Below are 56,292 nucleotides of genomic sequence, written 5' to 3'. Positions count from 1 at the left end.
GGCGCGATCGACACGATGACGCTCGGCCTCGCCAAGGAACTCGGCCCGCGAGGCGTGCGCGTGAACGCGGTGCGCCCCGGCCTGATCGACACCGAAATCCACGCGAGCGGCGGCAAGCCCGAGCGCGCCGCGCAACTCGGCGCGACCACGCCGCTCGGCCGCCCGGGCAGCGCGGATGAAGTGGCTGAAATGATCGTCTGGCTGCTGAGCGACGCTGCCTCGTACGTGAGCGGTGCGTTGATCGACGTCTCCGGCGGACGCTGACGACTGACGACGGGTCTCGAGAGCGGCCTTAGAAAGACGAACCGCGTTCGCGCAGAAATGCGCGCTCCTCGTCCGTCGACGAGCGCCCAAGCACCCCATTGCGATGCGGAAAGCGCCCGAAACGCTCGATGATTTCCGCATGCCGCACGGCAAACCGGTAGTACGACTTGCCGCCCGGCTCCGCTTCGAGCCGCTTGAACAGACGCAGCGATTCGCGCTGGCTCGCGAGCGTCTCGTCGTGTTCGAACGGCAGATAGGCGAACGCGCGATGATGCACGGTCGGCAACAGGCGATCGGCGCCGCCGGCGATCATCTGTTGCGCGATGCGCAGTGCCTTCTGATCGGCGGCGAACGCTCGCGGCGTGTTGCGGTGGCAATTGCGCGAGAACTGGTCCAGCACGATGATGAGCGCCAACGCGCCGAGTGACGTGGCCTGCCAGTGGTCGAGCGAGGTGGCGCTCGCGTTGTGGCTCGACGCATCAACCGCCGCGTCGATCAACGCACCAAAGCGTTCCCGCAGCATCGCATCGAACACTTCGTCGCGGGAAAACCAGCGCTTGTGCTCCTCGCCGAAGTGCGGCGCATCCGGCGCATCGAACCAGCAGTCGAGAACCGCGCGCGCTTGCGGCGCGAGGCCCATGTAGTCGACCGACGTCGAGTATGACGTCGCGCCGGATTCGTCAGCCATTGCGGTTGCGCATCCAGTCGGCGGTTTCGAAAAACGAGCCGAGCAGGCGCTCGCGCAGCGGCTCGGCGAGGCCGATGTCCTCCATCGCCCATGCCATGCACCTGAGCCACTGATCCCGCTCGCTCGACGCGATCGCAAACGGCAAATGCCTTGCGCGCAGACGCGGATGGCCAAAGCGGCTGATGTAGTGATCGGGACCGCCGAGCCAGCCGCACAGGAACCAGAAAAACTTGTCGCGCGAACCGTCGAGCGATTCCGGATGCAAAGCCCGAATCCCGGCGAAATCCTGTTCCAGATCCATCAGGTCGTAAAACCGGTCGACCAGTTCGCGCACGCGCGCTTCGCCGCCCACCAGATCGAAGGCCGTCGGCTGCGCCGCGGACACTTCGTCGTTCAAATCACTCATAACCTGCTCATCAACGGATAAGAAAAATCACGCATCCCGCAGCGACTGCAACGCGGGGCGCGCCAACACATGCCGCAAGCTCAGCCAGCCGCCGACGCCGGCACAGGCGACGCCCGCGGCGATCCCCGCCGGCAACAGCCACGGATTGAAGCTCAGATAGAACTCGAACACCCGCGTCGCCAACACCCAGCCGATGATCTGCGCGCCCACCGCGGCCATTGCCCCGGCCAGCGCGCCAACCGCGACGAACTCGGCAATCTGCACCGCGCGCACCTGTCGATGCGATGCGCCGAGCGCGCGCAGCAGCGCGGATTCTCGCATACGCTCGTCGCGCGTGCCGGCGAGCGCCGCGTACAACACCAGCACGCCTGCCGCCAGCGTGAACGCGAACAGGAACTGCACTGCGCCGATCACCTGCTGCAACACGCGCTGAATCTGCGCGAGGATCGGACCAGTGTCGATGGCCGTGAGGTTCGGATAAGCGCCGATCAGGCCGTCGATGGTCGTCTGCTTTTCCTGCGGCAGATGAAAGCTCGTGATGAAGGTCGCCGGGAAATCCTGCAACGCGGCGGGCGGCATCAGCACGAAGAAGTTGACCTTGAACGACCCCCAGTCGAGCTTGCGCACGCTCGTCACCGGCGCGTCGATCTGCAAGCCGGTCACGTCGAAGCGCAGCACGTCGCCGGGCTTCACGTCGATCAGTTTGGCGAGCCCCTGCTCGATCGAGATCTGCGGCGTCTTCGTGTCGCCGTACCAGGTGCCTGCGGCCACGCGGTTGTCGTCGGGCAGCTCGGTCGTGTACGACAGATTGAATTCGCGGTCCACGAGGCGCTTCGCGTCGTTGCCCTTGAACGAATCCGGATTGACCGGCTTGCCGTTGATCGCCGTGAGCCGCCCTCGCACCATCGGCGAGAGCACCGTGCCCGGCACGCCGTGTGTGTCCAGATAGTGCGTGACCGCGTCGCGCTGATCAGGCTGGATGTCGATGATGAATTCGTTCGGCGCATCCGGCGGCGTCGATTTGCGCCAGCCTTGCACGAGGTCGTTGCGCGTCATCGCGATCAGCAGCAGGCACATCAGGCCGATGCCGAGCGCGGTGATCTGCAACGCGCTCGCGCTGCTGCGCCGCTCCAGCGACGCCAGCGCATACCGCCAGCCGATCCCCGCGTTCACGCGCTCGCTGCGCACGAGGCGCGCCGCACCCCACAGCGCGAGCCGCGCGATGCACGCGAACACCAGCAGCCCGCCGGCAAAGCCGCCCGCGACGATCCCGCCGAGCTTCAACTCGCCCGCCGCGACGATCAGCAACGCGGCGAACAGCGCGATGCCAAGCGCGTAGGCGGCCCACGCAGTGCGCCCCGCTTCGCCCCACTCGCGGCGCAGCACGCGCACCGGCGGCACGCGCGTGAGCGGCAACAGCGGCGGCAGCGCAAAACCGAGCAGCAGCACGAGGCCAGCCGCGATGCCCTGAAGCGCGGGCCACACAGTCGGGTACGGCAGCGCGACGTCGATCAGACTGCCGAGCCACATCAGCAACGCGAGATGCCCGAGATAACCGAGCGCGACACCCAGCGCGCCGCCGATCACGCCAAGCCCGACGAACTCCAGCGTGAACAGCGCGCGCAGCGCGGCCTGGCTCACGCCGAGACAGCGCATCGCCGCGCAGCCGTCCAGATGCCGGCGCATGTAGCGGTGCGCGGCCATCGCGATCGCCACGGCCGCGAGCAGCGCGGTGAGCAGCGACACGAGCGTGAGGAAATGACTCGCGCGATCGAGCGTCTGGCGCACTTGCGGCTGACCGTCCTGCAACGATTCGAGCGCGACGCCGCGCATCTTGCCGTCGTCCACCTTGCCGTGCGCGAACTGCGCGAACTTCGCCACCGACGCGTCCGCACCCGCCACCAGCAACCGGTAAGTCACGCGGCTGCCGAAGGTGATGAGGCCGGTCGACTGCACTTCGTCGGCGCGCAGCATCAAACGCGGCGAGAAGTTGACGAACGAAAAGCCGCGGTCCAGTTCACGGGTGATCAGCGCGCCGATCGTGAAGCTGCGGTTGCCGACTTTCACGGTGTCGCCCACATGCAGCTTCAACGCGTCGAGCAATGCCTGATCGACCCACACGGTGCCGGGCGCCGGAATCGATTGCGCGGGATGGTCCGGCGCGCCGGGCGCCGATGCGATCCGCACTGCGCCGCGCAGCGGATAACCCGGCGACACCGCCTTGATCGCGGCGAGGCGCGAGACCGGCTGCGCGCCAGACGCGCCGGTCGAATTGATCATGCTGGGGAAGATCGCCGTGCTGGCGGTGTTCAAGCCGAGCGCTTTGGCTTGCGCGGCGAATTGCGGATCGACCGGATGATCGGCGCGCACGATGAAATCCGCGGCGATCATGCGCCGCGCATCGCGCTCGAGCCCCTGATGCAGGCGGTCGGCCAGAAAGCCGACGCTCGACAACGCCGCGACGGCCAGAACCAGCGCCAGCAGCAGCATCGTCAATTCGCCGGCGCGCCAGTCGCGCGCCGTCATACGGATGGCCTGACGCAGCAGATCCGTGCCGCCGAACCGGCGTGCGGGCGTCGAGTCAGCGCGCGCCAAAGAACCTCGTACCGTATCGCTCAATCGTGCCTGCTCCTGGCAAGACGCGACACCATGTGCGTAGCCATGCCGCGAAAGCCGCCCTGCACGCCGCGCCAGAGCCGCGGCAACGCCCAGCCGGCCAGCACCAGGAAGCCCACCATCAGCACGAGGAACACGAGCGGCACGAACAGCGCGAGCAGCATGCCGCCGAACACGAGGCCGTCCTCGGCGGTCGAGGTGACCACGTTCGACACCGGCTCCGGCGACAGATTGATCAGCGCGCGCGTGCCCGCCTTCGCCAGATGCGCGGTGCCCGCCAGCGTGCCGCCCGCGAGCGCGGCGACCGTCAGCAGCGCCGGATCGGCATGGCCGAGCGCGCCGGCCGCGAGCACGGCGCCGGCCGGAATGCGGATGAACGTATGGACCGCGTCCCATAGCGAATCGAACGCGGGAATCTTGTCGGCGAGGAATTCGGTGAGCGTCAGGACGGCCGCCGCGCCGATTACCCACGGCGAAGACAGGGCGGACAGCGTATCGGGAAGATGGATGAAACCGAGGCGTTCGAACACGCCGGCGAGCAGAACTGTCAGATAGAGGCGCAGACCGCTGCCCCACGAAAGGCCTGCAGCAAGCGAAAGTGATTCAAGCATGGCCGCCTCCAGGCGCGCTGTGCGTGCCGGGCGCTTCGGCGGGCCGGGACAGGAGAAGCCCCACACCGAAGTCGTCAGACCCGCGCCAAGCCGGCCGCGCCATGGAGGCCGCGGGCAATGTCAGGTTGGATTCGGTTTCATTATAGCCACGTTAATTCGTAGGACGTAGAGCGGCGAACAATCGGCGGCGCCGGTGTGGCGCGGGGCAGACGCCGGTGCGCTCACCCAGGCTCGGTCAGATTCCCCCGCTTCAGCCGGATTTGCCGCGCGGAACCGACCAGCGGGGCTCCGACGCGCGGCATGGCAGCCCGGCGTTCAATGCCCCGACGACAGCTTCAGCCCGATCAAGCCAATCACGATCAGCGCCGCGCTGGCGACGCGCGCGACGCTCAGCGCCTCGCCCATCATCACGACGCCGAAGATGAATGCGCCGACCGCGCCGATCCCCGTCCACACCGCATAGGCCGTGCCGAGCGGCAACTGGCGCATCGCGACGGCGAGCAGCGCGAAGCTGCCGAGCGCGGTCACGATCGTGAACACGGACGGCCACAGCCGGGTGAAACCTTCGGAGGTCTTGAGACCGGCCGCCCACGCGACTTCGAGCAAACCGGCAATCAGCAGAAGAAACCAGGACACGAGACAGCTCCATGAAAAAAATGGGGCCGTCCCCGTTCGTAGCAAAAGCGTAAGGTCGTCCTTACAGAGCGTAATTATATCGAAGCGACGCGCGCGCCGCTTCGAAGCAGGCTCACACCGCGCCCACCAGCCGATAACCGACGCCGGTTTCCGTGATGATATGTTCCGGCTGCGCCGGATCGCGCTCCAGCTTGCCGCGCAGATGCGCCATGTAGATGCGCAGATAGTGGTGGCTCTCGACATGCGAGGGCCCCCACACGTCGCGCAGCAGCTGCCGGTGAGTCAGCACGCGCCCGGCATGGCGCACGAGCGTCGCGAGCAGCCGGTATTCGATGGGCGTCAGATGGATCGCGGCGCCGTCACGCGTGACCTGGCGCAAGGCGAGATCGACCGTGACCGCGCCGAAGCGCACCTGCGGCGACTCGTTCGCGCCGCCGTGATTGCGCCGCCGCATCTGCGCGCGGATGCGCGCGAGCAACTCGGACACGCCGAACGGCTTGGTCAGATAATCGTCCGCGCCGGCGTCGAGCGCGGCGACCTTCTCGCTCTCCTGGGTGCGCGCCGACAGCACGATCACCGGCAGCTCGCTCCAGCCGCGCAGTTCGCGGATCACGTCGAGACCGTCGGTGTCGGGCAAGCCGAGATCCACGATCACCAGATCCGGCTTACGGGTCGCGGCTTCGACGAGACCCTGCTTGCCGGTTTCGGCGTCGTGCACGACGATGCCCTCGCCTTCCAGCGCGGTGCGTACGAAACGGCGAATCTGTTTTTCGTCTTCAATCAGAACAACGGTGATGCTCGGCTCACTCATGGGTCGGCTTGGCCAGCGGATTGAGGGTGGCGGCGCGCTCGGCGCCGGTGTGAGGGTCGGCGAGGAGATCGGCATGCGCCAACGGCTCGGCGCCTTCGTCTTCCAGCGCATCCGGCGCGTCGGGCGGCGTGTCCGCCGGCAGCGTGAACCAGAAGCGCGCCCCGGCGATGCGGCCGTCCGCCGACAGCCGGTTGAGCGCGCCGATTGTACCGCCGTGCGCCTCGACGATCGCGCGGCAGATCGCGAGCCCCAAGCCGATGCCCGGCTTGGCCGATTCCTTCTCGCCGCGCGTGAATTTCTCGAACACGCGCGCTTCCATGCCGGCGGGCAGGCCGGGGCCGTCGTCGTCGACGGTGACGCGCACGAACGGCGTGTCGTCCGCGTCGATGCGTTGCGCGCCGATCGTCAGCGGCGTCCCCGGCGCGGTGTACTTGGCCGCGTTCTCGAACAGGTTCGAGAAGAGCCGCTCCATCAGCACCGCGTCGAGATTGAGCAGCGGCAGATCGGCGGGCAGTCTGACCTGCACCGGATGACCCGCCAGCACGCGTTTGCACGCACGCAGCGCCGCGCCCACCGTTTCTTCGAGCAGCGTCCACTGCCGGTTCAGTTGCAGACTGCCCGCCTGCAGGCGGGCCATGTCGAGCAGATTGGTGACGATGCCGGTCATGCGCAGCGCTTCCTCGTGAATCGCGTCGACGAGGTCGTCGGCCGGTTGCATCGGCGTACCGGCTTCGGTGGGCGTCTTGCGCGTTTGCGCCAGCATCGACGAAAAGCCGACGATGGTCGTCAACGGCGTGCGCAGATCGTGCGAGATCGCGGAGAGCAGCGAGTTGCGCAGGCGCTCCGACTCCATGTTGACGAGCGCATCGCGCGCGATGTCGACGTAATGCACCCGCTCGAGCGCCAGCGCGATCTGCGCGGCGAACGCGTCGAGCATGCGTTGCTGCTCGGGCACGTCCAGCTCGCGCTCGTCGCGCAGCACGACCGCGAGCACGCCGCGCGTGCGCATCGGCGCCTTCAGCGGCAGATACAGCGCGGCCGCGGCGGGCAAGGTATCGGTGCCGTGACCGGCCGGCTTCTGCTGATCGTAGACCCACTGGCCGACGTCGAGGTCGAGCAGTTCGCCTTCGAGCGTAATCGCCGCGTCGGGGTCCTCGATCTTCTGTTTGACCTGATCGACGCTATCCGGCAGCAGGATCGCGACGCGCGCGCCGAACACCTCGCTCACGTGCCGGCTGCCGATCCCGACGATCTGCTCGGTGGTCAGCGCCGCCGCGAGTTCGCGCGCCATCGCGTACATCGCGCCGGTGCGTTGCTCGCGGCGCCGCGCGACGCTCGCCTCGTGGCGCAGGCTCGAAGTCAGATGGCTGATCACGAGCGAGGTCAGCAGCATGCCGAAGAAGGTCAGCAGGTATTGCGTGTCGGACACCGACAGCGACATGCGTGGCGGCACGAAGAAGAAATCGAACGCGGCCACGCTCAGGAACGACAGCACGACGCCCGGCCCGCGTCCCAGCTTCACCGCCGTGAAGATCACGCCGAGCAGATACAGCATCACGAGGTTGGCCAGATCGATACGGTCGATCAGCTGGCTCGACAGCAGCGTGACGGCCGCGCAGATCAGCAGCGCGAGCCCGTATGCGCGCGGCGGCGAACGGCGTTCGCGCGCCGCGCTCAGCGCCTCGCGCCATGCGTTCGCGGTGGTGTTCAACAGGCGCCGCGGCTCACCGCCATCACGTTCCGCCGACGCGCGAATCAGCGTGAGATCGAGTTCGCCCGCGCGCTCGGCGATGCGCTCGCCGAACGGCCGGCACAGCCAGCGCCTCGGCCCCGTGCGCGACGATGCGCCCGCCACCAGCTTCGACACGTTGCGCGCCTGCGCATAGCCGATCAGCGCGGTGACCGCATCGGTGCCTGCGAGCGTCGCGGTTTCGGCGCCGAGTTCGGCGGCGAGCTTCAACGCGTTCAGCGTGCGTTCGCGGCGCGCATCGGGCAGACGTTGCAGCGCCGGCGTTTCCACATAGACGGCGAGCCAGTCGGCTTTCAGGCTGGCGGCAAGGCGCGCCGCCGCGCGCACCAGCGCGGGCGCCTCCGGGCCCGGACCCACGCACACCAGCAAGCGCTCGCGCGCCTGCCAGATGCGCTGAATCGAACGGTCCGCGCGATATTCCCGCATCTGCGCATCGACGCGGTCCGCGGTGCGGCGCAACGCCAGCTCGCGCAGCGCGATCAGATTGCCCTTGCGAAAGAAGTTGCGCACCGCGCGCTCGGCCTGCTGCGGCAAATACACCTTGCCGTCGCGCATCCGGTCGAGCAGTTCCTCGGCGGGCAGGTCGACCAGCGTGACTTCGTCGGCGTGGTCGAACACGCGGTCCGGCACCGTCTCCCACACGCGGATGCCGGTGATCTGGCCGACCACGTCGTTCAGGCTTTCGAGGTGCTGGACGTTGACCGTCGTATAGACGTCGATGCCCGCGTCGAGCAGTTCGTGCACGTCCTGCCAGCGCTTCAGATGGCGCGCGCCCTGCACGTTCGAATGCGCGAGTTCGTCGACCAGAATCAGCTGCGGCTTGCGCGCGAGCGCGGCGTCGAGATCGAACTCGCCGAGCTTGCGGCCGCGATACTCGATATGCGCGAGCGGCAGCACCTCGAGGCCGTCGAGCAGCGCGGCGGTTTCGCTGCGGCCATGCGTTTCGGCGATGCCGATCACGACGTCCGCGCCTTCGTCATGGCGGCGGCGCGCGGCCTGCAGCATCGCGTAGGTTTTGCCCACGCCGGCCGACGCGCCGAAGAAAATCTTCAGCCGGCCGCGCAGACGTTTTTCTTCGTCGCGCTGCAGCTTGTCGAGCAGTTCGTCAGGATCGGGGCGGTTCATGCTCAGTAGTTTTCATAGTCGTGCGAGCGGCGGTATCCGCATGGTGGCACGGTCGCCGCCGGCCCGCAAATCGCGGCGCGGCCGGGTGCCGCGAAGGAAAATAGCAAAAGCAAAGGCGGCGTCACGCGGACGCCGCCTTTGCGAGCCGCGGCGCCTCGCCGCGAAGCGCGCGTACGCGAGATCAGCTAGCCGCGTTTCATTTCGTCGAGCGCCAGATTCAGCTTCAGCACGTTCACACGCGGCTCACCGAGAATGCCGAACTGACGGCCGGTCGTATAACGGTCGACCAGCGCCTGCACGTCGTTCGGCGCGAGCTTGCGCGCGGCTGCGACGCGCCCGATCTGATAGGCCGCGGCCGCCGGGCTGATCTCCGGATCGAGACCGCTGCCCGACGAGGTCACCAGATCGACCGGCACCGGGTTCGACATATCGGTGCCCGCCGCCTTCAACGCGTCGAGCCGGCCCTTCACTTCGTCGAGCAGCGCCGGGTTGGTCGGCCCGAGGTTCGAGCCGCTCGAACCCTGCGCGTTATACGGCATCGGGCTGGTGGCCGACAAACGGCCCCAGAAGTACTGCGGCGCGTCGAACTGCTGGCCGATCAGTTGCGAGCCGACCAGCTTGCCGTTCTGTTCGATCAGGCTGCCGTTCGCCTGATCGTGGAAAGCGGCCTGACCGAAGGCGGTCATCACCGCGGGGTAAGCGAGACCCGTGAACACGGTGAGCACCGCGAAGATCACGAGCAACGGACGAAACAGATTTTTCATGATGAGTGGTTCCTTTTGCTTTCGAAGCAGCCGGGCTTCAAACCCAGCCGAACGCGGCCAGCACCATATCGATCAGCTTGATGCCGATGAACGGCACGATGATCCCGCCCAAACCGTAGACCAGCAGATTGCGCCGCAACAGGATCGCCGCGCCCAGCGCGCGATAACGCACGCCCTTGAGCGCGAGCGGAATCAGCAGCACGATCACGAGCGCATTGAAAATCACCGCCGACATGATCGCCGAGGCCGGCGTGGCCAGGTGCATCACGTTCAGCGCGTTCAGCGCCGGATAAGTGGTGGCGAACGCGGCCGGAATGATCGCGAAGTATTTGGCGACGTCGTTGGCGATCGAGAACGTGGTGAGCGAGCCGCGCGTCATCAGCATCTGCTTGCCGATCTCGACGATCTCGATCAGTTTGGTCGGATTCGAGTCGAGGTCGACCATGTTGCCGGCCTCTTTCGCGGCCTGGGTGCCGGTGTTCATCGCCACCGCGACGTCGGCCTGCGCGAGCGCCGGGGCGTCGTTGGTGCCGTCGCCGGTCATCGCCACGAGGCGCCCTTCGGCCTGGTGCGCGCGGATCGTCGCAAGCTTCGCTTCGGGCGTCGCTTCGGCGAGGAAATCGTCGACGCCGGCCTCGGCGGCGATCGCCGCCGCGGTCAGCCGGTTGTCGCCGGTCACCATCACTGTCTTGATGCCCATCTTGCGCAGTTCTGCGAAGCGCTCCTTGATGCCGCCCTTCACGACGTCCTTCAACTCGATCACACCGAGCACGCGTGCGTTCTGCGCGGTGAGCTTCTCGGCCACCACCAACGGCGTGCTGCCGCGCCGCGCGACCTCGGCCACCGCGTTGCTGACTTCGTTCGGGAAGCGGCCGCCGTTGGCCTCGACGTAGTGCTTCACCGCGTCGGCCGCGCCCTTGCGGATTTCGCGGCCCGGCGCGCCGGAGCTGTCGCTGGGAGACAGGTCGACGCCGCTCATCCGCGTTTGCGCGGTGAACGCGAGGAACAGCGCATTCAGCGAAGCCATGTCGCGTTGGCGGATGTTGAAGCGCTGCTTCGCGAGCACGACGATGCTGCGGCCTTCCGGCGTTTCATCGGCGAGCGACGAGAGCTGTGCGGCGTCCGCGAGCGCTTCTTCGGTCACGCCCGGCGCCGGGACGAACTGCGATGCCTGACGGTTGCCGAGCGTGATCGTGCCGGTTTTGTCGAGCAGCAGCACGTCGACGTCGCCGGCGGCTTCCACCGCACGGCCCGAGGTGGCGATCACGTTGGCCTGCATCATGCGGCTCATGCCCGCCACGCCGATCGCCGACAACAGCCCGCCGATGGTGGTCGGAATCAGACACACCAGCAGCGCGACGAGCGCCGTGATCGTCACCACGTGGCCCGCATGCGCGGCCTGCACCGAGAACATCGAGAACGGCAACAGCGTCGCGGTGGCGAGCAGCATCACGATGGTCAGCGCGACCAGCAGGATCGTCAGCGCGATTTCGTTCGGCGTCTTCTGACGTTTCGCGCCTTCGACCATCGCGATCATGCGATCGAGGAACGCCTCGCCCGGGTTCGCCGTGACGCGCACGACGATCCAGTCCGACAGCACGCGCGTGCCGCCCGTCACCGATGAAAAGTCGCCGCCCGACTCGCGGATCACCGGCGCGGATTCGCCGGTGATCGCCGATTCGTCAACCGAAGCGACGCCGTCGATCACTTCGCCGTCGGCCGGAATCACGTCGCCGGTTTCGATCAGCACAACGTCGCCCTTACGCAGATCGGACGCCGTCAGAATGCGGATCGGCGACTTCGGATGCGGCTCGTTGAGCTTCTTGGCCATCACGTCTTTTTTCGCGCTGCGCAGCGACGCCGCCTGGGCCTTCGAACGGCCTTCGGCGAGCGCTTCCGCGAAGTTCGCGAACAGCACGGTGAACCACAGCCACAACGTGACCGCGAGAATGAAGCCCGCGGGCGCCTCGGCCTGGCCGCCGAGCGCGGCGATCCACAGAATGGTCGTCAGAATGCTGCCGACGTACACGCAGAACATCACCGGATTGCGGAACTGCGTGCGCGGCGTGAGTTTTTTGAAGGAGTCCACGATCGCCGGGCGCAGCAGCGCCGGGTCGAACATGGACCTCGTTGCATTATGTTCAGTCATTGAATCCTCGAATACCGTTATCGCGTAACGTGTGCCTGGTCAATCGCTGGCCGCCCGTGTCACGTCGATGGGCCGCCTCAATGCGCGCCCATCATCATCAGATGCTCGACGCCCGGACCCAGCGCGAGCGCCGGCACATAGGTCAGCGCGCCGACCAGCAGCACCGTGCCGAGCAGCAGCACGACGAACAGCGGGCCGTGCGTCGGCAGCGTGCCGCCGGTCACGCCGATGCGCTTCTTCGCGGCAAGCGAGCCGGCGATCGCGAGCACCGGGATGATCGTGCCGAAGCGGCCGAACCACATCGCGATCGCGGTGAGCCAGTTGTAGAACGGCGTGTTCACGGAGAGGCCGGCGAACGCGCTGCCGTTGTTGTTCGCCGCCGAGCTGAACGCGTAGAGGATTTCGGAGAAGCCGTGCGCGCCGGGGTTGAAAATGCCGGCCGTGCCCGCGCTGCTCAACACGGCGATCGACGTGCCCACCAGCACCAGCAGCGGCGTGAGCAGCACGACGATCGACACCATCTTCATCTCGTACGCCTCGATCTTCTTGCCGACGTATTCGGGCGTGCGGCCGATCATCAGGCCTGCGACGAACACGGCCAGCATCGCGAACACGAGCATCCCGTACATGCCGGAGCCCACGCCGCCGAAGATCACCTCGCCGAGCTGCATCAGCAGCATCGGATAGAGACCGCCGATCGGCGTCAGCGAGTCGTGCGTATTCGTGACCGCGCCGCACGACGCCGCCGTGGTCGCGACCGTGAAGATGCCCGACTGCGCGATGCCGAAGCGCGTTTCCTTGCCTTCCGCATTGCCGCCCGACTGCAACGCATTCGCCGACTGATCGATATGCAGCGCGGTGAGCGCCGGATTGCCGCCCTGCTCCGCGCCGATCTCGCCGAACACGCAGACGCCGAAGCCGATCGTCATCGCCGCAAGCACGGCCACGCCCTGCTTGCGGTCACCGATCACGCGGCCGAACACCAGCGCCAAGGCGGCAGGGATGATCAGGATCGAGAGTATCTGCAGGAAGTTCGAGAACGGCGTCGGGTTTTCGAACGGATGCGCCGAGTTGCCGTTGAAGAAGCCGCCACCGTTGGTGCCGAGCATCTTGATCGCTTCCTGCGACGCCACCGGGCCCATCGCGATGGTCTGCGTCTTCACCGGCGTATCGACCGTGACCGGATTGCCCTTCGCGTCCTTCACCGGATTGCCTTGCGCGTCGAGTTTCGGCGCGGCATAGGTGGTGGTTTGCAGCGTCGGCACGTCCTGATAGGCCTTGAAGTTCTGGATCACGCCCTGGCTCATCAGCAGCGCGGCGACGATCATCGACATCGGCAGCAACACGTACAGCGTCACCCGCGTGACGTCGACCCAGAAGTTGCCGATGGTTTGCGCGGTATGACGCGCGAAGCCGCGGATCAGCGCAATCACGACCACGATGCCGGTCGCCGCGGAGAAGAAGTTCTGCACGGTCAGGCCGAGCATCTGCGTCAGATAGCCGACGGTCTGTTCAGGCGAATAATCCTGCCAGTTCGTATTGGTCACGAAACTGACCGCCGTGTTGAACGCGCTGTCGACCGACATCGCGCCGAACTGCTGCGGATTGCCCGGTAGCCAGCCTTGCACGCGCAACAGCACGTAAAGGCAGGCCACGCCGAGCACGTTGAACGCGATCGTGGCGATCGCGTAATGCTTCCAGCCCATTTCCGCCGACGGATCGACGCCCGCGATGCGATACAGCAAACGTTCGAGCGGACCGCCCCAACGGACCACGCGCGAGCTGCCGTCCATCACCGCGCCGAGATAGCGGGCCATCGGCACCGCGGCGGCCAGCAGCACGACGATGAACAGGCCCGCCTGCAGGACATTGTTCGAGTTCATTCAATGTCCTCCGCGCGCAACAGCGCATAGACCAGATAAACAAACAGCAGCGCGGTGGCCGCGCCGGACAACCAGAGGATCCAGTTCATGACCGCGCTCCCTGGCCGCGACGGAACTGCATCAACTTCTCGCAGCCACCGATCAATGCAAAGGTCAGCGCGGCAAACAGCACCAGCCCCCCGACATACAACACATCCATTTTTGTTCTCCACTCACGGACTTTGGATAGGTGCAACGGTATGCCTTGGCGCGTAAAGGACGGGTCAAAGGTGAAGGTGCACGTATAAAAATCGTGTAAACGGACAAGGCCGCTCCATCCTGCGATGGAGCGGCCTTGCGGGTTGGGACGTGCTGGGCCGTGTCGAGGCGGCCGCGCCCTGCTATCCGGCGCTTACGGCAGCAGCACCGTCGAGCCCGTGGTGCGGCGTCCTTCGAGATCCGCGTGAGCCTGCCCGACGTCCGCCAGCGCGTAACGCTGGTTGATGCTCGTCTTGACCTTGCCCGAGGCGAGCACGTCGAACAGTTCCGCCGACATCGCCTCGTAATCGGCACGCTTCGCGATATAGGTGAAGAGCGTCGGGCGCGTGAAGAACAGCGAGCCGCGTCCGGCGAATTCCGACGAATCGAGCGGCGGCAGCGGCCCCGACGCATTGCCGAAACTCACGAACATGCCGAGCGGCGCGAGGCAGTCGAGCGAGCCCGTAAACGTGTCCTTGCCGATCGAGTCGTACACCACCGGCACGCCCGCGCCGTTAGTGATCTCGCGCACGCGCTTCGTGAAATTCTCGCGCGTGTAGACGATCGCGTGATCGCAGCCATGCGCTTTCGCGATCTCCGCTTTTTCATCGGAGCCGACCGTGCCGATCACCGTCGCGCCGAGCGCCTTGGCCCACTGGCACGCGAGCAGACCCACGCCGCCCGCCGCGGCCTGAATGAGGATCGTGTCGCCGGCCTTCACGGGATACGTGCGGCGCAGCAGATATTGCGCGGTCAGGCCCTGCAGCATCGCCGAGGCGGCCTGCTCGTCGCTCAGCGCGTCGGGCACCTTGACGACCTGCGAGGCCGGCAGCACGCGCTCCTGCGTGTACGCGCCAGGCGGGCGCGCCACGTAGGCGACGCGGTCGCCCGTTTTCAGTTCCGTCACGCCCGGCCCGACCGCGCTGACCTCGCCGGCGGCCTCCATGCCGAGGCCGCCCGGCAACGGCAGCGGATACAGGCCAGTGCGGAAATACACGTCGATATAGTTCAGCCCGACCGCCGTCTGCCTGATGCGAATCTCGCCGGCGCCAGGCTCGCCCACTTCGACGTCGACCCATTTCATCACCTCCGGGCCGCCGGTTTTATCGAATCGGATTGCTTTGACCATCACGTCTCCTTGAGGCAGGTGTTAGTTATTCGAGCGTTGTTCGCGTCTCGTTCAGATCACCGCGCGTACGCGCGCCGTCAGACTTGCTGCGTGAGGCGCATGGTCAGCACGTCGAGCACCATGCGCGCCGTCGAGATGTTCGTCGCGCACGGAATGTTATGCACGTCGCACGCGCGCACCAGCGCGTTGATGTCCGGTTCGTGCGGCTGCGGCGTCATCGGGTCGCGCAGGAAGATCACCATGTCGACGCGTCCTTCTGCGAGTTGCGCGCCGATCTGCAGGTCGCCGCCATGCGGACCCGACAGCATCCGCTCGACCGTCAGGCCATGCGCGTCGGCAATGCGCCCGCCGGTCGTGCCGGTCGCGATGATGTCGCAGCGCCGCAACGTGTCGACGTATTCGCCGGCCAGTTTGACGATGTCGTCCTTCTTGTGATCGTGCGCGATCAGCGCAATGCGGGTGGTCATAACGTAAGACTCCTGAAACCGTTGTTGTGATTGTCGTTGTTGTAATGATGCTGGGCGGCAATGCCGGAGTCACGGCGCCGGCATTGCCGCACGTTCAGAACGTGCCCGGATACGCGCCGCCGTCGATCAGCCAGTTCTGCCCGGTGATGTACCCGGCGTGCACGCTGCACAGGAACGCGCACGCGCGGCCGAATTCGTCGCGGTTGCCGAAGCGGCCGGCGGGGATCGTCTTCATGCGCTGCTTACGCGCGTCGTCGATGGAAATGTTTTGCGCCTTGGCCTGCGCCTCGAACGTGACCGCGATGCGGTCGGTGTCGAACAGGCCCGGCAGCAGGTTGTTGATCGTCACGCCGGTCGGCGCCACCTTGCGCGCGAGTCCCGCGACGAAACCGGTGAGCCCCGAGCGCGCGCCGTTCGACAGGCCCAGCACGTCGATCGGCGCCTTCACCGCCGAACTCGTGATGTTGACGATGCGCCCGTAGCCGCGCGCGCTCATCGAGTCGATGGTTGCGCGGATCAGCTCGATCGGCGTGAGCATGTTGCTCTCCAGCGCGCGAATCCAGTCCTCGTGCGTGAAATTGCGGAAGTCGCCCGGCGGCGGGCCGCCCGCGTTGTTGACGAGGATGTCGGGCTGCGGACAGGCAGCGAGCGCGGCAGCCCGGCCTGCGGGCGTGGTGATGTCGCACGCTACCGTTTTCACTTCGACGCCGCTCTGCCTGCGGATCTCTTCCGCGGTCGCCTCCAGCGTCTCGGCGGTGCGTGCGACGATCGTCAGATTGACGCCCTCGGCGGCGAGCGCTTGCGCGCAACCGCGTCCCAAACCCTTGCTGGCCGCGCAAACGAGCGCGGTGCGTCCTGCGATTCCCATGTCCATGGATGCGTCCTCGTGACGTTGTGCCGGCGCATCGGCGCGCCCGGCGTTGCAAAGTTCCCCCCGATTCTAGAAGAATCGGTGCCCGACTGTGCCGGGCGCCGCGCCCGCCGATCGCAATCTCCGGTATCTTCGGGCGGCACTCTTTCGGTAAACTTGCGCCGTGGCGCGTCCGCCGGCCAGCCGCCTGGCGGCGCGGGCGGCACGCCGAACCGATCTCCGATCGATCCCGATTGATCTCTCTTGCGCCGCTTGCGCCCCCGCCATGACCCAGGACAGCCGCTTCCCCAATCTTTTCATCCTCGATCACCCGCTGATCCAGCACAAGCTGTCCCATATGCGCGACCGGGACACCTCGACGCGCACGTTCCGCGAGCTGCTGCGCGAGATCACGCTGCTGATGGGCTACGAGATCACCCGCAACCTGCCGATGACCACGCGCCGCATCACCACGCCGCTCGTCGAGATCGACGCGCCGGTGATCGCCGGCAAGAAGCTCGCGATCGTGCCGGTGCTGCGTGCGGGCATCGGCATGTCGGACGGCCTGCTGGAGCTGGTGCCGTCGGCGCGGGTGGGCCACATCGGCGTGTACCGCGCCGACGATCACCGCCCGGTCGAATATCTGGTGCGCCTGCCGGACCTGGAGGACCGCGTGTTCATCCTGTGCGATCCGATGGTCGCGACCGGCTACTCCGCCGTGCACGCAGTCGACGTGCTCAAGCGCCGCAACGTGGCCGCCGGGAACATCATGTTTCTCGCGCTGGTGGCCGCGCCCGAGGGCGTGCAGGTGTTCCAGGACGCGCATCCGGACGTCAAGCTGTACGTCGCCTCGCTCGATTCGCACCTGAACGAGCACGCGTACATCGTGCCGGGTCTGGGCGACGCCGGCGACCGGCTGTTCGGCACGAAGAATTGAGGGTGAGTTGATCGTGGGCTGAAAAAGCGCTGGCGGCAGGTAGGAAAGGCCGCCGGCGGCCCGCGATTCTGCACTTTCCACGTCGTTTTCAACGGCTTTCCAGCTACTTTCCGGCCACGTCACCCTCTGCCGCCCCCTTGCGGCGTGATAAAATTCGAATCCGCTCAAAGAACGGTTCAACCTGCGTCACCGTCTGCACCGCCCGTCTGCACCGCCCGTCTGCACCGCCGCTTCGCGCCTTGACGCGGCACTCGCCAGGCTGGTGCCGGGTTTGCCGCCCGCCCGCCGCCCCGCTTCATCCGCGCAGCCGCCTCTGGTCCGCGAGGCCAGGTGCAGGAGCCGGCTGAAGACGGTTCGACACAGGCGGCTAGCTGGGAACGGTCGGCTGCAGGCGGCGAGTCCGAACAGGCAGCCGCCGGGCGGTCTCACACCAGACGCTTTGACATCGAGGCGCGCGTCACGCAAGCGCCCGACATCGCAACGACAATTGCACTATGCGTGCGCCCCGCTGGCGCGCGCGACGGAGAAAGGTATGGCGGGTCATTCGAAATGGGCCAACATCAAGCATAAGAAAGCAGCGGCCGATGCCAAGCGCGGCAAGGTCTGGACGCGGCTCATCAAGGAAATTCAGGTCGCGGCGCGCATGGGCGGCGGCGACATCGACTCGAACCCGCGTCTGCGGCTCGCCGTCGAAAAGGCGTACGACGCCAACATGCCGAAAGACAACGTCAACCGCGCGATCCAGCGCGGCGTGGGCGGTGTGGACGGCGCGAGCTACGAAGAAATCCGCTACGAAGGCTACGGCATCGGCGGCGCGGCGGTGATCGTCGACACGATGACCGACAACCGCACCCGCACGGTCGCGGAAGTGCGTCACGCGTTCTCGAAGAACGGCGGCAACATGGGCACGGACGGCTCGGTGTCGTTCATGTTCGATCACGTCGGCCAGTTCCTGTTCGCGCCCGGCACGCCGGAAGACAAGCTGATGGAAGCCGCGCTCGAAGCCGGCGCCGACGACGTCGTCACGAACGAAGACGGCAGTATCGAAGTGCTGTGCCCGCCGAACGATTTCCCGAAGGTGAAGACCGCGCTCGAAGCCGCGGGCTTCAAGGCCGAATTGGCCGAGGTCACGATGAAGCCTCAGACGGAAGTCGAGTTCACCGGCGACGACGCCGTGAAAATGCAGAAGCTGCTCGACGCACTGGAAAATCTGGACGACGTGCAGGAAGTCTATACAAACGCCGCGATCGCCGACGAATGAGCGTGCTCCGGCAGCGCGCGGCGCGCGGGTTCACGTGGGTCGAACCCGAACTCCGCGCCGCGCTGCCGGCTGCCCCTCGCGTTGCCGCTTATTGCTGCTGTTTGCCGCTGAACGGGCGTTTTGAACACGGGTGCAGCGTTGCGCGCCCGCCTGGTCATCGTCACTCGGGTTCGTCCCGGATTCGGTCCACCGGCTTCCTGGCCGGCGCAGGCCGACCCGGCGCGAATCTCGCTATTTATTGCACGGCTGAGCTTCCCGCTTCAGCCGTTTATGGTTTTTAAGTCTCGGGGATTCACATGAAGTTACTCGTCGTCGGTTCCGGCGGTCGCGAACATGCACTCGCATGGAAGCTCGCGCAATCGCCGCGGGTTCAGCTCGTCTACGTCGCGCCGGGCAACGGCGGCACTGCGCAGGACGAGCGTCTGCGCAACATCGACATCACCGAGCCGGCCGCGCTCGCCGATTTCGTCGAACGGGAACAGGTCGCCTTCACGCTGGTCGGGCCGGAAGCGCCGCTCGCGGCCGGCATCGTCAACCTGTTCCGCTCGCGCGGCCTGAAGATTTTCGGGCCGACCAAAGAGGCCGCGCAGCTCGAAAGCTCGAAGGACTTCGCGAAGGCGTTCATGAAGCGCCACGCGATCCCGACCGCCGAATACGAGACCTTCGCCGACGTCGCCGCCGCGCATGCGTATCTGGACGCCAAGGGCGCACCGATCGTCATCAAGGCCGACGGACTTGCCGCCGGCAAGGGCGTGGTGGTCGCGCAGACGCTGGAAGAAGCACATGCCGCGGTCGACATGATGCTGTCGGACAACAAGCTCGGCGATGCCGGCGCGCGCGTCGTGATCGAGGAATTCCTCGCCGGCGAGGAAGCGAGCTTCATCGTGATGGTCGACGGCAAGCACGTGCTGCCGCTCGCGTCGAGCCAGGACCACAAGCGTCTGCTCGACGCCGACCAGGGTCCGAACACCGGCGGCATGGGCGCGTACTCGCCCGCGCCGATCGTCACGCCGCAACTGCATGCGCGCGTGATGCGCGAAATCATCCTGCCGACGGTGCGCGGCATGGAGAAGGAAGGCATCCGCTACACCGGCTTTCTGTACGCCGGCCTCATGATCGACGCGCAAGGCAACCCGAAGACGCTCGAATTCAACTGCCGCATGGGCGACCCCGAAACGCAGCCGATCATGGCGCGTCTGAAGGGCGACTATTCGAAGGTGGTCGAGCAGGCGATTGCCGGCACGCTGGATACGGTCGAGCTGGAGTGGGACCGCCGCACCGCGCTGGGCGTGGTGATCGCCGCGCACAACTATCCGGACACGCCGCGCAAGGGCGACCGCATCAACGACATCCCCGCTGAAACCGCGGATTCGGTCACCTTCCACGCCGGCACCACGCTCGCCGACGGCAAGCTGACCACCTCGGGCGGCCGGGTGCTGTGCGTGGTCGGCCTGGCGGATTCGGTGCGCACCGCGCAGTCGGTCGCATACGACACGATCAACCAGATCTCGTTCGACGGCATGCAGTATCGCCGCGACATCGGCTACCGTGCGCTGAACCGCAAGCAGGACACCCGGACCGAGGGCAAGCAGTAAGCCACCACCCCGCTCGCCCGCGGGCGGCGCCAACGGCGCTACACTGCGGGCGCGACCCAGCGGGTTTTCCGCACCCGCCGCAGCCGGTGGGCCGGGTGAGGCGAAAGCCCGCCGCCGGACGCGAAACACCGTACGCCGCGCCTTCGCAGGTTTGTGCCTGACACAGGCCCGGCCGTCGCCTTTCCCGAAAAACCGCGGTACGACGAGCGTGCCGCCCCCAGCATCCGCATTCATGACTGATTCGAGCTACGACATACAGGCCGTGCGCAACTGGCTGCAAGGCCTGCAAACGCATATCGCTGACACGCTCGGCGAGTTGGACGGCACGCCGTTCGCGACCGACGCATGGCAGCGTGGTCCGGGCGAAAAGCTGCGCGGCGGCGGCTATACGCGGATTCTCGAAGGCGGCAAATTCTTCGAACGGGCCGGCATCGGTTTCTCGGACGTCGCGGGCGACGCGTTGCCGGGTTCGGCCAGCGCGGCGCGTCCGCAACTGGCCGGGCGCGGCTTCGAAGCGATGGGCGTGTCGCTCGTGCTGCACCCGCACAATCCGCACTGCCCGACCGTGCACATGAACGTGCGCCTGCTGATCGCAACCAAGGCCGGCGAAGAGCCGGTGTTCTGGTTCGGCGGCGGCATGGACCTGACGCCGTACTATGGCTACGAGGAAGACGCCCAGCATTTCCATCGCACCTGCCGCGATGCGCTGCAGCCTTATGGCGCGGACCTCTACCCGAGTTTCAAGCGCTGGTGCGACGAGTATTTCTTCCTGAAGCATCGCAACGAAGCGCGCGGCATCGGCGGGATTTTCTTCGACGATTTCTCGGCGCCGGGCTTCGATCAATCGTTCGCGATGGTGAGAAGCGTCGGCGATGCGTTCCTCAAAGCGTACCTGCCCATCATCGAAAAGCGCCGCAACATTCCGTACGGCGAAGCCGAGCGCGAATTCCAGGCGTACCGGCGCGGCCGCTACGTCGAGTTCAATCTGGTCTTCGACCGTGGCACACTGTTTGGACTGCAGAGCGGCGGACGCACGGAATCGATCCTGATGTCGATGCCGCCTGTGGTGAACTGGCGCTACAACTGGCATCCCGAACCGGGCACGCCGGAAGCGCGTCTTTACAGCGATTTTCTCGTGCCGCGCGAGTGGGTGTGACGCGCATTGCGCGCACCATGCCTTCCACGCGGCCACGACAAAGGACCTTCACCTGAAGCCGAACGCTCATCCTGTTGCCCTGCCTCGCCGGATCGGCCTGCTAGGCGGCACTTTCGATCCGATCCACGACGGCCATCTCGCGCTCGCGCGGCGTTTCGCCGAGGTGCTGCAACTGACCGAGCTGGTGCTGCTGCCGGCCGGCCAGCCATGGCAGAAAGCGGACGTATCGCCGGCCGTGCACCGGCTCGCGATGACGCGCGCGGCGGCCGGCACGCTGGCGCTGCCGGGCGTGACGGTGCGCGTCGCGACCGACGAAATCGATCACGACGGCCCGACCTATACGATCGACACGCTGCAACGCTGGCGTGAACGCGAAGGTGAGGACGCATCGATTGCGCTTCTGATCGGCGCGGATCAACTCGTGCATCTCGACACATGGCGCGACTGGCGGCGCCTGTTCGAGTTCGCGCATATTTGCGCGGCCACCCGGCCCGGTTTCGACCTCGCGTCGATTCCACCGGCGGTCGCTCAGGAAATCGACGCGCGCCGTGCCCGCGCCGACGTTCTGCAAGCCACGCCTTGCGGCCACTTGCTGATCGATACGACGCTTGCGTTCAACGTCTCGGCCACCGACATTCGCGCGCATCTGCGCGAACAGGTGAGCCAGCGGCTCGCCCTCGCGGGCGGCGAACAGCAAGGCGAGGCCGCGAGCCATGTCCCCACCGCGGTGTGGGACTATATTCTTCAACATCATCTGTACCACCGGTAACCCCATGGATATTCGCAAACTACAACGCGTGATCGTCGACGCTCTCGAAGACGTCAAGGCGCAAGACATCAAGGTGTTCAACACCAGCCACCTGACCGCGCTGTTCGATCGTGTGATCGTCGCGAGCGGCACCTCGAACCGGCAAACCAAGGCGCTCGCGTCGAGCGTGCGCGAAAGCGTGAAGGAAGCCGGCGGCGACATCATCAGCACCGAGGGCGAGGACATCGGCGAATGGGTGCTGGTGGATTGCGGCGACGCGATCGTCCACATCCTGCAGCCCGCGCTGCGCCAGTACTACAACCTCGAGGAAATCTGGGGTGACAAGCCGGTGCGCATCAAACTGTCCACGCCCGATCCGTTCGGCGGCGCGCGTTCGAGCGAGCCCGACGACGAGGACGAAGAAGACGAAGACGCGCCGGCCGTGAAGAAGCCCGCGCGCAAGACCGCTGCTCGTCGCAAGTAAGCCGGCTTTGCAGGCTGGCAACTTGTAGACCTCAGTTCGCGACTCCTTCGTTCATTGCCTCGCTGATGAAACTGCACATCCTCGCCGTCGGCCACAAGATGCCCGACTGGATCGCCACCGGCTTCGACGAATACGCGAAGCGCATGCCGCCCGAGCTGCGCATCGAACTGCGCGAGATCAAGCCCGAGCAGCGTTCGTCCGGACGGTCGGCGGAAAGCGTGATGGCCGCCGAGCGGCAGAAGATCGAAGCCGCGTTGCCGAAGAACGCGCGCATCGTCGCGCTCGACGAACGCGGCAAGGACTGGACCACGATGCAGCTGGCCAATGCCCTGCCGACCTGGCAGCAGGACGGCCGCGACGTGGCCTTTCTGATCGGCGGCGCCGACGGGCTCGATCCCGATCTGAAGGCGCGCGCCGACATGCTATTGCGCGTGTCGAGCCTGACCTTGCCGCATGCGATGGTGCGCGTGCTGCTCGCCGAACAGCTTTACCGCGCGTGGACCATCACGCAAAATCACCCCTATCACCGCGTGTGAGCGGACGCGGCGGCTGAGCGGGCGCGCGGTTTTGGCGCCTTGCGGTTCGGGGCTGATTGCCGGGCGCGTTGTCGGTCTTCGTTGCAGGCCTTCGTTGTCGTCTGGTTATCCGCGTCGGTCGACGTGCCTGGTCGATCGGCTGCGTCGACCCGTGCGCCAGAACGCGTGATCGATGCAACGAGTCGATACACGGCTCGACGCAGCCGATCGACGCCCGCCCTGCCCGCCCGTCGCGCGATCATCTCCCGTTGCTCACACATTCCCAGCAATCCGCTTCATCGAGACCGTTCATGCCCACGCCCGCCGCCTCGCTGCATCCGTTCGTCTACCTCGCATCGCAAAGCCCACGCCGCCAGGAGTTGCTGCAACAGCTCGGCGTGCGTTTCGAACTGCTGCTGCCGCGTCCCGATGAAGATGCCGAAGCACTCGAAGCCGAATTGCCCGGCGAATCCGCGCACGACTACGTGCAGCGCGTATGCATCGCCAAAGCGCACGCCGCGCGTGAGCGGCTGGTGGCCGGCGGCCATGCGGCGCGGCCGATCCTCGTGGCGGATACCACGGTCACGATCGACGATGCGATTCTCGGCAAGCCCGTCGATGCCGACGATGCCGTTGCGATGCTCACGCGACTCGCGGGCCGCGCTCATGAAGTGCTGACCGCCGTGGCCGTGATCGACGCCGAAGGCGCGTTGCTGCCCGCCGCGCTATCGGTGTCGAAGGTGCGCTTTGCTGCAGTGCACGCAGACGCGATCCGTCGTTATGCGGCGAGCAGCGAGCCGCTCGGCAAAGCCGGCGCCTATGGCGTGCAGGGACGCGCCGCGGAGTTTATCGAACATATCGACGGGTCCTATTCAGGTATCATGGGTTTGCCGCTTTTTGAAACCGCTGCCCTCCTGCGTGCAGCGCGCATCGACTTCTAAAATAACACCATGAATGAAGAAATCCTGATCAATGTCACGCCGCAGGAAACGCGAGTCGCGCTCGTCCAGCAAGGCGCCGTCCAGGAACTTCACGTCGAACGAACGCTGTCGCGCGGACGCGTCGGCAATGTCTATCTCGGCAAGGTCGTCCGCGTGTTGCCGGGCATGCAATCCGCCTTCATCGACATCGGTCTGGAACGCGCCGCGTTTCTGCACGTAGCCGATATCTGGCATCCGCGCATCGCCGGCGAGCCGCAACATCAGGCGCCGCATCAGCCGATCGAAAAGATCGTCTTCGAAGGCCAGACGCTGATGGTGCAGGTCGTGAAGGACCCGATCGGCACCAAGGGCGCGCGGCTCTCCACGCAAGTGAGCATTGCCGGGCGCACGCTCGTGTATCTGCCGCAGGAGCCGCATATCGGCATCTCGCAGAAGATCGAGAGCGAGGCCGAGCGTGAAGCGGTGCGCGCGCGTCTGACCGCCGTGTTGCCCGCCGACGAGAAAGGCGGCTACATCGTGCGCACGATTGCCGAAGATGCGACGAGCGAAGAATTGGCCGGCGACGTCGCGTATCTGCGCAAGACCTGGGCGACGATCATTTCGCAAGGTCAGCGCATGCCGCCGACCAGCCTGCTATACCAGGATCTGAATCTCGCGCAACGCGTGCTGCGCGATTTCGTCAACGATGAAACCTCGCGCATTCAGGTCGACTCGCGCGAGACGCATCAGATGCTCGCCGATTTCGCTGCGGAGTTCACGCCGGCGGTGTCGTCGAAACTGCATCACTACACCGGCGAGCGGCCGCTCTTCGATCTGTACAACATCGAAGCCGAAATTCAGCGCGCGTTGTCGCGCCGCGTGGATCTGAAGTCGGGCGGCTATCTCGTGATCGACCAGACCGAAGCGATGACCACCATCGACGTGAACACCGGCGGTTACGTCGGCGCGCGCAACTTCGACGACACGATCTTCAAGACCAATCTCGAAGCCGCGCACACGATCGCGCGGCAATTGCGGCTGCGCAATCTGGGCGGCGTGATCATCATCGATTTCATCGATATGGAAAACGTCGAGCATCGCGACCAGGTGCTCGGCGAGTTGAAGAAGGCGTTGTCGCGCGATCGGACGCGTGTGACGGTGAACGGCTTCTCACAGCTCGGGCTGGTGGAGATGACGAGAAAGCGTACGCGCGAGTCGTTGGCGCATGTGCTGTGCGAGCCGTGCCCGGTTTGTCAGGGCAAGGGTCAAGTCAAGACGCCGCGGACGGTTTGCTATGACGTGTTGCGCGAAATTCTGCGCGAGTCGCGGCAGTTTAATCCACGCGAGTTTCGTGTCGTGGCGTCACAGCAGGTGATTGATCTGTTTCTTGAAGAAGAGTCGCAGCATCTGGCGATGCTGATTGATTTCATTGGCAAGCCGGTGTCGTTGCAGGTGGAGTCGAATTTGAGTCAGGAGCAGTACGATATTGTTTTGATGTAGCTTGATTGACGGTTATTTACGCTCACTCGAAATCGCAGAAAGCCTTTACTGGCAGGCGCGATGGGTAGCCAGGAGGCGCATTACTCCGAAGTACGATCGACATGGCGACCTGTTCAAGCTGTGGTGCGTGCTGCGCGGAGTGTTCAAACACGCGACGGGTAAAAAGGTCATCGTGGCCAGCCCGTGTGCCGGTATCCAGCTCGAGGCGATCATCGGTTCCGGGAAAATGTAAGGTATTTATTAGAAAGTCGATTTCGCGAGATTCGTGGCGTGTCTGGTGGTCTGTGAAGAGTGCGAGCCGGACTTCAGCGGGCGCCTTTCGATGGTGTACCCGCCCTGCGAATGCGTGCTAGCGAGATATCTCGTGCGGCCCCGGCCGGCCATTAGCTGCCGTTGACGCAATATGCGAAGGCGTCATTCCAACGGCCGGTTCGCTCCGAAGCCCGCCAGATGATCGAACGTGAGCAAGTCGGCCTGCGATCTTTGGGTCGATAGCCGGGCCCGGTCGGCCGCGATCGCGTCGGCCGCTGGGTCAGTTGACGTGTGCGAAAGATCGCCCCTCTGCGGCTCTCGAAATGGTCGAAGCCACCGGGCGACCGCTGAACTTCGTCAAAATGGCACCCCATCCCCGTGCAGCGCCGCCTCCGTTCACGGCAGCCCCGTCCTTATCCACCAAGCGTTTCAGCCCGGTCGCCCGGTGCGTTGGACTCACTGGTAAACCACTATCGCGCGTGGATGGGTATGCCAGTACTGTCAGACGGGAACGCGTATGCGCATGCCCTTCTTTTCGCTTCGAGGAGGCGCCGTTGAAAAGCTCCTTCTGCAAGTCCGATCCAGTCCCGCTATAGCAACTCCGCAAGGTTCCGTGCTTCACGCACACCGTGCCGGCAGCCCACGACCAGCGATGTGCGCAGGCAATCGGTACGTCCAGTCGAACAAAAAGGAGGCAACATGCTTTCAGGAATCCACGTGCTTCGAGCGGCGGCGAGCGCCGCATTGGCGCTCTGCGCAAGCGGGGCTTTCGCGCAGGCTTCTATCGTTTCAGGGCCGTCCAGCGATCCCACCTGCATGGTCCCCTGGAAGAGCGACACGAAGTTCATCAAGTATCCGAAGAAGAACGCGCCTTACCGGATCGCACTCGTGAACGGCTATATCGCGAACACCTGGCGTATCCAGATGATCAGGACGGCCAAGGCCTACACCGCGCAACCGGCCGTTGCCGCCAAGCTCAAGGAATTCAAGGTCGTCTCGACCGGCGAGGACGTTCCGGCGCAGATCTCGGCCGTCAACAACTTCATCGATGCCGGCTATGACGCCGTCATCGTGAACGCGCAGAATCCCTCCTCATTCGGTCCCGCGATCCGCCGCGCGAAGAACGCCGGTGTGGTGCTGGTCGCTTTCGACAACACGCTGGACAGCGCAGACGCGATCAACGTCAACGTCGACCAGTATGGGCTCGGCGCGCTGTGGGCCAAATGGCTCGCGGGCCACCTGCCGAACGGAGGCAAGGTGCTCGAAGTTCGCGGGGTGGCGGGCACGTCGGTTGATACGGACCGGCACAATGGTTTCACGAAAACGTTGGACGACACCGGCAAGAAGTGGAACGTCGTCCAGGTCTACGGCAAGTGGGACGACGGGGTCGCGCAAAAGGTCGCCGCCGACGCGATTGCCGTGCAGGGTCATTTCGATGGCATATCGGCGCAAGGCGGCGACACGGGCGTCGTGCGCGCGATGATCGATGCGAAACACCCGTTCGTGCCTTTCGGCGGCGAGACGGAGAACGGCTTTCGCAAGTTCTGCGCGCAGTATGGGAGCCAGGGCCTGAAGTGCACGTCGGCGGGCACCGGGCCAGCGCAGGTGGCCGTGGCGATCAAGACGGCACTCGCTGCACTGGATGGCCAGACGGTTCCCGTGGCGATCAAGCTGCCGCTCGACGTCACCGACGATTCGATGCTCAAGTCGGGCGTCAACTATTTTCCGAACGACTCCGACAACTTTTTCGTCGGCAACTCGTTTCCGACATGCGGCATCAATTTCTCTGCGCAGGAAATCATGAAGCAGAACCAGGGCAACCAGTGACCGGATGATGGCCCGCGCTGTGACCGGAGACGAAGCATGCTGCAGGATGCAGAGCAGCCGTTCTTTCAGATGTCTGGCGTGTCGAAAAGCTACGGCGGTGCCGTCGCACTGGATCAGGCCGAGCTCACGGTGCGCAGCGGCCGCATTCACGCGATCCTCGGCGAGAACGGCGCGGGCAAGTCCACGTTGCTGAAGGTGATGTCCGGCGTCGTGCAGCCGGACGAGGGCACGATGCACCTCGACGGCCGGGAGGTCTCGTTCGCCTCGCCCGCCGAGGCGAACGCGGCCGGCATCGTCTGCGTGTATCAGGAACTGTCGCTGATCCCCGACTTGAGCGTGGCGGATAACATCTACGCTGCGAACCCGCCGCGACGTTTCGGGATGATCGACCGGCGGGCCCAACGCCGCCAGGCCGAGGAGGCGCTCGCGCGAGCGGGCGCTGCCGACATCAATCCGCTTGCGAAAGTCCGGGACCTGCCGCTGTCGCGCCAGCAGATGGTCGAGCTGGCGAAGGGGTTGGCACACGCGCCGCGCATTCTGATCCTCGACGAAGCCACCTCGGCGCTGACCGCGGCCGACGTCGCGCGCGTGATCGAGGTGCTCAAGCGCCTGCGCGAAGAGGGGCTCGCGCTGCTGTTCATCTCGCACCGCATGCACGAGGTGAAGGCGCTCGCGGACGAATGCACGGTCTACCGGAACGGTCGTCATGTGATGAGCTTCGAAGCCGGCACGCGCTCCGACAATGAGGTTGTCGAAATGATGATCGGCCGGAAGTACCAGCATGCGTTTCCTGCCAAGCCCGCGGCCAAAACGGCGGACCAGCCCGCGGACGCCCGCAGCACCGCGCCGGTTCTCGCCTGTCATGATCTCGCATGGAGCGACACGCTGCGGGGCATCAGCTTTTCGGTGCAGGCCGGTGAAATCCTCGGACTGGGCGGCCTCGACGGACAAGGCCAGCGCGAACTGCTGCTCGCGCTGTTTGGCGTGTTGCGCGGCTGCGCTGGCAAGATCGAGATCAACGGCAAAGCCGTGTCGATCGGGAGCCCGACGGCCGCGCGCGCCAACGAAATCGGTATGGCGCTGATACCGGAAGACCGCAAGACCGAAGGCTTGATGCTGCCGATGTCGGTACGCGAGAACCTGTCGTTTGCCGCACTCGATCGCATGTCCATCGCGGGCATAATCGATCGCGACCGCCAGCAGTCGCTCGTCGAGCAGATGATGGAGCTGCTTGCGATCAAGTCGTTCAGCGTCGACGCGCCCGTGAGCTCGCTGTCGGGCGGCAACCAGCAGAAGGTCGTCATCGCGAAGTGGCTGATGCGGCAGCCGAGGATCCTGCTGCTCAGCGACCCGACGCGCGGTATCGACGTCGGCACCAAGCAGGAGCTCTACCAGCTGCTCAGGCGCCTTGCCGACGAAGGCGCCGCGATCGTCTTCTATTCGACCGACTATGACGAGCTGATCGGCTGCTGCGACCGCGTGCTCGTACTGTACGAAGGCAGGATCAAGAAGGAACTCGCCGGCTCGGCGATCACCGAGCAGAACCTGATTGCCAGTGCTCTCGACCTGCCCGTCGGACAGATTGTGCCTTCCACGGGAGTGGCGCTATGAGCGGGCTGCGTTACTGGTATGCGGAGAATCGCGGAGCGGTGTTCGCGTTCGGCCTGTTCGTGCTGATGTTCGCGATCTATCTCGTCAACTATCCGTCGGCGTTGTCGGCCAACGTATTTCAGACGGCAGCGAACAAAGCGGTACTACTCGCGCTCGTCTCGATGGGGCAGGCGCTCGTCGTGCTGACCGCCGGCATCGACCTGTCGATCGGCATGATGCTGGTGCTGACGAATTGCATCGGGTCGTGGCTCGTCACGGGCGACTCGCTGCACAGCGCGCTCGGCATCGCCGGCGTGCTCGGGGCGGGCGCGCTGTGCGGCGCGCTGAACGGCGTGATCATCATTTTCGGCCGGCTGCAGCCGATCGTGACGACGATTGCGACGGGCGCCGTCTACTACGGATTGGCGCTGCTGCTGCGCCCTGTGCCCGGAGGATCGATCAACGAGGACCTCGCCGACGCACTGACGGGCAAGATCGCCGGCGTTCTGCCCGCGAGCCTGGTGATTCTGCTCGCCGCGATCGTGATCGTCTGGATTCCTTTCAAACGCTCGGCGATCGGGCGAGCGGCATACGCCACCGGGTCGTCCGAACCCGCGGCTTTCCTGTCCGGCATGCCGATCCGCCGCGCGAAGTTCGCGAGCTATACGCTGGCCGGCCTGCTCGCGGCAGTCGGCGGCCTGTTTCTGACGTTCTTCACGGACACCGGCGAAGCGAGCCTCGGCAGCGCGAACTCATACACGCTGTTTTCGATCGCCGCGGTAGTGATCGGCGGCGTGTCGCTGCTCGGCGGCAAGGGCAGCGCGATCGGCGCGATCTTCGGCGCATTCGCGTTCCGTTGCATCGGCGATCTGCTGTTCGTGTTCAACGTCGATGCGCTGTGGCAGCCGCTATTTCAGGGCATGATTCTTCTGCTTGCTGTCGCGATCGGCGCGTGCGGATTGTTCAGGGTGCGCAACCGTCTGGAGTGGTTTCAATGAGCCACGCTTCCGCGACCGGCCGGACCACGTTCGTGTCGAGGCTCACCCGCAGAATCGACAAACCGATCGTGATCGCATTCGCGTGTATCGTCGCGCTGCTGCTCGTCGGCGGGATGTTTTCGCGCAACTTCACGTCGCCGGAATACATCCTGCTGCAACTGAAGGTCGGCGCATTCCTCGGCATCATTGCGACCGGCCTGATGATGGTGATCCTGCTCGGCCACATCGACCTGTCGCTGCCGTGGACGATCACCGTCGGCGCGATGATGGCGTGCGCGGTCGCGGGGCACGGCGATCTCGGGCGCGTCCTCGCGATTCCGGTCGGGATCGGTTGCGGCGTGCTGATCGGCATCGTCAACGGCATCCTCGTCGCACTGCTGCGCATTCCGTCGATGATCGCGACGCTTGCGACCAATGCGGTCGCGCAGGGCATCATGATTGTCTATACGGGCGGATCGTCGCCGCAGGATTCTGCGCCGGAGGTGATGCGCTGGCTCGCGGCGGGCTGGCTCGTACCGGGCGTGCCGAATGCCGTCGCGCTGTGGGTGGTGATCGGCGGCGCCACGATGTTCCTGCTGTCGCGCACGACCTTCGGCCGCACGCTTTACGCGATCGGCAACACCGAGCGCGCGGCGTATCTTTCTGGCATCGATACGCGGCTCGTCACGGTGACCGCCTTCGCCGTGTGCAGCGCGTTCGCCGCGTTCGGCGGCGTGCTGCTCGCGGGCTATGCGTCGAAGGCGGCACAGTCGATGGGCGATGCTTACCTGTTGCCGGCGATCGCGGCGGTCGTGCTCGGCGGCACGTCGATTCTGGGTGGACGGGGTTCATACCTGGGCACGGTGGCCGGCGCGATCCTCATCACACTGCTGCAATCGATCCTCTCGGTCGCGCAGATGCCGGAGGCGGGGCGTCAGATCATCTACGGCGTGGTGATCGCGGCGATGCTCCTGCTGTATGGGCGAAGCAAGCGAGAGGCGTAGGTCGAGCCGCTGGCCCGCCAGTCGCGCTCAATCAACGAATGCAACCGGCCAACAAGAGTCATTCGCCATCGTCACTTGAATCGCCGACAATCCGCGGTGCTATCTTCCAGGCATAGCTAATATGCCCGGCGTCAAGCGTCAGTATCCTCTTGAGCGAACTCGCAGATCTCTGCCCGTGCGCGTCCGTCTCGCCGACAGCGCGATTCCCTGTAAGAGCAAGCTATGGAAGACGTGGACGTGCTTGTTATTGGCGCGGGCCCGGTGGGTCTGCTGCTGGGCACCGAACTGCAGCGCGACGGAGTCGCGGTAAAGGTGGTCGACCGGATGCCAAACAGGGGATTTTTCAGTAAAGCACTCGGCATAACGGCTCGCACGCTCGAGATTTTCGACGACCTCGGAATCGCTGATCGTGCAATCGAGGCCGGTACATGGCTCACCGGAGTTGAAACGTGGGTCGACGGGGCAATGGTGCCCGAGCGTTCGATGCGAATACCGGAAGACGGCCTGCCCTATGGCTCGCTTTCACTCGCGCAGTACGAGACGGAGCGGCTCTTCGAAGTGGCGTTCGCAGAGCATGGGGGGCGAGTGAATTACGGCTGTACGCTGGACAGCTTCACCGACAACGGCGAGGCTGTCGAGGCGCGTATGACGGGGGCGCAGGGAGAGGCGCTCACCGTGCGTTGCAGATGGCTGGTCGGATGCGACGGCGCGCACAGCAAGGTTCGCTCGGCGTTGGGCCTAAGCTTCGAAGGCGATCAATATCCGCAGACCTTTGCACTTGCAGATGTGGACGTGGTGGTCGTATCCGCGCGGGCCCCTGTATCGATTTGAATGGACTGATCCGGCGCGGGCGAAAGCGAGCCTCGTAGCTGTGCCCGTTCGCTCCTCCGCGAAGCGCTACCGGCTCTCGATGATCGTGCCCGATGAACATGCCTCCTTGCTCGCAAGCACTGGAACAGCGGACCCCGAAACGATCTACAGCCTGCTGTTGCCGTCTTTGCCAGCAAGCACGCAGCTATCGTCGATGCGATGGTCATCGGTTTATCGGGTGAGCCATCGTATTGCATCTGCGTATGGGCGTGGCCGGGCGTTCATTGCCGGCGACGCCGCGCACATTCATCCCCCCGTGGGCGGCCAAGGCATGAACACGGGCTTGCAGGACGCGCACAATCTCGCGCGGAAACTGGCATATGTCGTGAAGGGCCTGGCGGATCCTGCATTGCTCGACAGCTATACGGCAGAACGACATCCGGTTGGCGTCGATGTCGTCAAGTCGACGAGTGCGGCGCTCAATGCAGTGCTGGCGCGGCAGGCAGCGAATCCGGCGATGCGCGAGACCCAGCTGCTGATTTCCTATCGAGGGAGCCCGGTCGTCACTGACCTTTACCCTGACGCCGATCCGGCATCTCCCGCGCCGGGTGACCGACTGCCCGATGCGCATGCCCTGATGCAACGTTTCATTGGCCATCCAAGGCGGCTTCATGAGTTCATTGGCCGGGGCAAACATACGCTCATAGGCTATGTCGACAAGCCTGACCAATATGGCGCGTTCGTCGACGGTTGTCGTGCTCTGTCGACGGCATTACCCAAAGCTACATTAGCTGTACTTGTTACGGCGCCCGGCTGCAAAGTGTCTGCTTCTGAGTTCATGACTACGGTGACGGACGCAACCGGCGAGTTCGCTGCCACGTATCGGGCGAGAGGGGGCGCAGCATGGATTGTCAGACCGGACGGATATATCGCATGGAGAACTAGCGGCTGTTCGGGCGCCGAAATCAAAAGCTGGCTAGATCGGCTACGCATGCAAACGAGCCATACAGGCGAGAACCGCTAGATTGCGCGCGCACGACACCTGAGCGACCGCTTTGGCGCGCGTCGCTTGACCGATTAGGGTCGCGTGCTTGCGATCGCGGCCGTGCGAGATTCGGGCGGTCCATGCCGTTTGCATGAGGCAGTGATATTGCAGATGTATAGCCCTGGCGGCTGAAGTATCAAAGCAGGCAGCCATGCAACCGGAGCGAGATTGACGGGCTGCGTCAGGTCGGTCGGCCATCGACGCGAGGTCTATATCGCGGCAGGAGCGTCATGCGAAGCGACTCCTCGCCATCATGCTAGATATGCCGGCTCGAGGGGGCCATGGGGGCGCTTTGTGCGCGGTCGTACAGAACGCTAATCTGCGTCCTGCTCCAATGGGGGAGATACATTTTATAAACGCAATCGCAATTCTTTCTTTAGGCGGCGGCGAAAGTGAAGACGACGACGCTATCCGAGGCACAATGCGAAAGCTTTTTTAAAGATGGATTTATCTGTCTGGAGAAAGTCGCCAAGTATTCGGAAGTGAAAAGCCTGCGTGCAGTCGGTGACCGTCTTCTGTGCGAAAAGACGGGATTCGATCAAGGCATGCTATTTGACTTCTATCCCGAGGGTGAAGGTCAGGACAAGCCAAAACTCCTGCAATTGAGTCATCCATCGCATTTCGAGCACAGCTTGTTGGAGAGCGAGTTATGCAGTCGCATGCAGCGCGTCGCCATGCAACTGCTCGGGCCCGAGGCGCGCTTCGTCAGCGACAGCTTCTTTCAGAAGCCGGCCCACACCGATGCCGTCACACCCTGGCATCAGGATGAAGCGTTCACCGATCCGCGCATCGAGCATCGCGAAGTGAACGTATGGTTCCCCTTGCAACCGGTCTCGCTCGCCAACGGCTGCATGCAGTTCATCCCCGGCTCGCATCTCGGGCCGGTACTGCCGCATGAACCCATCGGCGGCGATCCGACCACGCACGGACTCGAGTGCGCAACGGGCTTCAGTATAGAAGACGCGGTCATTTGTCCGCTAGAACTCGGTGACTGCACCATTCACGCTGGGCGCACGCTGCATTTTGCCGGTCCGAATCATTCGGATGAACCGCGTTACGCTTATTCGATGGTGTTCGGTTTGCCACGACGCGCATCGCGTGAAGTGCGCAGCTTCCCTTGGAACGATAAGCGCAAGCTCTCGCGCGATGAACGCGCTCACGAAGCGCGAGTGCGCGCCGGTTTCTGGCCTTATCTGTGTCGCAGGGTGCGCGAGTTCGATTATACGAATCCCTATGAGTGGCGGCTTGGCGTAACGCGCGTCGCGCGTCTCATCAAAGGAAAACGCACCGCAGGAGAGTAGTGCTGAGAGCTTAAAGATAAACAACAATCACCGCCTGACTGCTTAAACACGAGTATTTACCAGGCAAGCCACTATGCTCCATCACATCTCCACGAGCGGCCTTAGTCAGCTAAGGGAAACAACTCGTCCGTCAGTTTTAATGGCCGCTTTACGGAAAACCGATGGTCCGTTGTGGGTCGATGACAATCGGTTACGGCCAGGCCGGAAATACTGGCGCACCCACTCGCACGAACGAACAGCTGGGAAAGACCGACACGAAGAAGCCGACCCGCGATGGTCGGCTTTTTCTGTTCTGATGGATATCCCAAAAACATAGCTTCCTGGCGATCTGCTAGGTTTACGCCGTCATAAGCGACAGGAACCGGTGATGGGCGGCACTGAACTGAAAACAGATTCGTTGCAACGGCGGATGATGTACAGCAAGGATGCCTACGGGAGCGGGCGCATCTTTCTCACTACCGAGCAGAAACAGGCGGTCGATGAAGGCAAGAAGTTCTCCCAACGAGCATACGCCGATGTATGGGCAAAGGATGCCGCGCTCGTGCAGCGCGTCCGCTCGTTTCTCGGGACGTACTTCCACTGGCACCAGCGGCTGGCGAAGGCCGGCACGGATCTGGAAGTCATCCAGACCTTGCAGTCCATGATTCGCGGCGAGAGTGTCGTGTTAGTCGCCGAGCAGTCCCGCTCAGGTGGCTCCGTTGCGGTTGCTACACCGGCACAGCCGAAAGTACCGAGCTTTCGCGAATCGTTGATGACCGGGTACGGCATGAGCTACGACGCTGCGACGGCCTATATCGAGCGCTATAACGATATGGTGGACCGCGCCAGTGCGGTTGCGGCCCGCTATGCGAGCGTAGCCGCATCGTCACTGGTCGACACCGCAGGCGATCTGACGGAGGACGCTACACCGCTCGGCGATGCACACCCGTTCGAGTATCGCGACAATCCTCCCGAAGCCTCCACTTTCGATTTGGCGGGCACGCCCAACACAGGTGGACCGGGTTGGCATACCAATCCCCGGCAGTGGGCAAATGCGTCTCTTCGACAGCAATGGCAATCCCGTTGTTGATTTTGACTTTGACCACGACCATGGGCAGGGGATCCCCCACGCTCACAACTGGGATTCAATACCGGGAATCAAATTTCCGGTTAGAGGTCCCGGGGTCGCTTTCTCCCCTCTATGATTTATTCAAACTGACAGACTATGAAACTATCTCGCAGCTACCACGACGCCAGAACTCTCTGGCGCAGCCTATTCGCGCGCCAATGCATCCGCATTGCTCAATTTCGAACTCGTAAACGGTGATTCTGCACAACTGCTGTTCTCTGGGGTCCAAGCTCTGCGGATCAATGACTACGGCTTGCAAAATGTAGTCTCGCGTCTTCTCATTTCGCCGTCGTACACCTTTTCGATCGCTGAGATCAACGAATACATTTCGTGGGCGCATAGCAAGCACGACTACAAGGCCTCGTTCTCTGATGAAGAAGTCAGAGAGATGCGAACCTTCGTCGAGCGCGGCCGACTCGCACTGTTTGTTTTGGAACCCTCTGTCGGCGCTGAGATTGTGATCTTGTGCGAACCTGCGCTAGAGGTGAAGAAGGCGGACGAGAACCCCTAAGGGGTCAGTACCGTGTCAGCGTATGTGCTGGGCGGGCTTCCCCTCTTGGAAGAGATATCAATGGCCGATCTTGACTGGATAAACTATTCCGGCGTAGTTACGGGTGCTATCGGTGCATTGACGGGCATCGCTGGCGCGCTCATGGGTGTCGTCAGTCTCCGAAGAACCGGCCAGATAAAGGCGTTGGATTTACGATTGGAATTGAGGAAAGCGAGTGCTGACCTATGTCACCATTTCCGCGGCCTGCGAGAGCTAATCGATGAGGCGAACAGGTCGAGAGTTGGGGTGTTGGCCACCAGAGAGGGAACCACGTGGCGAAACAGAGTCCAGGGGAGAAACATACCCAGCGCACAGGACGTTTGGGCCGATCAAGTTGACACCGATCGCGCAAAGGTTGGCGAACTGGAGGCGCTGATGCCAGACACTAAGGCGGGGTACGCCGGCCTTCCTCATGAGACGCTAGAGACCAAGCTAGTCGAGGTCCATTCGCTACAAACTCAAGTCTCTGCGCTTGCCGAAAAGTATAAGGCTGCCTTGGCCAGGGACGACAACACCAGGAGAGAAATCGCGCAAGCTCGACAGGTACCGTGGCGATAGCCGCATGTACGCGTTGAGTGCCATTTTTATCTTTGGTGGGTCGGTTGGTGGGTAGCACCATCAAGCACACTGAAAACCCTTAACGCACCTGCATGATTGGCGGACACCGCCTCCGGTCCCGCCGACGTGGCGATATGTCCCCGTTCACTCGTGAATAACCGAAGCACACCTTCGATGGGTAGCTAGCGCGGACAATCAATCAATCTAGCAGCTCAACATACTGATTTATAACGATATAAATCAGTAGATTGGAGCAATGCGATATTGTTTTGATGTAGCTTGATTGACGTTTAATTACGCTCACTCGAAATCGCAGAAAGCCTTTACTGGCAGGCGTTCTCAGGGAAATCAGGTTGATCGCCGTCGATCGCCGCACAATGGAAGCGCGCCTCTGATGGGTAGCTAGAAGGCGCATTACCCCGAAGTACGATCGACATGGCGAAGATCCAAACCAACCGGCGGTCGTTCAGCGCACCCCGTCGTCCGGCCGCAACGGGTGGTCTACGGAAGTTCGCCAGGCGAGTCGAGCGCGCTGCGCATGGGCTTCTGATGGACTTCCGGGTTCGGCCACAAGCCGCCGGTCACGTATGCCGTCGATCGGACATTTAGGCGTCGGCTCTGCCCTCCGTAACCGGCCATTCGACTAGCAAAGACGAACGCTTCGTCATCGGCCGCTTCGTTAGTGCGGAGGGGATGTCCCTCAAAAAGTACGAAGGGGCAACGCCGTTGTCACGGCATCGCAGTGTTCGTCGGTAGTGCAGTGCGGAGTGCCGGAGTGGTATCAGACATGACTGATCCTCCTCGCGGTCTCATGCTTCGGTCTCGTAAAGCAGACTGTAACTCCCGCTCGTTCGCTTGATTCGCGCGAAGCCGAGTTCCCCCAAGTGCATACCGGCGATCAACAGTCCCTCTGAACTGACTACGTCCAGAAGCCGTGATCGTGTGATGGCTGCGAGGGAGGGGTCCTGATCGAATGCAATCGATACGTCTGGCCGCTTGATCTGGATGTGAGGAAAATGAACAATGTCTCCCCAAACAAGCAGGCTCTGATCAGGGGATTCGAAAAGATATCCGGAGTGTCCATCTGTGTGACCAGGTAGCGGCATCGCTCTGATACCGGGAAGCACTTCTCCCTCGTCGAAAGTGCGAAGTCTGTCGCGGTAGCCGTTGAACACTTGACGCGCGATCTGGAAGTTGCCGCGGGCACGCTCGCTGGCACGACTGAGATTTCCGTCGTCCTGCCAGAATGCGACCTCTCGCTGATGAGCAACAAGCTCCGCATTCGGAAAGTTAATGTGTCCGGCTGCGTCCACCAGTCCTCCGACATGGTCAGGATGGGCGTGTGTGAGCACGATTGTGTCGATCCCGGCTGGATCGACGCCAGCAAGCGATAAATTGCTCTTCAGGCGGCCGCCCCATTGCTTGATGCCTCCAGCCCCACCGTCGATGAGAATCGTGCGGCCCGCGCCGCGCACCACGTAGCAGTTGATGTGCACGGCGGAAGGCGCCTTCTGCCCGGCATCGCTTTGCATTCTCGATGCCTCGGACGGGTCGATATTCGAGAGGAAGTCCAGGCTGGCGGTGAGGTAACCATCGCTAATTGCGGTGATCGTGAAATCCCCGGCTTGCTGACTTGGAAACGGAATGGCGGACACAACTTTTCTCCAGATGACTTTCTAATTGCGGGCGTGAATGTTCGACGCGGCATAACCAAAACAACGGATGCGCGCCGTGAGACCCGTGCAACGCGTGATGGCGTCGTCCAGGGCTTCCATGAACCGGTTCATTACCGAAGGCGTGCGAAACGTCTCAAGGCGATATTGGACCTCCGCGAAGATGGGATGTCCGTGCCCATGCCGAACCTCGACATAGATGACATGAACGTTGTCGAGTGCCGCTGCAAGGACGCCCGTACAGAGTTCGACGCAGTCGCGGGAAAGCTCAGCAAGCGTCTCATCAGACGGCATTTGCCCCGCAGGAATGTGGAAAGTGACGTTGGGCATCGCGGACTTGTTTTTCCTGTTCGGTCGAAACGGTGCGGGAGCGTGTCAGTTGCTCCGTCATCGGTGAGTAGAGGTGGACGCCTTCGGACAGGCTCTCGACAAGTTGAGCGTTTCGCCGAGGCAGTTTTGCGAGCCAACGGCGTTCCGGAAACTTCTCCAGCGCAACTGCTTGCATGGCTAATGGTGTGAGGCCCATCTGAATCAGAGGTTCGGGGCCTCTTGCACAAAGCACGAGGAGTTCGTCAGCATTGACCGCCGGCGCAAGGCCGATATCGCTGTAGAGATTTCGGTGCCAATCGGTAATGTGTTGCTGCCACCTCGCAAAATTGCCGCCACCTTTCTGGCGATATTCCTCTCCCGTGAGGACATCGAGACCGTCAATCGTGTGAACGGCAAGGTAGACCGGGCAACCATCGCTTATCGACTCGAAGCGCTGCGACGTGTGAAAGCCAGATACCGAGATGAGGGCGGGCAGCTTTTCAAGGCTGTAGAAGTCGTTCCATTCGGCTTCGCTGCTGGGATCGGCGAAGCTGCATTCTACGGTGTAGATCATCAGATTATCCTTCGTGGCGCGTAAGCAGATTACTGCAAACGACCCATGTTCATTGCGGTAACGTAATGCTAATCTGAGATTAGCGGCGTATATAACGATATAAAGTCAGCCTTCAGTGACGTTTATTCAAGCTGACGTCGAGCGCCTATCAATCGGTGAGATCCCAATGCGACGTAAGATCCCAAGCAATTCTGCACTCCAGGCTTTTGAGGCCGCGGCTCGACATGGCAGCTTCGCCCGCGCGGCCGAAGAACTAGCGCTGACCGAGGGCGCCGTCAGTCGTCAGATCGGCCGGCTAGAGGTATTTTTGGGCGTCGCGCTGTTCGAGCGCGTTGGAAATCGGGTACGGCTTGCTCCCAACGGCACGCGATACGCGGTGCAGGTTCGAGAGACTCTGGATCGACTGGAACGGGACAGCCTATATCTGATGGGACAGCCCATCGAAGGTGCGAGCATTGATATCGCCGCGATTCCGACCTTCGCCACACGTTGGCTTATCCCTCGCCTAAAACGCTTTCAAAATATGCATCCGAACATCACCGTGCATATCGCCGAACGAATGGAACCGTTCATTCTTGCCGGCAGCGGTTTTGACGCAGCAATCCATTTCGAGCATCCGGCATGGGCGGGTATGCATCTGCATCGCCTGCTGGAGGAGGTGCTTGTACCGGTCTGTAGTCCGGCGCTCCTCGCGGACGCAGGCGCGAAGCCGGCGCTAGACGAGTTCCCGCGCCTTCACAGGCGGCAAAATCCGGACGCGTGGCAGCTTTATGCACAAGAGGCCGGCATCGCGCTGACCAACTCGGCGGTCGGCGCACGTTACGATCTCCATTCCATGCTGATAGAGGCGGCGGTGGCTGGTCTGGGCGTCGCGTTGGTGCCGCGTCTTTACATCGGGGCAGAACTCGAACAAGGACGCTTGGTTGCGCCCTGGCCGGACGGCAAAGCGATTACCAAAAACTTCTGCCTTGTTCTTCCTGAACCGATCGAGTTGAGTGCACGGCCACTACAGGCATTTGCGAAATGGATTCTTGACGAAGCCCGGGGCGCAACGCCGTAAAGCCGCGCCCGAAACGCATCAGAAAATAGCGATCCGGCAGCGTTGCCATCCCGAGGCGGTCGCCTCGCTTCGCATTAACTGTCGCGAGTCGACGAACGGCCGTTGTAGCTTTGACAGCCGCCATAGTTGTGACGCGGGGTCGACGGGCCGTAACGGGTCGATGACAGTCGGTTACGGCCGGGCCGGAAATACTGGCGCACCCAGTAGCACGAACGAACAGCCGGGAAAGACCGACACGAAGAAGCCGACCCGCGATGGTCGGCTTTTTCTTTTGTGACGGATATCCCAAAAACGTAGGCTCCCGACGATCTGCCAGGTTTACGTCCTCATAACCTACGAGACTTATCGGTGAGCAGTTCTGAACTCAAAACAGACGCGTCGCAGCGGTGGATGATGTACAGCAAGGATGCATACGAAGGTGGGCGCATCATTCTAACCACTGAACAGAAACAGGCGGTCGAAGAAGGCAAGAAGTTCTCCCAACGCGCCTATGCCGATGTATGGGCAAAGGATGCTGCGCTCGTGCAGCGCGTCCGCTCGTTTCTCGGGACGAATTTCCATTGGCACCACCGATTGGCAAGGAATGGCGCTGACCTTGATGTCATACAGACCTTGCAGTCCATGACTCGCGGCGAGAGTGTCGTGTTAATCGCCGAGCAATCCCGCTCAGGTGGCGCCGTCGCGACGGCTACTCCTGCACAGCCGAAAATGCGCAGCTTTCGCGAGTCGTTGATGACCGAATACAGCATGACTTACGACGCTGCGACGGCCTACATTGAGCGCTATAACGACATGGTGGACCGCGCCAGTGCGGTTGCGGCCCGCTATGCGAACGGCGCCGCTCGTCGCTGGCCGACACCGCGGACGATCTGACGGAAACCGCTACGCCGTTTGGGGATGCACAGCCGTTCGAATAGGCTGAAGAGGCGCCGTCAGGCGACTCGATGGATCTCGCGGGCAACCTGACACCCAACATGGGCGCAGCCGGAAGCTGGTTCACGAATCCGGGCAGCGGCGAAATGCGCATGTACGGCCCGGTCGGTTTTCCTGTCGTCGATTTCGATCACGACCACGGACAAGGCATTCCGCACGCGCACAACTGGGAAGACAGTGGCGGCCCCTTCCCCATTCGCGGCCCCGGCGTGCGATTTTCGCCGCTCCCTTGATACCCAGCCGCACGATCATCCATCCAGCTATCGCACCTACACCCGTACTTGGTCATTATGAAAACCCGACACAACTACCACGACGCCGAGCTCGTCGGCTGCACATACTCTCGCGCTGATGCAACGCTCCTGCTCAGTTTCGCGTGCGTCGACGGGGAATTCGTCCACGAGACTGGACCTTTCGCGGGTGTCATAGTCGCAATCTGTGTCTTCGCGTGGCTAGCGAACCGAGCACGGTACACGATGCCTATCGATCTCATCGTGAAGCTCGAGGAGCGGTTCGACTCGCCGCAGATGCGAAAGTCCAACTCGAGGTGATCATCGGCAAGCGGCCGCAAGTGCGTAAGCGGCTGATGCTGACCGACGAAGAAATCCACGTCCTGACCAATGCCGCGATGAGCGAGGAAAACCGCTTGTCCGTCTGCATCCTGCTTGCAACGGGAGTTCGCGCTTCCGAGTTGTTCACCGCGCAACGGGCCGATGTGTTTCTCGACGCGGCGCGTTGGCATATGCCGGCGAGCTAGACCGGGCCGCGATGGATATTCCCCTTGCTCGGATCGTCGTTGAATGGTTCGAGCGCTTGACTTCAACGTGCGCTCCACCCCAAACAACTGACTGACGTTCGCGATCATGTCGATCGACGCCCCCCGTCCCCGGGACGCCATGATCATATTGGTGGCATCGGTGTCCGCCGACACCACCGGCACCCGCGCCCTCCGTACCGCGATAGGTCGGGGAAGTGACCCAATCGTCAGGCGGAGGACCCGGAAATTAAAGGACCGAAAACCAACGCCCAAGGTCGGGCTCAGCGCCACTCATGGCAAGCGCCCTGGCGAGCGTGAGTCCATCTGGGACGCAACTAGCGGAAGCCATAGACCAGGACCTTTTTCCCCTCAAAGCTTTCTTGCACACCTTGCTCGCAATTCGGTGGACACACTGCTTGGCCGTCCATGCTAGCGCCCGCAACGGTGACCGCCCTATAGACAACGGATTCGATGAGCGTCCCGTCGGCAGCGACGACGATATTCAGATCAGTCTCGACGCCGGCCGGCACGGCTCCGCCCGCCGTATAGACGATCTTCATGGTGCCGGTGCAATCCGGGTTCACCGTGTAGGTTCCGTTCTGGTTCGGATTGAATGTAGGCTGCCCCCCTTTCGGCAGCCCGCCGATAACCCCGAAGTCGGTGCGCGTAAAGCCGCCGTTGCCGTCGAACGTCACCAGGGCTACGTCATCGAGGATCGACGTAGAGGCGTACGGATGAACCTTGCCATCGGCACCTATCAATCCAAGAATCTCCCCGTGGCCGATAAACCCAAATGGTCCTTTTAGCGTTGCGTTCGAGCAAAGGCCGCCGCGGCCGCCATGGTCGCCGTGGTCGCCGTGGTCGCCGTGACCGTCGGCCTGCGCGGCGCCACTGAGCGAGAGAAGTGCAATGGCGGTTGCGGACAAAATGCTTAAATGCTTGATCTTCATGGTCATCTCCTTGTCACCGAATCAGGCGCGTAACGTTACAGCGCGCAGGGGCCCGCAGGGGCCTATAGCCTGCTGGGATGAGGCGCCCAATTCAAACAAATGAAATTAAAAAAACGGCCGCCGTGATACCTGGCTGCCGCCGTTTGCGGAGCAAGCGATGAGAGAACGAAAGCCTGTCGGCGCGGGCGGCTGTTCCCGAGGGTGGGCGAGGAATGCTTGAGCGTGCGCCGGAGTATTGAATAATGGAACGCTTCACCAGGCAGTCATTTTCGCCAGGTGTCGGCAGATACATGCAGAAGGGGTGCACGAAAATCCGCGAAATTGTGACTTCGTGAGTCGGCCATGCTTAAAGTCGCATAGCAAACAAATACTGTACTTCACGATATTCGGAGGATGCCTGATTAATTTCGGACAAAAGGCAGCCATATTTACAGATTGCAAACGTTCGCTTTCGCCGTGCAGCGAATGCCTGCGACTGCGTCGCAGGTCGGCCAGCACATAGGCGAGGATGCCTCGTTGTACCTCGGAAGCTGCCGTTGACGTGGCTTCCCTGTCATTGTCCGAAAAGGGTCGATTGGGTGCGCTCGCGCTCAGGCCTGGTTCGGCCATGAAGCGACCGTCGAAGCGCCAATCGGAACAGGCGCTGCTTTGCTCTTATTGGCCGTTCGTGGACGACGGGCCGCACACGAGTTGCCCGCGCAATGCATCAGCTATCTGCTGCAAGATGTCCGGTGGGAACACCTGCGCATCCAGAGGGCCGATCACCGAATATCCCGAACCAGCCGCGCCGTCGACGACTATCACGACTGCGCATCGCGCCTGGGTCATATCGCGGACAGTGTTGCATGCGGCATCAAATAGCCCTGCGGATTCACCACCAGGAACGACCTTTCGTGCGAAGTTGTCGCTCATAGTCTCTCTTGAACAGTGGATAACGCTCGTGAGCTGAGTGTCGTCAATGTCCCGCGGACATCTACTGCGCGGGACCTGTAGCGCAGCAAATGCCCATGTAGGACTCCGACAGTCTGGCTTCCGTGGCAGCAAGTCATTGCGCTCAGCGCTTTGGCACGAATCGTCGGCACGGCGACATGATCGACGCCGGCACTGCCACCTGCCTGTGCAATAGCCAGCCTTGTGCTTATCCGGTGAGATCGCAATCGGTCACGAGGCACCGCGGGCTGCGTGACTGATTGCGCACAATCACCAGGCGTACCGAAGACCCAGATCGCCCTGAACGCCCTGACGCCGGCCTCCTCCGTCCGACCCGCCCACCGCGAACTGGTAGCCGGCCTGGGCGTAGAAGCTCAGACGGAGGGTCATCTTCGCCGTGACGCCGGCCGCGAATTCCAGCCGCGTGGCTTCTTCTTTCAACGGCACCTGATCCGCGCCGAACATGGTCGCCGCACTCCCGCCCCAGTCGTGCCAGAGATTGACGCGGCCATAGGGTTGCCACACCTGACCATTGTCACCGTCGATGGTCCACTGCCCGCGTAGTCCGAGCCTTCCCGTCGTGCCCGTGGTCGAACCGAGATCCACCGGGCCAAGCCCGTCATTTTCCCCGTCGAAGCTAACCCGCTGCCAGAGTACCTGTATCTGCGGCTCCAACACGAAGCGGGGCCCGAGCGGCAGCGGCACGGGATAGCCAGCCTCCAGCGACGTCACGAAGCCGTTGCCCGTGGTCGGCAGCCTGGCGGACTGCGTGGTCGCTTCGCCCTGGTAGGACGTGCCTTGCAGCACCAGGTCGAGGTGCCAGCCGCCCGGGCCGTAATGCGTCCAATAGGCGCCGCCGGAATAGGCGTCGAGATTCAGCTTGCCGGTACGGCCCATTACGTAGGCAGTGGCCGTCGCATTGGTGACGAGCCCGTCCACATCCAGGTTGCTGTTGCCGTACGCGAAGTAGACGCCTGCCACGTCGCGATGGCCGGGGATCAGGCTGCCGCGCCAGACGTCCACGCCGGCCTGCACGCCGAGCAGTTGGCCGTTGGCTCGGGGACTGGCGAAAGCTTCATAGCGGTTGTCGATCTGCTGGCCGAAGAAGCGTCCCCAGGCCGAATGTCCCCAGCCTTCGCTGCCAGTGCCAGCAATTTCAGCCCTCAACGTATCGCCGATCCGCTCGTGCAACGTGCCGAGCATCGTAAAGCCCATCTGCCGGGCAACCGGCTGTACCACACCATAGGTGGCGAGTTCAGGCCCGATGATCGGATAGCTCACGCCGGGCTGTAGCGGGCTGGGTGGCGGATCGACGGGGAACGACGGGAAAGCCTCTTCCGGTGTCGTCGGGCCGACCGGCTGTCCGGGTGGCGCAGGCGTTCCCGGCTGTCCGGGTGGCGCAGGCGTGCCTGGCGGCTCCGGTTCTGTCGGGGACAATGGCACCGTCGGCGTGATCCCCTCAGGGGCGACGAAGCTCGAGCGGAGAAACCAGTCATTGGGCCGGCTACCGCCGATGCCGCCATGGAACAGGTAGTAATCAAAGGCCCCGGCACGTAACCTGCCGGTCAGCGCGAACGCATCGGACGCAGTCGTTCCTCCGTTGAGCGTCTGCACGATCTGGATACCATCAGCCACCGTTATGCCGCCAGGGCCGGTCGTGTTGTGGACCGTGAGGTTCGTCGCGCCGGTCGCGGTGCCACCGCTCACGATCAGCTTGTCCGACGGGGAGTCGTCGCTGCCGAGAAACGTGTTGAGCTGGAGGCTGCCGCCTGCGCCAGTGTAATTCTGCACCTGGAGCGTCTTGTAGCTGGCGGCCTGGCTCGGGTCAACCGGTGCCGTAAAGTGGATGTCGCTCGCGCTGTTAGTCAGGTTGGTCGCAGTAGAATTTCCCGTGACGGTCCAGTCCGTACCGTCGTGCAGCGTGACGGCTGTCGTGGTGCCGGCGCCAGTCGTGATTGCTCCGCTGAGCGTCGAGGTGCCCGCGTCGAATGTGGTCGCGGACGGAGACCCGGTGGTGCTGAGCAGGACACCGTTGTTGTCGGCGATGGTCGATCCCAGCGCCGTGATGTTCGCATTTGCGCCTACGACATGCAGCGAGTCGGCCGTCGACGTGACGCTTGTATTATTGAGCGCGAGCGTATTGGCCGTGCCCGCTGCCCCATTGACCAGCAGCCCGACCGTGCCGAAACCCGACGCCGTCACCGAACCGCCGGTGATCGCGAGCGTGCCGCCTTGCACTGTGCCGCCAGATGACTGGCTGGCCGTCACGCTGACAGGCACGTTGACCGCCGTGAGCGTCGCGCCCTGTGCCATCAAACCGGTTTCGCCGCTTGTCCCGTTCAGCGTGACGGAGCCGCCGCTCAATGCGATATTGCTATTACTGGTGGATTTCACCGCGGCATTTCCGCCCGAGGCGGACACGCTGATATCGACGCCGTTGCCAGTAAACGTACTACCGTTCTCCGACAGCACAGCAACTACCCCTCCGCCGGGAGATTTCAGGCTGAGTGCGCCACCGGTCAGGGCGATGTCTCCTCCATTGTTGCTGTGAGCGACAAAGTCCCCGCCGCCGCCTGCACCCGTCACGGTGACGTTGGTGCCGGTAATCTGGCTGCCCACGCCGTCAGCGAGAAGGCCCGTACCGCCGCCGCCGCCAGGTGCAAAGGCGATGTTTGCGCTATTCAGGAACGTGATGTGGCCGCCGGCGGTTGCTTTCGCCGCTGTGTTACCGCCGCCCGAAGGGAGGCCGATGACGAGATTGTTCGCCGTAATCGTACTGGACACCCCGATCGCAAAGAGGCCCACGAGGCCGCCGCCGTACGGAGCCGAAATGGCCGGCGGCCCGGCGACGTCATCTGGAGCAAGGCTGACCGACGCCCCTCCCGATGCCGTCACAGCAACCCCATACGGCGCGGCGAGAGTGACACCAAGTGCAGTAGTGGTGCCACTGCCCGTTGCAGTGATGCGGTTAACGGGGGGACGACCGAACAGGTGCCGCCGCTATTGGTGACGCCGCCTTGTCCGTCGGGCGCGCAGGCGGCCTGAACGACGGAAACGCTGCCGGCCATTACGAACCACGCGCACAGCGTACGCAATGCGTATACGACGCGTCCCTCGATGAAATGACCATCGACCCTCGATGGAGTTTTGACAAGCACGTTGTCTGGCATCATGGTCTGCCCTCAACGACGTAGTCTGAGTTCAGTTTTGTCGACGATCGCCCCTTATGCAATACTAAATATGACTTTATGCCGCACGTATTCCATGCGGCCAGAAACCACCGTCGGCTCCGTTGTCTTCTACATCACAGATTTGACGTGGTGGGGCGCTCCAGCGCTGGATGACGTCGGCGCGACTACCTTCGTCGGTGCGGCTCATTCTCGAGTGCGAATTCTTGTCCGCGAGCTATTGAAGTTCTGCGCATGACGCGTTTTAGCGCCTGTTGCGACACTCGCGGAGTTTTGTCGGAGGGCTGCAACAGGTCGTCCTGAGCCGGCCGCCGTCGGGCTCTGTGCGACCACGAGCGGTCATTAACTAATGGTCGCCGTGGAAGCTAATAGAGCTGGAGGCTTTACCACACGCTTATGTTTTAGATTGTGCATTCACCACATCTATTTTCAGTTCACTACCCTATATGTCGATTCCAGCAAAACTGTTGTACCTTGGTGCGGCAGGCGAGCACTATGTCATGTCGGAATGCTTTAGGCATGACCGAGAAGCGTTTAAGCTTCCCATTGATCGCGGCTTCGATCTGGTTGTAACTAATGCTTGCAAGCATTTGTCATTCCCTGCATCCACGATAGGCGCTTCGCAGCAACCTGCGCTGGATGAGATTCCGCTGTATTTACAAGTCAAGTCACGGCAAGTTCAGCCTAAGCAGGCTCCAAATGAGAATCGACCACGTTGGGAAGGGAGCTTCTCAATCAAAGAAAGCGATCTGTCGCTCATCTGTAATACCCCAAACGCGGCTTTAGCCTGTGTACTGTTCATTGACGCTAGTGACCAGCTCTCGAAATCTCGCACGACCTATGCCTGGTGGATGTCAAGTGCACATGTAAAGCGCTTGTATGAATCGGGGCACTTTATCAAGACAAATAATCCAGATCTGCGTGAGCTTTGGATTCGTTTTTCCGAGCCTGTATCTGACAAAACTCAAGCCCAGAACACTTACGTTTCGCTGTTCAAGCAGGACCAACGAAAGGAGGCTGCTGTCGGAGATCGTTCATCTGGAGAAATGATCCCCAAGAACTGTTTCGACTTTGGGAAGCTCTGTTGGGTCAATAGCCCCGCTTGACGTTGATTTTGTGTCCCAGATTTAGCCGTTTGCTTTGGGTCGACTTCAGTCCTCCGCGTTATCCGATGACAGTCGGTTACGACCAGGCCCGGAAATACTGGCGCACCCAGTAGCACGAACGAACAGCCGGGAAAGACCGACACGAAGAAGCCGACCCGCGATGGTCGGCTTCTTCTTTTGTGACGGATATCCCAAACGTAGGCTCCCGACGATCTGCCAGGTTTACGTCCTCATAACCTACGAGACTTATCGGTGAGCAGTTCTGAACTCAAAACAGACGCGTCGCAGCGGTGGATGATGTACAGCAAGGATGCATACGAAGGTGGGCGCATCTTTCTAACCACCGAACAGAAACAGGCGGTCGAAGAAGGCAAGAAGCTCTCCCAACGCGCCTATGCCGATGTATGGGCAAAGGATGCTGCGCTCGTGCAGCGCGTCCGCTCGTTTCTCGGGACGAACTTTCATTGGCACCACCGATTGGCAAGGAATGGCGCTGACCTTGAGGTCATACAGACCTTGCAGTCCATGATTCGCGGCGAGAGTGTCGTGTTAATCGCCGAGCAATCCCGCTCAGGTGGCGCCGTCGCGATGGCTACTCCTGCACAGCCGAAAATGCGCAGCTTTCGCGAATCGTTGATGACCGAATACAGCATGACTTACGACGCTGCGACGGCCTACATCGAAAACTATAACGACATGGTGGACCGCGTTAATGCGGTTGCGGCCCGCTATGCGAGCCGCGCCGATTCGTCACTGGCCGACACTGTGGACGATCTGACGGAAACCGCTACACCGCTCGGCGATGCGCAGCCGTTCGAGTACGCACCCGACGCAGCAGGCAGCGACACGGAGCAGATAGCTGGCATGCCATTTAAAGGAGCGCCCGGATCATGGACTTCGAGCATGCCCGGAACGATGCCGCAGTTGCGCCAGTACGGCCCGAATGGAACGCCGATGACGGATATCGACTTCGAAGCCCATCACGGGAACGCCAATCCACACGCGCATAATTGGGACGGCACGAGCCGCGACCAAGGCTGGCCGGTTTCAATACTTCCATAGACCCACTCATGACGATTACAGAATCACTCGAAAAGTTCGGTCACTTCCACGACTGGTATCTTGACATTGTTGCGACTGGACCGAACCGCGAACCGCGCACGCTGACTCTCGGCCTCTACCTCGACGACAAGCGCGCAACAGTCACTTTCGAAGGCGTGACCTGCGTTCACCTTGAAAATTGGGGATTGTTGAACATCGTCTACGCGATCCGGTTACTACGACCGGACGACGCGGGCTACATCCGTGCACGAGACATTCTGGCAAAGACAGAACGCCTAAGCGATCTTAACGGGGCTAACGTGGCCTACATGTACGCCACGCTGGGGGCAGAAATCGCGGTTGAGTTTGGCTCGCTGCGGATCGAGTCCACGTGATGCGAGGGCGAGCGCCGCGGAGCCCTGCGCTTTTCCTGCTGAAAGCTGTACGGCGGCCCGCGCGGCGGGTCCGGGAACCCTTCCAAGGGGAAAGGGAATCGGAGATCCAAAGCAGCATAGGACATCCGTCGAGGAGCGGCAGGCGGTACTAGCTGTTGCTCACGCGTGGCGGGGCCTTCACGCTTTTTTGCCTTTGCGTGAGACGGAGCGCTTGCTGGCACCCTTTGAGAAGCGATGACGATTGCCAAGGAGCTCGACCAGCCGTGTCTCGCATTCGGAAAACGAGTACCCGCGCCGCTGCGAGATCATGAACGTGAGGGGGCGCATGTGCCATGCGCGCCGCTGGAGTTCGACAAGTGTTCCATTCGCGAGGTCTTCCGCAACCACATGATGCGGCATGTGCCCCCAGCATAAGCCTCCCCTGAGCAAATCGTGCTTCGCGCCGAGGTCATTCACCAGCCACTGGCGTTCACCGGCGACCCCCTGTTGCGTCTTTTCCGCATCGGGCTGATTGTCGGTGACGACGAGCTGGATGTGCCGGCCAAATTCCTCGCGCGGGATCGGCCCCGCGATTGCAGCCAGCGGATGCGATGGCGCGCAGACGGTCACCATTTGCGCTTCACATAAATGCTGCCTTTCTATGGTACCCGGGCTCAGTTCCGGCACGTCGGTGATCGTCACCGCCAATGCGCACGTGCCTTCTAGAACCAAACGCTCGCCGCCTTGCATGGTCGTCATGCGCAGATTGATTGCAACGGTTGGACAGTCCGACTGCAGGCTACGCAGGCATTCAATCAGGTGCGCGCGCGGAAAATAGGTATCCACTGCGATCGAGACCTGTGGTACCCCGGCTTCAGCAATCGCCACCGCGCGCATCTTCATTTCCTCGGTGCGTGAGATCACCCCACGAGCATCAGGCAGGAGGCTGCGGCCTGCGGCCGTAAGCGTCGCTTTGCGAGCGTTGCGCTCGAACAGCATCACATCAAAGGCACTCTCGAGCGCGCTGATCGCGTGACTGATCGCTGACTGTGCACGCCTGAGCTCCCGTGCAGCCCCGGAAAAGCTTCCCTGGTCACACACGGCAACGAAGGCCCGAAGTTGATTGATGGTGACGTTATCGAGCATACATATCCAAAGAGTAGATGGTATCCATAGATATTTAGTCAATTGGCTTCATGAATCAAGACCTCCAGAATCGTGTTTGTCACTTTTGCTTCGGCACTCGCAGTCAAAGGGTTCGGGTTCTATGTGTTCATGTGGTTCATGAATACAGTTCCCTGCTCCCGAGCAACTCCAACGAAGGATGCATGACATGAACAGACTGAATGGAAAGACCGCCGTGATCACCGGTGGCGCTACCGGCATCGGCCGCGCCACAGCAAAGCGCTTTGTCGAGGAGGGCGCCTTCGTCTTCATCTTCGGCCGGCGGCAGGAAGCGCTCGACGCCGCTGTGGCCGACCTCGGGCCCAATGCCCGCGCGGTGAAGGGCTCGGTCTCCGATCTGGCCGACCTCGACCGACTCTACGCGGCGGTGAAGGCCGAGCGCGGAACCCTCGATATCGTCGTCGCCAATGCCGGGGCGGGAAGCCAGCTTGCGCTTGGCAAGATCACCGCCGAGCACATTGACGAAACCTTCGATACCAATGTGAAGGGGACGATCTTCACGGTCCAGAAGGCACTGCCGCTGATGGGCAAGGGCGGTTCGATCATCCTGACCGGATCAAGCGCCGGCACCACGGGCGCCCCGGCAATGAGCGCCTACAGCGCGAGCAAAGCGGCGGTGCGCAACCTCGCGCGGACCTGGGCGGAGGACCTGAAGGGCACCGGCATCCGGGTGAACGTGCTGTCGCCCGGGGCGACGGCGACCGAACTCGCGAAGGAAGCGCTAGGCGAGGAGGGCCAGAAGGTCTTCGCCTCGATGACTCCGCTCCAGCGCATGGCTGATCCGGCGGAGATCGCAGCGGTGGCCGCCTTTCTCGCGTCGCCGGATAGCAGCTTCATGACCGCCAGCGAGGTCGCCGTTGACGGCGGCCTTGCGCAACTCTGACGCGCCAAGCCCGGCCGGGCGCTCCATTCGATTATTCGGAGCGTCGGGGGGAGCGGCAAACTGAAGGAGAATATATGAGCTACGCAATTATCGGCTTCGGCAATATCGGCCAGGCCCTGGCCAAGGCGTTTGCCCGCAACGGCATCGAAGTATCCGTTGCAACCACGCGCGACCCGGAAAGCTTCGCATCCACTGCGGCCGCGATCGGACCCACGATCATTCCCAAGAAACTGGCGGAAGCGGTCAAGGCAGACATTGTCTTTCTCGGTGTCCGTTTCGAGGCGCACCGGGAGGTCGCGAAGGCGCTGCCGAACTGGCAGGGCAAGACCATCGTCGATGTGACCAATGCCTACGGGGTGCCCCCTGAGGAACTGGGGGGACAACCTTCTTCCAAGGCCGTCGCGCAGGCCTTCACTGGCGGCAGACTGGTTAAGGGCTTCAATCATTTGGGCGCTGCAGTCCTTGGCGAGGATCCGGCCGTACATGGTGGCAGGAGAGTCGTGTTCCTGGCGAGCGACGACGACGGCGCCGCAGCGGAGATTGGTGCGCTTGCGGAAAATCTCGGTTTCTCGACGATCAAACTTGGCGGACTTTCGGAAGGCGGACTGCTCGTGCAGGCGCGTGGAAATAGCTGGGGTCGACTGATCTTTAAGGACCTGGTCAAGTTCGACGGATGAATCGTGATCGCAAACTTCGATGCGATCCTGCCGCGTGGACAAAGGGCAGCCGCAGTTTGATTGAAGCGAGGGCGACGCCGGCGGTGACCATCGCACCAACTCGACGGGACAGTGTGGACCCGCCACCAATCCCAGGGCAACGATCATCGGCAAGCACGTTGAACTGTTGACTTCCCAGGCGACAATCCTGGTCGCCTCCTGATCTTCGGGCGATTGCGCCGATCCGTGCAGATCGATCCGGGCATGCAATACATCCTTGTCGATGAGCCGGCTTCGACCATGCACGGAATCATGCCGCAGTTGCGTCGATACGGCCCCGCGGCACGCCTGCACCGGATATTCCGCACTGCGCCGCCCTCCCCTCTGGCCCTCAATTTCCCATTTGACGCCCCTCGGTCGAGGGGCGTATAACCATCCCATTGGATGTTAAATGGATTCCAGCAGGATTCCCTCCGGAGTTAAAGTGCCCAAACTCAATCTCGTCGGCAGCTCCCGCCCCAAAGGCGGCGAGACCGAGAAAATCACCATCAACCTGGGGCCGATCGACCTCGGCCAGATCGATCTGCTGGTCGAAGAAGGCTTTTACACGAATCGCACCGACCTGATCCGCACGGCGATCCGCAATCAGCTTGCCGTGCACGCACAGGTCGTCACGGAAACGGTGACGCGCCGCGCGATGGTGCTCGGCTTGCAGCACTTCTCGCGACAGGATCTCGAAGCAGCTCAGGCCGCGCACGAGCAGCTCGACATTCACGTACTCGGCCTCGCCAGCATCGCCGCCGACGTGCCGCCGGAACTCGCGGCTGCCACCATCGCCTCGGTCGTCGTGCTGGGTGCCTTTCACGCGTCGCCGGCGGTCAAAGCGGCGCTTGCCGGCCGCATCAGCTAGGCGTCTGCCTCGACTCATCGCATCGCTGAACCTCGGCATGTCGCCGGTTCACTCACGCCACCACGCAAGGCAATGCAACCCACCATGAACATGAACGAAGATTTCCTGAAGTCGATGAAAGACGCCTTCGATCTGCTGCGTACAAAAGGTCCCCAGGAAGCGACCGCAGCGGTTCAACGCGCGCTCGCGGGCGCCAACGCTCAAGGGAGCGACGCGCAGACAGCGCAACCGCGATCGACGGCGAGCGATTGGACGCGAGCATGGCCCGAGATTCAAACCCAGGCACAAGCACAGGCTCAGGCATACCCCCACGCGCGCCCGCATGCCCCTGCCCCCTACACAATCGACGCAGACACACCCGGCGCCTTCAGCACTCACACTTTCAGCAACAGCGCGGGCCAGCGTCAATACAAGCTGTACGTGCCGGCCGTCTACAACCACGAGCCGATGCCATTGATCGTCATGCTGCACGGCTGTACCCAGAATGCCGACGACTTCGCGGCCGGCACGCGCATGAACGAAATGGCAGAGCGTCACGGCTTCATCGCCGTCTATCCGAATCAATCGCAAGCAGCCAATCATTCGAAATGCTGGAACTGGTTCAAGCCTGCCGATCAACAGCGCGAGCACGGTGAACCGTCATTGATCGCGGGGATCACGCGCGAGGTGATGACGCGTTATCGCGTCGATGCCACGCGCGTGTACGTGGCGGGTCTGTCGGCGGGCGGCGCGATGGCGGACATCATGCTGAAGACCTCGCCCGAGCTGTACGCCGCCGCCTGTGTGCATTCGGGGCTCGCCTACGGATGCGCGAAGGACCTGCCCTCCGCGCTCGCCGCGATGAAGGGCGGCAAGCCGCCGCGCGCCCGCATGCGCGCCGCACCGCAGCGCCCGCTGATCGTGTTTCATGGCGATGTGGATACGACGGTGCATCCGTCGAACGCCCTTGAGCTCGTTGCGAGCTTCGAGGCAAGCGCCACGACGGTCGCCCCGGCGTCGGCGTCGGCGGCGGGGGCGTCAGGCAACAGACGCGCCGCGACGTTGCAGCGACTCGTCGCGGAGAACGGCGTCGAGGCGGAGTATTGGTCGATTCACGGCGCGGGGCACGCGTGGGCCGGCGGCAGTCAGCGCGGCTCGTACACGGATCCGGCCGGGCCGGACGCTACAGCGGAGATGCTGCGATTTTTTCTTGCTCATCCACGAGCGTAACAAGCGGCCTAAACGCGACGGTCGAGCGTTTGAACACAGCGCTACGCTCTGGCTCACGTCATGCAACGGCGCAGTGCGGAGTTGGTGAAGCGAATATCCCAGACGTGGCGTGTTTTGCGCCATCCGCACTCGAAGCCGACGCGGTAATCGCCTCCCTCGTCGACTCCTACATCAAGACGCGCACGGGCGACGACGAGTCGGCACATCAACGCCTTCAAGCAACTTCAGGCACGCGCCAGGCAAAAACACAGCATGAGGTTCGTGGACCACGCATCACAAACGCTCGCGTCTTCGTCGCCCACGGCACTCGAAGCGAACCTCGCGAGAGCGCGCCACGTACGCTACGCCCAGCCACGCGCCACCGACCTCAAGCCGCCACCGGGCAACCCGCCTGTTCAAGCGCCGCTTGCGCATGCGCCTGCAAATCGCCGCTGGCGAGCGGCACGTCGGGCGTACGCACCCATGCGGCGATGCGCAGCGTCGCACCGCCATCGTCCGGATAGCTGGCGACCGTGACGACCGGCGCAAGCGTCGCGCCGCTCAACACGCGGGGTTCGTCGGCGACCAGTTTCTTCAGTTCGCCGATCGCAGCATCGACGTCCTTGCGCTCGGCCAGTTCCACTTCGACTTCGATGCGCTGCGTGCCACCGCTGCTGTAGTTGATCACCGGATTGCTCCAGATCTGGCTATTCGGCACGAACACCGCGTTGCCGTCGCCGCGCTCGATACGCGTCGTGAACAGGCCCACTTCGCGCACGATCCCGGCAGCCGCGCCAACGCCCTCGATCACGTCGCCGACGCGAAACGGCCGCAGCAACAGCAGCATCATGCCGGCTGCGATGTTCTGCAACGTACCCTGCAGCGCAAGGCCGATGGCGAGGCCGGCTGCGCCGAGCACGGCGAGCACGCTGGCGGTCGCGATACCGACTTCACCGAGCGCCGCGATGAACGCGAGCACGCGCACCGCCCACGTGCCCATCGCGGCGAGCATCGGTGCGAGCGTCGGGTCCGCGCGCGTGCGCGCGAGCGCTTTGGCGAACATCGCGCCGACACGGTTCGACAGCCACCAGCCGACCACGAAAATCAGCACGGCCAATACGATATGAAGGGCGTCGTGCGTGATGGTGACGATCAACGACGGCTGAAAATGCATTAGACGGGCAAAGAGGTCGTTCATCGTAAGTCTGCGTTCCAGTGCGGGAAATTTTCTCCCGATGCGGGTAGCAGGATATGTTCCCGCCCGGCCGGGTGAGCATGGCGAGGCACATCGCTTGCTCCCGTCCTTGTCTGAATGACTCGCCCAAAATCGATTCCCGAGATCCGCAAATGAAGGCCTATCCGAGGCTTCAGCGACGTGCGCGTCGATTGCGCCCCAATCAATCGAGGAGTGCCCGATGTCTTCTCCCCATCTGAAACTGCACGATCGCGTCAGTTGGAATACGCCGCAAGGTATGACGCAAGGCAGGATCGTGCGTGTCATTTCTACTCACACGACTGTGGACGGCAGAACTATCGACGCATCGGAATCCGACCCGCATTACGAAGTGGAAAGCGAGAAAAGCGGCAAGCATGCCGTGCATCGCGGCGATGCGCTGCGGCATCTGGAAGATTGAAACGTGATGAGCGCGAGGTTGTACGCAGGCCCCCGGTCGAAGAGAGGGTCGAGGCCAAGGTACGTCACTCGCCGCCCAAATTCACCAGGCAGTTTGATATGGATCGCTAACCACTACACACATCCCACCATCCCGAGCGGCTTCAACACATTCCGTAACGCCGCAATCGTAATCGGCCGGGAAAACCAGAACCCTTGCGCCTCGTCACACCCGAGCGCTTCAAGTTGCGCGGCGTGCGGGCGCATCGCTGCCGTCGCACGGATGCGCAACGATGCCGATGCTCGCAGTCACGTTCAGCGTGGTCCCGGCGTAGTCGATCGCTTCGGCGTTCGCTTCGGCGTTATTAGAAGAGCACACCAGCCCGCTTGCTCCCCAGAGCGTCCCGACTCCCTGTACAAGCACCCATTTACGCCGTCA

56 protein-coding genes (1 of these 56 only partly in view) are annotated in these 56,292 nt (G+C 63.1%); 32 read left to right on the top strand and 24 right to left on the bottom strand.

Annotated elements, in window-relative coordinates; all coding sequences use genetic code 11:
* Positions 1 to 264, top strand: the 3' end of a protein-coding gene (locus ACZ9H4_RS07460) for an SDR family oxidoreductase (protein WP_408148532.1). It extends 483 nt beyond the left edge of the window; the window shows 264 of its 747 coding nt (coding positions 484–747); its start codon lies beyond the left edge, outside the window; its stop codon occupies positions 262 to 264.
* Positions 265 to 292: 28 nt separating this feature from the next.
* On the opposite strand, the gene ACZ9H4_RS07455 is transcribed toward ACZ9H4_RS07460, so the two are convergent.
* The 15 genes from ACZ9H4_RS07455 to ACZ9H4_RS07385 form a co-directional block, all read right to left on the bottom strand.
* Entirely contained in the window at positions 293 to 952 is a 660-nt protein-coding gene (locus ACZ9H4_RS07455) for a DUF924 family protein (RefSeq protein WP_476118620.1), read from the bottom strand.
* A complete protein-coding gene (locus ACZ9H4_RS07450) occupies positions 945 to 1,358 on the bottom strand; it encodes a group II truncated hemoglobin (RefSeq protein ID WP_408148528.1) in 414 nt (137 codons plus the stop codon). Before ACZ9H4_RS07450 ends, ACZ9H4_RS07455 begins: the two co-directional genes overlap by 8 nt.
* Positions 1,359 to 1,385: 27 nt before the next feature.
* A complete protein-coding gene (locus ACZ9H4_RS07445) occupies positions 1,386 to 3,977 on the bottom strand; it encodes an ABC transporter permease (protein ID WP_476118618.1) in 2,592 nt (863 codons plus the stop codon).
* Positions 3,974 to 4,585: a DUF4126 domain-containing protein gene (locus ACZ9H4_RS07440; protein ID WP_408148524.1), complete on the bottom strand. Its 612-nt coding sequence runs from the start codon at positions 4,583 to 4,585 to the stop codon at positions 3,974 to 3,976. The genes ACZ9H4_RS07445 and ACZ9H4_RS07440 overlap by 4 nt, the downstream gene beginning before the upstream one ends.
* Positions 4,586 to 4,900: 315 nt before the next feature.
* Positions 4,901 to 5,221 carry a quaternary ammonium compound efflux SMR transporter SugE gene (sugE, locus tag ACZ9H4_RS07435; RefSeq protein ID WP_408153984.1) on the bottom strand — a complete coding sequence of 107 codons (321 nt, stop codon included), beginning with the start codon at positions 5,219 to 5,221 and terminating at the stop codon, positions 4,901 to 4,903.
* 112 nt (positions 5,222 to 5,333) lie between these two features.
* Positions 5,334 to 6,032 carry a two-component system response regulator KdpE gene (gene kdpE, locus ACZ9H4_RS07430; protein ID WP_408148520.1) on the bottom strand — a complete coding sequence of 233 codons (699 nt, stop codon included), beginning with the start codon at positions 6,030 to 6,032 and terminating at the stop codon, positions 5,334 to 5,336.
* Positions 6,025 to 8,907 carry a DUF4118 domain-containing protein gene (locus ACZ9H4_RS07425; RefSeq protein ID WP_476118617.1) on the bottom strand — a complete coding sequence of 961 codons (2,883 nt, stop codon included), beginning with the start codon at positions 8,905 to 8,907 and terminating at the stop codon, positions 6,025 to 6,027. The genes kdpE and ACZ9H4_RS07425 overlap by 8 nt, the downstream gene beginning before the upstream one ends.
* Positions 8,908 to 9,092: 185 nt before the next feature.
* A complete protein-coding gene (kdpC, locus tag ACZ9H4_RS07420; protein WP_408148516.1) occupies positions 9,093 to 9,671 on the bottom strand; it encodes a potassium-transporting ATPase subunit KdpC in 579 nt (192 codons plus the stop codon).
* Positions 9,672 to 9,708: 37 nt separating this feature from the next.
* Positions 9,709 to 11,820, bottom strand: coding sequence for a potassium-transporting ATPase subunit KdpB (gene kdpB, locus ACZ9H4_RS07415; protein ID WP_408148514.1), 2,112 nt, complete (start codon positions 11,818 to 11,820; stop codon positions 9,709 to 9,711).
* Between the two features lie 77 nt (positions 11,821 to 11,897).
* Complete coding sequence (kdpA, locus tag ACZ9H4_RS07410; RefSeq protein WP_476118615.1) at positions 11,898 to 13,703, bottom strand: potassium-transporting ATPase subunit KdpA; 1,806 nt, start codon at positions 13,701 to 13,703, stop codon at positions 11,898 to 11,900.
* Positions 13,700 to 13,792, bottom strand: coding sequence for a K(+)-transporting ATPase subunit F (kdpF, locus tag ACZ9H4_RS07405; RefSeq protein ID WP_011487462.1), 93 nt, complete (start codon positions 13,790 to 13,792; stop codon positions 13,700 to 13,702). The genes kdpA and kdpF overlap by 4 nt, the downstream gene beginning before the upstream one ends.
* Complete coding sequence (locus ACZ9H4_RS07400) at positions 13,789 to 13,902, bottom strand: hypothetical protein (protein WP_042327528.1); 114 nt, start codon at positions 13,900 to 13,902, stop codon at positions 13,789 to 13,791. The genes kdpF and ACZ9H4_RS07400 overlap by 4 nt, the downstream gene beginning before the upstream one ends.
* A 192-nt stretch (positions 13,903 to 14,094) precedes the next feature.
* Complete coding sequence (locus ACZ9H4_RS07395) at positions 14,095 to 15,069, bottom strand: quinone oxidoreductase family protein (RefSeq protein ID WP_476118614.1); 975 nt, start codon at positions 15,067 to 15,069, stop codon at positions 14,095 to 14,097.
* Between the two features lie 77 nt (positions 15,070 to 15,146).
* Positions 15,147 to 15,536 (bottom strand): methylglyoxal synthase, encoded by a 390-nt coding sequence (locus ACZ9H4_RS07390; RefSeq protein ID WP_121316999.1) that lies wholly within the window; start codon positions 15,534 to 15,536, stop codon positions 15,147 to 15,149.
* Positions 15,537 to 15,630: 94 nt separating this feature from the next.
* On the bottom strand, positions 15,631 to 16,410 hold the full coding sequence (locus ACZ9H4_RS07385; RefSeq protein ID WP_408148506.1) for an SDR family oxidoreductase: 780 nt from the start codon (positions 16,408 to 16,410) through the stop codon (positions 15,631 to 15,633).
* Between the two features lie 262 nt (positions 16,411 to 16,672).
* On the opposite strand from ACZ9H4_RS07385, the gene upp reads away from it, so the two are divergent.
* The 19 genes from upp to ACZ9H4_RS07290 all read left to right on the top strand — a co-directional run bounded on the left by upp (position 16,673) and on the right by ACZ9H4_RS07290 (position 35,927).
* Positions 16,673 to 17,323 (top strand): uracil phosphoribosyltransferase, encoded by a 651-nt coding sequence (gene upp / locus ACZ9H4_RS07380; RefSeq protein ID WP_408148504.1) that lies wholly within the window; start codon positions 16,673 to 16,675, stop codon positions 17,321 to 17,323.
* A gap of 532 nt (positions 17,324 to 17,855) precedes the next feature.
* Positions 17,856 to 18,584 carry a YebC/PmpR family DNA-binding transcriptional regulator gene (locus tag ACZ9H4_RS07375; RefSeq protein WP_121316992.1) on the top strand — a complete coding sequence of 243 codons (729 nt, stop codon included), beginning with the start codon at positions 17,856 to 17,858 and terminating at the stop codon, positions 18,582 to 18,584.
* A gap of 296 nt (positions 18,585 to 18,880) precedes the next feature.
* On the top strand, positions 18,881 to 20,179 hold the full coding sequence (gene purD, locus ACZ9H4_RS07370) for a phosphoribosylamine--glycine ligase (protein ID WP_408148503.1): 1,299 nt from the start codon (positions 18,881 to 18,883) through the stop codon (positions 20,177 to 20,179).
* A gap of 232 nt (positions 20,180 to 20,411) precedes the next feature.
* Positions 20,412 to 21,335, top strand: a complete 924-nt coding sequence (gene hemF, locus ACZ9H4_RS07365; protein ID WP_408153966.1) for an oxygen-dependent coproporphyrinogen oxidase — start codon at positions 20,412 to 20,414, stop codon at positions 21,333 to 21,335.
* 52 nt (positions 21,336 to 21,387) lie between these two features.
* Positions 21,388 to 22,104, top strand: a complete 717-nt coding sequence (locus tag ACZ9H4_RS07360; protein WP_408154048.1) for a nicotinate-nucleotide adenylyltransferase — start codon at positions 21,388 to 21,390, stop codon at positions 22,102 to 22,104.
* Positions 22,105 to 22,108: 4 nt separating this feature from the next.
* Positions 22,109 to 22,567, top strand: coding sequence for a ribosome silencing factor (gene rsfS, locus ACZ9H4_RS07355; protein WP_408148499.1), 459 nt, complete (start codon positions 22,109 to 22,111; stop codon positions 22,565 to 22,567).
* 65 nt (positions 22,568 to 22,632) lie between these two features.
* Complete coding sequence (gene rlmH, locus ACZ9H4_RS07350; protein ID WP_042327538.1) at positions 22,633 to 23,103, top strand: 23S rRNA (pseudouridine(1915)-N(3))-methyltransferase RlmH; 471 nt, start codon at positions 22,633 to 22,635, stop codon at positions 23,101 to 23,103.
* Positions 23,104 to 23,393: 290 nt separating this feature from the next.
* Positions 23,394 to 24,023, top strand: coding sequence for a Maf family protein (locus ACZ9H4_RS07345; protein WP_476118611.1), 630 nt, complete (start codon positions 23,394 to 23,396; stop codon positions 24,021 to 24,023).
* A 9-nt stretch (positions 24,024 to 24,032) separates the two neighbouring features.
* Positions 24,033 to 25,502, top strand: coding sequence for a ribonuclease G (gene rng, locus ACZ9H4_RS07340; RefSeq protein WP_168661161.1), 1,470 nt, complete (start codon positions 24,033 to 24,035; stop codon positions 25,500 to 25,502).
* Position 25,503: 1 nt separating this feature from the next.
* Positions 25,504 to 25,734: a hypothetical protein gene (locus ACZ9H4_RS07335; RefSeq protein WP_408148494.1), complete on the top strand. Its 231-nt coding sequence runs from the start codon at positions 25,504 to 25,506 to the stop codon at positions 25,732 to 25,734.
* 719 nt (positions 25,735 to 26,453) lie between these two features.
* Complete coding sequence (locus tag ACZ9H4_RS07330) at positions 26,454 to 27,581, top strand: sugar ABC transporter substrate-binding protein (protein WP_476118609.1); 1,128 nt, start codon at positions 26,454 to 26,456, stop codon at positions 27,579 to 27,581.
* Positions 27,582 to 27,617: 36 nt separating this feature from the next.
* The gene (locus ACZ9H4_RS07325) at positions 27,618 to 29,192 is read left to right on the top strand and encodes a sugar ABC transporter ATP-binding protein (RefSeq protein ID WP_476118608.1); all 1,575 of its coding nucleotides are present in this window, start codon (positions 27,618 to 27,620) and stop codon (positions 29,190 to 29,192) included.
* Positions 29,189 to 30,169, top strand: a complete 981-nt coding sequence (locus ACZ9H4_RS07320; protein WP_408148488.1) for an ABC transporter permease — start codon at positions 29,189 to 29,191, stop codon at positions 30,167 to 30,169. Before ACZ9H4_RS07325 ends, ACZ9H4_RS07320 begins: the two co-directional genes overlap by 4 nt.
* The gene (locus ACZ9H4_RS07315) at positions 30,166 to 31,152 is read left to right on the top strand and encodes an ABC transporter permease (protein WP_132380169.1); all 987 of its coding nucleotides are present in this window, start codon (positions 30,166 to 30,168) and stop codon (positions 31,150 to 31,152) included. Before ACZ9H4_RS07320 ends, ACZ9H4_RS07315 begins: the two co-directional genes overlap by 4 nt.
* Before the next feature lie 222 nt (positions 31,153 to 31,374).
* Entirely contained in the window at positions 31,375 to 31,983 is a 609-nt protein-coding gene (locus ACZ9H4_RS07310; protein WP_476118607.1) for an FAD-dependent monooxygenase, read from the top strand.
* A gap of 79 nt (positions 31,984 to 32,062) precedes the next feature.
* Positions 32,063 to 32,986, top strand: coding sequence for an FAD-dependent monooxygenase (locus ACZ9H4_RS07305; RefSeq protein WP_476118606.1), 924 nt, complete (start codon positions 32,063 to 32,065; stop codon positions 32,984 to 32,986).
* A gap of 413 nt (positions 32,987 to 33,399) precedes the next feature.
* A complete protein-coding gene (locus ACZ9H4_RS07300) occupies positions 33,400 to 34,308 on the top strand; it encodes a phytanoyl-CoA dioxygenase family protein (protein ID WP_476118605.1) in 909 nt (302 codons plus the stop codon).
* Positions 34,309 to 34,675: 367 nt separating this feature from the next.
* Entirely contained in the window at positions 34,676 to 35,377 is a 702-nt protein-coding gene (locus tag ACZ9H4_RS07295) for a hypothetical protein (protein WP_476118604.1), read from the top strand.
* A gap of 208 nt (positions 35,378 to 35,585) precedes the next feature.
* Positions 35,586 to 35,927, top strand: coding sequence for a hypothetical protein (locus ACZ9H4_RS07290; RefSeq protein ID WP_476118603.1), 342 nt, complete (start codon positions 35,586 to 35,588; stop codon positions 35,925 to 35,927).
* A gap of 1,406 nt (positions 35,928 to 37,333) precedes the next feature.
* Here the strand turns inward: ACZ9H4_RS07290 and ACZ9H4_RS07285 are convergent.
* The 3 genes from ACZ9H4_RS07285 to ACZ9H4_RS07275 are packed head-to-tail and all read right to left on the bottom strand — an operon-like array spanning position 37,334 to position 39,080.
* Positions 37,334 to 38,179 (bottom strand): MBL fold metallo-hydrolase, encoded by an 846-nt coding sequence (locus ACZ9H4_RS07285; protein ID WP_476118602.1) that lies wholly within the window; start codon positions 38,177 to 38,179, stop codon positions 37,334 to 37,336.
* Between the two features lie 21 nt (positions 38,180 to 38,200).
* Positions 38,201 to 38,527 carry a tautomerase family protein gene (locus ACZ9H4_RS07280; protein WP_476118601.1) on the bottom strand — a complete coding sequence of 109 codons (327 nt, stop codon included), beginning with the start codon at positions 38,525 to 38,527 and terminating at the stop codon, positions 38,201 to 38,203.
* A complete protein-coding gene (locus tag ACZ9H4_RS07275; RefSeq protein ID WP_476118600.1) occupies positions 38,481 to 39,080 on the bottom strand; it encodes a sugar ABC transporter in 600 nt (199 codons plus the stop codon). The genes ACZ9H4_RS07280 and ACZ9H4_RS07275 overlap by 47 nt, the downstream gene beginning before the upstream one ends.
* A 166-nt stretch (positions 39,081 to 39,246) precedes the next feature.
* Between ACZ9H4_RS07275 and ACZ9H4_RS07270 the strand changes: the two genes are divergently transcribed.
* From ACZ9H4_RS07270 to ACZ9H4_RS07255, 4 genes are all read left to right on the top strand, one after another.
* Complete coding sequence (locus ACZ9H4_RS07270; protein ID WP_476118598.1) at positions 39,247 to 40,140, top strand: LysR substrate-binding domain-containing protein; 894 nt, start codon at positions 39,247 to 39,249, stop codon at positions 40,138 to 40,140.
* A 348-nt stretch (positions 40,141 to 40,488) separates the two neighbouring features.
* Positions 40,489 to 41,013 (top strand): hypothetical protein, encoded by a 525-nt coding sequence (locus ACZ9H4_RS07265; protein WP_408329202.1) that lies wholly within the window; start codon positions 40,489 to 40,491, stop codon positions 41,011 to 41,013.
* A gap of 71 nt (positions 41,014 to 41,084) precedes the next feature.
* Positions 41,085 to 41,306 (top strand): hypothetical protein, encoded by a 222-nt coding sequence (locus tag ACZ9H4_RS07260; RefSeq protein WP_476118596.1) that lies wholly within the window; start codon positions 41,085 to 41,087, stop codon positions 41,304 to 41,306.
* A gap of 215 nt (positions 41,307 to 41,521) precedes the next feature.
* Positions 41,522 to 41,830: a hypothetical protein gene (locus tag ACZ9H4_RS07255; protein ID WP_476118594.1), complete on the top strand. Its 309-nt coding sequence runs from the start codon at positions 41,522 to 41,524 to the stop codon at positions 41,828 to 41,830.
* A 335-nt stretch (positions 41,831 to 42,165) separates the two neighbouring features.
* On the opposite strand, the gene ACZ9H4_RS07250 is transcribed toward ACZ9H4_RS07255, so the two are convergent.
* From ACZ9H4_RS07250 to ACZ9H4_RS07240, 3 genes are all read right to left on the bottom strand, one after another.
* Positions 42,166 to 42,780 (bottom strand): hypothetical protein, encoded by a 615-nt coding sequence (locus ACZ9H4_RS07250; protein WP_476118593.1) that lies wholly within the window; start codon positions 42,778 to 42,780, stop codon positions 42,166 to 42,168.
* Positions 42,781 to 43,434: 654 nt separating this feature from the next.
* Positions 43,435 to 43,692: a hypothetical protein gene (locus tag ACZ9H4_RS07245; RefSeq protein WP_408153940.1), complete on the bottom strand. Its 258-nt coding sequence runs from the start codon at positions 43,690 to 43,692 to the stop codon at positions 43,435 to 43,437.
* 288 nt (positions 43,693 to 43,980) lie between these two features.
* The gene (locus ACZ9H4_RS07240) at positions 43,981 to 46,515 is read right to left on the bottom strand and encodes an autotransporter family protein (RefSeq protein WP_476118592.1); all 2,535 of its coding nucleotides are present in this window, start codon (positions 46,513 to 46,515) and stop codon (positions 43,981 to 43,983) included.
* 829 nt (positions 46,516 to 47,344) lie between these two features.
* Between ACZ9H4_RS07240 and ACZ9H4_RS07235 the strand changes: the two genes are divergently transcribed.
* The 3 genes from ACZ9H4_RS07235 (at position 47,345) to ACZ9H4_RS07225 (ending at position 49,440) form a co-directional block, all read left to right on the top strand.
* Positions 47,345 to 48,004 (top strand): hypothetical protein, encoded by a 660-nt coding sequence (locus ACZ9H4_RS07235; RefSeq protein WP_408153936.1) that lies wholly within the window; start codon positions 47,345 to 47,347, stop codon positions 48,002 to 48,004.
* A gap of 252 nt (positions 48,005 to 48,256) precedes the next feature.
* Positions 48,257 to 49,066: a hypothetical protein gene (locus tag ACZ9H4_RS07230; protein WP_476118591.1), complete on the top strand. Its 810-nt coding sequence runs from the start codon at positions 48,257 to 48,259 to the stop codon at positions 49,064 to 49,066.
* An 8-nt stretch (positions 49,067 to 49,074) separates the two neighbouring features.
* Positions 49,075 to 49,440, top strand: coding sequence for a hypothetical protein (locus ACZ9H4_RS07225; RefSeq protein ID WP_408141726.1), 366 nt, complete (start codon positions 49,075 to 49,077; stop codon positions 49,438 to 49,440).
* 177 nt (positions 49,441 to 49,617) lie between these two features.
* On the opposite strand, the gene ACZ9H4_RS07220 is transcribed toward ACZ9H4_RS07225, so the two are convergent.
* On the bottom strand, positions 49,618 to 50,565 hold the full coding sequence (locus ACZ9H4_RS07220; RefSeq protein ID WP_408153932.1) for a LysR family transcriptional regulator: 948 nt from the start codon (positions 50,563 to 50,565) through the stop codon (positions 49,618 to 49,620).
* A 187-nt stretch (positions 50,566 to 50,752) separates the two neighbouring features.
* Between ACZ9H4_RS07220 and ACZ9H4_RS07215 the strand changes: the two genes are divergently transcribed.
* The 4 genes from ACZ9H4_RS07215 (at position 50,753) to ACZ9H4_RS07200 (ending at position 54,262) form a co-directional block, all read left to right on the top strand.
* Positions 50,753 to 51,487, top strand: coding sequence for an SDR family NAD(P)-dependent oxidoreductase (locus tag ACZ9H4_RS07215; RefSeq protein ID WP_408153930.1), 735 nt, complete (start codon positions 50,753 to 50,755; stop codon positions 51,485 to 51,487).
* A gap of 74 nt (positions 51,488 to 51,561) precedes the next feature.
* Positions 51,562 to 52,164: an NADPH-dependent F420 reductase gene (locus ACZ9H4_RS07210; protein ID WP_476118590.1), complete on the top strand. Its 603-nt coding sequence runs from the start codon at positions 51,562 to 51,564 to the stop codon at positions 52,162 to 52,164.
* A gap of 430 nt (positions 52,165 to 52,594) precedes the next feature.
* A complete protein-coding gene (locus tag ACZ9H4_RS07205) occupies positions 52,595 to 53,053 on the top strand; it encodes a CopG family transcriptional regulator (protein WP_476118589.1) in 459 nt (152 codons plus the stop codon).
* An 84-nt stretch (positions 53,054 to 53,137) separates the two neighbouring features.
* Positions 53,138 to 54,262: an extracellular catalytic domain type 1 short-chain-length polyhydroxyalkanoate depolymerase gene (locus tag ACZ9H4_RS07200; RefSeq protein ID WP_476118588.1), complete on the top strand. Its 1,125-nt coding sequence runs from the start codon at positions 53,138 to 53,140 to the stop codon at positions 54,260 to 54,262.
* Between the two features lie 367 nt (positions 54,263 to 54,629).
* Here ACZ9H4_RS07200 and ACZ9H4_RS07195 read toward each other — a convergent pair whose 3' ends face one another.
* Entirely contained in the window at positions 54,630 to 55,439 is an 810-nt protein-coding gene (locus tag ACZ9H4_RS07195; protein ID WP_408153922.1) for a mechanosensitive ion channel family protein, read from the bottom strand.
* A gap of 217 nt (positions 55,440 to 55,656) precedes the next feature.
* Between ACZ9H4_RS07195 and ACZ9H4_RS07190 the strand changes: the two genes are divergently transcribed.
* Entirely contained in the window at positions 55,657 to 55,875 is a 219-nt protein-coding gene (locus ACZ9H4_RS07190; RefSeq protein WP_476118587.1) for a hypervirulence associated TUDOR domain-containing protein, read from the top strand.
* A 219-nt stretch (positions 55,876 to 56,094) separates the two neighbouring features.
* Here ACZ9H4_RS07190 and ACZ9H4_RS07185 read toward each other — a convergent pair whose 3' ends face one another.
* Positions 56,095 to 56,277 (bottom strand): hypothetical protein, encoded by a 183-nt coding sequence (locus ACZ9H4_RS07185; RefSeq protein WP_476118586.1) that lies wholly within the window; start codon positions 56,275 to 56,277, stop codon positions 56,095 to 56,097.
* Positions 56,278 to 56,292: the final 15 nt, after the last annotated feature.

Source organism: Paraburkholderia sp. TE9906, from assembly GCF_056279605.1.
This window is presented reverse-complemented; position numbering and strand designations above follow the sequence as displayed.

What these genes read in the sequence shown, in the direction of transcription:
- ACZ9H4_RS07455 (WP_476118620.1), bottom strand. Translation starts at nt 952, where the DNA reads ATGGCTGACGAATCCGGCGCGACGTCATACTCGACGTCGGTCGACTAC.
- ACZ9H4_RS07450 (WP_408148528.1), bottom strand. Translation starts at nt 1,358, where the DNA reads ATGAGTGATTTGAACGACGAAGTGTCCGCGGCGCAGCCGACGGCCTTC.
- ACZ9H4_RS07440 (WP_408148524.1), bottom strand. Translation starts at nt 4,585, where the DNA reads ATGCTTGAATCACTTTCGCTTGCTGCAGGCCTTTCGTGGGGCAGCGGT.
- kdpE (WP_408148520.1), bottom strand. Translation starts at nt 6,032, where the DNA reads ATGAGTGAGCCGAGCATCACCGTTGTTCTGATTGAAGACGAAAAACAG.
- ACZ9H4_RS07425 (WP_476118617.1), bottom strand. Translation starts at nt 8,907, where the DNA reads ATGAACCGCCCCGATCCTGACGAACTGCTCGACAAGCTGCAGCGCGAC.
- kdpC (WP_408148516.1), bottom strand. Translation starts at nt 9,671, where the DNA reads ATGAAAAATCTGTTTCGTCCGTTGCTCGTGATCTTCGCGGTGCTCACC.
- kdpB (WP_408148514.1), bottom strand. Translation starts at nt 11,820, where the DNA reads ATGACTGAACATAATGCAACGAGGTCCATGTTCGACCCGGCGCTGCTG.
- kdpA (WP_476118615.1), bottom strand. Translation starts at nt 13,703, where the DNA reads ATGAACTCGAACAATGTCCTGCAGGCGGGCCTGTTCATCGTCGTGCTG.
- kdpF (WP_011487462.1), bottom strand. Translation starts at nt 13,792, where the DNA reads ATGAACTGGATCCTCTGGTTGTCCGGCGCGGCCACCGCGCTGCTGTTT.
- ACZ9H4_RS07400 (WP_042327528.1), bottom strand. Translation starts at nt 13,902, where the DNA reads ATGGATGTGTTGTATGTCGGGGGGCTGGTGCTGTTTGCCGCGCTGACC.
- ACZ9H4_RS07395 (WP_476118614.1), bottom strand. Translation starts at nt 15,069, where the DNA reads ATGGTCAAAGCAATCCGATTCGATAAAACCGGCGGCCCGGAGGTGATG.
- ACZ9H4_RS07390 (WP_121316999.1), bottom strand. Translation starts at nt 15,536, where the DNA reads ATGACCACCCGCATTGCGCTGATCGCGCACGATCACAAGAAGGACGAC.
- ACZ9H4_RS07385 (WP_408148506.1), bottom strand. Translation starts at nt 16,410, where the DNA reads ATGGACATGGGAATCGCAGGACGCACCGCGCTCGTTTGCGCGGCCAGC.
- upp (WP_408148504.1), top strand. Translation starts at nt 16,673, where the DNA reads ATGACCCAGGACAGCCGCTTCCCCAATCTTTTCATCCTCGATCACCCG.
- ACZ9H4_RS07375 (WP_121316992.1), top strand. Translation starts at nt 17,856, where the DNA reads ATGGCGGGTCATTCGAAATGGGCCAACATCAAGCATAAGAAAGCAGCG.
- purD (WP_408148503.1), top strand. Translation starts at nt 18,881, where the DNA reads ATGAAGTTACTCGTCGTCGGTTCCGGCGGTCGCGAACATGCACTCGCA.
- hemF (WP_408153966.1), top strand. Translation starts at nt 20,412, where the DNA reads ATGACTGATTCGAGCTACGACATACAGGCCGTGCGCAACTGGCTGCAA.
- rsfS (WP_408148499.1), top strand. Translation starts at nt 22,109, where the DNA reads ATGGATATTCGCAAACTACAACGCGTGATCGTCGACGCTCTCGAAGAC.
- rlmH (WP_042327538.1), top strand. Translation starts at nt 22,633, where the DNA reads ATGAAACTGCACATCCTCGCCGTCGGCCACAAGATGCCCGACTGGATC.
- ACZ9H4_RS07345 (WP_476118611.1), top strand. Translation starts at nt 23,394, where the DNA reads ATGCCCACGCCCGCCGCCTCGCTGCATCCGTTCGTCTACCTCGCATCG.
- rng (WP_168661161.1), top strand. Translation starts at nt 24,033, where the DNA reads ATGAATGAAGAAATCCTGATCAATGTCACGCCGCAGGAAACGCGAGTC.
- ACZ9H4_RS07330 (WP_476118609.1), top strand. Translation starts at nt 26,454, where the DNA reads ATGCTTTCAGGAATCCACGTGCTTCGAGCGGCGGCGAGCGCCGCATTG.
- ACZ9H4_RS07325 (WP_476118608.1), top strand. Translation starts at nt 27,618, where the DNA reads ATGCTGCAGGATGCAGAGCAGCCGTTCTTTCAGATGTCTGGCGTGTCG.
- ACZ9H4_RS07320 (WP_408148488.1), top strand. Translation starts at nt 29,189, where the DNA reads ATGAGCGGGCTGCGTTACTGGTATGCGGAGAATCGCGGAGCGGTGTTC.
- ACZ9H4_RS07315 (WP_132380169.1), top strand. Translation starts at nt 30,166, where the DNA reads ATGAGCCACGCTTCCGCGACCGGCCGGACCACGTTCGTGTCGAGGCTC.
- ACZ9H4_RS07310 (WP_476118607.1), top strand. Translation starts at nt 31,375, where the DNA reads ATGGAAGACGTGGACGTGCTTGTTATTGGCGCGGGCCCGGTGGGTCTG.
- ACZ9H4_RS07305 (WP_476118606.1), top strand. Translation starts at nt 32,063, where the DNA reads ATGATCGTGCCCGATGAACATGCCTCCTTGCTCGCAAGCACTGGAACA.
- ACZ9H4_RS07295 (WP_476118604.1), top strand. Translation starts at nt 34,676, where the DNA reads ATGGGCGGCACTGAACTGAAAACAGATTCGTTGCAACGGCGGATGATG.
- ACZ9H4_RS07280 (WP_476118601.1), bottom strand. Translation starts at nt 38,527, where the DNA reads ATGCCCAACGTCACTTTCCACATTCCTGCGGGGCAAATGCCGTCTGAT.
- ACZ9H4_RS07275 (WP_476118600.1), bottom strand. Translation starts at nt 39,080, where the DNA reads ATGATCTACACCGTAGAATGCAGCTTCGCCGATCCCAGCAGCGAAGCC.
- ACZ9H4_RS07270 (WP_476118598.1), top strand. Translation starts at nt 39,247, where the DNA reads ATGCGACGTAAGATCCCAAGCAATTCTGCACTCCAGGCTTTTGAGGCC.
- ACZ9H4_RS07260 (WP_476118596.1), top strand. Translation starts at nt 41,085, where the DNA reads ATGGATCTCGCGGGCAACCTGACACCCAACATGGGCGCAGCCGGAAGC.
- ACZ9H4_RS07250 (WP_476118593.1), bottom strand. Translation starts at nt 42,780, where the DNA reads ATGAAGATCAAGCATTTAAGCATTTTGTCCGCAACCGCCATTGCACTT.
- ACZ9H4_RS07245 (WP_408153940.1), bottom strand. Translation starts at nt 43,692, where the DNA reads ATGAGCGACAACTTCGCACGAAAGGTCGTTCCTGGTGGTGAATCCGCA.
- ACZ9H4_RS07235 (WP_408153936.1), top strand. Translation starts at nt 47,345, where the DNA reads ATGTCGATTCCAGCAAAACTGTTGTACCTTGGTGCGGCAGGCGAGCAC.
- ACZ9H4_RS07225 (WP_408141726.1), top strand. Translation starts at nt 49,075, where the DNA reads ATGACGATTACAGAATCACTCGAAAAGTTCGGTCACTTCCACGACTGG.
- ACZ9H4_RS07220 (WP_408153932.1), bottom strand. Translation starts at nt 50,565, where the DNA reads ATGCTCGATAACGTCACCATCAATCAACTTCGGGCCTTCGTTGCCGTG.
- ACZ9H4_RS07215 (WP_408153930.1), top strand. Translation starts at nt 50,753, where the DNA reads ATGAACAGACTGAATGGAAAGACCGCCGTGATCACCGGTGGCGCTACC.
- ACZ9H4_RS07210 (WP_476118590.1), top strand. Translation starts at nt 51,562, where the DNA reads ATGAGCTACGCAATTATCGGCTTCGGCAATATCGGCCAGGCCCTGGCC.
- ACZ9H4_RS07205 (WP_476118589.1), top strand. Translation starts at nt 52,595, where the DNA reads ATGGATTCCAGCAGGATTCCCTCCGGAGTTAAAGTGCCCAAACTCAAT.
- ACZ9H4_RS07200 (WP_476118588.1), top strand. Translation starts at nt 53,138, where the DNA reads ATGAACATGAACGAAGATTTCCTGAAGTCGATGAAAGACGCCTTCGAT.
- ACZ9H4_RS07195 (WP_408153922.1), bottom strand. Translation starts at nt 55,439, where the DNA reads ATGAACGACCTCTTTGCCCGTCTAATGCATTTTCAGCCGTCGTTGATC.
- ACZ9H4_RS07190 (WP_476118587.1), top strand. Translation starts at nt 55,657, where the DNA reads ATGTCTTCTCCCCATCTGAAACTGCACGATCGCGTCAGTTGGAATACG.